The sequence below is a fragment of the Psychrobacter sp. Ps3 genome (genome assembly GCF_022129275.1).
GTDB classification, from domain to species: Bacteria; Pseudomonadota; Gammaproteobacteria; order Pseudomonadales; family Moraxellaceae; genus Psychrobacter; species Psychrobacter submarinus.
Map to the genome: position 1 here is coordinate 1 of NZ_JADQAL010000008.1, position 57485 is coordinate 57485.

Genomic DNA, 57485 nt, shown 5'->3' on the forward strand with positions numbered 1-57485 from the left:
GCCTGCCGCCAGCGTTCAATCTGAGCCATGATCAAACTCTTCAGTTTAATCTTGCTTGAAGTCTTCACTATAAATAGTAAGATGACTTCTAATCTTGGCTCATTTAATCTGGCAAATCGCTAAAAATTATGTTCGTAATGAATTAACTTTGAGTTTTTCTGCTGATTAAATGATAATTTTTATAGTTAGTATAAACTCCGAAAAGAAGTTCAAACCAACTTTATTTTTAGCATTCTTATCTCAGCAAAAATCCACACAAGTTGTTCTTTAGTTCTGATTTTAAATAGTGTCTCTTTACTGTCGTCCAGTTAAAGAGTTATATAACTAATAACTCAGCAATGTGCTTATTGTTATTAGCGAGCTGACTATCATATCATGTTAATTATGTTTGTCAAGCTTTTTTATAATTTGTTTCAGTAAGTTAAGAGTTTGATTTGACTAAATTATTTAGTCTCTATCTCGCCCTACCCCTTAATGAGGTGCGTATTATAGACGGTTTAAATAAGTTGTCAAGAGATAAATTATTTTATTTTAAATTAATTTAGTAGGCTAGATAATTACTTAATAGCTGCGCTATTAATGTGTGAGTCAGTGGTAAACCACTTTCTAATCCGCCTTCCCTTTCGACTGGGTGGCATTATACGCGCTTTGCTCTGACCGTCAAGCTTAAATTTGAGTTTATTTTGGTTTGGTTTAAGTCTATCGGCTAAGTGTTATTGATTTCAACAGCTTAGCACTAGAATTAACTCTATCTATTATCAAAATATAGTATTAGTAGACCTAGGACAATAGTAATAGGCCTACTTATTCCTCAGTCAATACAGTCTTACTTAATCGAAGGTATAGCTTATACCGACATTACTACCATTTAGTGGTCTTTAAGAATGCTACTACAAATAGCATCTTACTTATATAGAACATTAAATTTTATCGTGACTAGTTACCCCAGTATTAGTACTCACTGAATTACTATATCTACTACCTGATTTGGCAACCTCCTTCACTGCTATATAACAGTCTGTAGTACGGTTAGAGAGGACGCGATAAATATGATTTAACATAATAAATTCCTTTTTATTACCTTTCCTTTGTTACTAAAGCTGCTACACTATCTATGACAAGTCAAACAATGTTTAATTATAAGTATATTCGTTAATTTGAATATAGTAAAGTAATTTTTTCAAACGCTAATTAAATAGTATGTTATTAACTGTAAATTAGACCTTATTATGAAGAATAAGATAAGTGTATTAATCATAGCGAACGTTAGGTAAATATAGACAAAGCAGCTAATGGATAAAGTACATGAAAACAAGAAAAATTGTCTTATTGGTGGATGATCATGCTCTATTTAGGGCGGGGCTGCGTCTCATTCTGAAGAATAAAATAGACGCTGAGATTATCGAAATTGAGAAAATCAGCGATGTGACAAGTCTTACAGAAGAAGTCGATGTAATATTACTAGATATTTGTCTGCCAGGGCTCAATGGCATCGACGGTATGGCTATCCTGCAACAGCACTGGCCTAAAGCGCGTATTATGCTTTTGTCTGCTACGAATAATCATGAAGAGATCAATAGAGCATTAGAGCTAGGTGCTTGTTGTTTTTTGCATAAAAATTCTAACTCCACTCTCATTTGTAATACAGTACAGTCACTATTAATGAGCCGCTTACCAAGTAAAAGCGAATCTTTCCAAACACCGCACTCTCCTATCGTTATTCAAGCAAAAACCTTGCTAAGCACTCGGCTATTAGAAGTATTAGCGCTTATAGCAGAAGGTCATAGCAATAAATATATCGCTGATAAGCTGTCTTTAAGTGAAAACACAGTGCGTAATCATATCGCCACCTTGATGGATCATTTCGAAGTCCACAACCGCACCAAAATCATTATTGCCGCTCAACAAGCCGGTTATCTCGCTAGGCCAGAATGAACATAGCTTTTTGGACATAAAGGTCTTTGCAAGAGTTTTATATAGCACTGATATGGATTATTGACTATGTATGACGACGATATCGAAACTCTTCCTAGCATAATCCCGAGCACCTATAATCATAAATTAGTTTTGGCCGCGCAGATTAGACTGCTGCTTAGGAACTTACCTTTAACACTCTTAGGCATTATTTTTATCAGTCTTTGTTTTTTCGCGACTATGTTTGTCACTTATGATTTGAGTGCCAATCAGCAGACGTTAAATACTATTTGGCTGGCATATCATACGATAATCGTAGGCGTACTCTGGCTTTGTGTGAGACTTATCCTTAGTAAGCCTAATACGTTAAATGTTGAATTTTTAAAGAGAATATTTGCATTTTTGATTCTGTTTTTTTCTGCAGCAATGATTGTTTGCCTACCTATATTTATCGCTATGCTACAGCGTGTGCCTATGATGGAGATCAATGTGGCCAAACTACTGATTGTCATTTGGGCACTTTTTCATCTTGTTATCCTCTATATCTGTTGGTCAAGCTGGCAAAAAATTAGAGCTTTAGCACAGCAAATCACAGATAAAAGTACAAATGATAGTAATAAGCCAAAACAAAGCGCGATTTTAAATAGCCTTGACTATCAATTACCTGATAATTATGCCAGCTCTTTTTTTACTTTGACTTATGAGGTGCCGCAGTCCACCTCTAAAAATAACGATCATTACTTAGCGCATTATGCCGTTTATAGCGTTCTTTTTATTTGCACTTTGGCAATTGCTTGTCTTTGGGCGCTTGCTATTGGCAAAGCCTTTATGACCAATATTGAGAACTCCACGCAAGTTATTATACTGCTAGGGTTGCATTTGGGTATTATGAGCGGAGGAATCTCAAGCTTAGCTATATTTTGGCGCGTCTACATTGCTTATGTATTACCGAGTGTGTTCATGTGGGTGTTGTTACTCGCCTACATAGACGGGGCCGAGTTTAGTATTTTAGGGCTTGCCGTTATAGGTCTGCTGTTTTTCAATATTTTCTTTGCCAAGCATACCTCTATCAATACGCTAAAAGCTATCTTGATCTATTTAGAAAACAATAACCTAGTAGCGCAGCTACAGATAAAGACTCGAGAAATAGAAAAAGCCAGTTCAGCCAAAACTCAGTTTTTGGCGGCAGCCAGCCACGATCTGCGTCAGCCAATACAAGCCTTAAGCTTATTTATTGAAGCGCTTAAGGATACTAATCTTGATAGTCAGCAAGCACAAATCGTAAATTACGCCAGCTCTGCTAGCCAATCGAGTCGTGAGATGCTCAATTCAGTGTTGGATTACGCGCATTTAGAAAGTGGCGCGATGACTCCTCATTTTGTTGCAACTGAGCTCAATAGTATTCTGCAAAACTTGGTTGATGAGTTTAGTATACAAGCCCAGCATAAGCAGCTGTCTTTACGCCTTAAACCCACTACCCTGTGTGTCATAACCGATCCTATCATGCTGGCACTGATATTAAGAAACTTAATCAGCAACGCCATACGCTATACCAATAAAGGTAGTGTGGTGATTGGTGTGCGTAAATTATCTACAAATCACTCCTCTTTGACGCTAGAGTACTGCCGTATCAGTGTATGGGATACAGGGAGTGGCCTAACGCCGCAAGAGATTGAGCAGGCATTTAAGTCTTTTCATCAAATAGAGCGTAATAATGTGACAAATCAAGGATTAGGACTTGGGCTGGCTATCGTCAAAGGTATGACTGAGTTATTAAAAGCAGATCTAGAGGTAAAGTCTACGCTGCACCAAGGATCCCAGTTCTCTATCGTGCTGCCTATCTGCGAAAAAGATGATGAAAACATCTTCTATAGCAATACTGCCGTCAATCACCTATCAGGAAAGACGGTATTAGTAGTAGATGACGACAATATTTTGCTCAAATCAATGCAGCTGTTATTGGAGGTTTGGGGCTGTAAAGCTGTTGCTGCACAAACCGTGGCACAAGCGCTCACAGCTTTTAAGGTGCATCAACCTGATATTGTCATCTCTGATTATCGCTTAGCTGGCAAAGAAACTGGCGAGGAGGTCATTATCGCTATTCAAAACGCTAGCAGTACTGCTCTTTGCCACTCAGCGTCCTTTATTCTACTAACCGCCAATACTTCATCTAAGCTCCTCAAAGCGACAAAAGCGGTCAATCCAACTATCCTACATAAACCTATAGACCCGCTTATTTTACGTCACCACTTACAACAACTCGCAGCAAAGGCGCTATAGAACAAGCTATGGTTATCAGCCTAGACAAGAATCAGCATAAATAAGAAAAAGCCGCTTACTAAGCAAGCGGCTTTTGATCCATAGGTAACGGGATTTGTAATACGATATCGTTTTTAGAGCTTCGCTTTTATCGTCGTAAAAATGCCCGATAACGCGTAGATAACGCCGATAGCTAAGATACCAACAGGAATATCATAAATAAGAATACTTAGAACTAGAACGGCAACGATCAAAGCGACAAAAGGCACTTTCTTTTTATCGAACTCTTTAAAGCTATAGTACTTAACGTTACTAACCATCAGCAAACCACAAATCACCACCCAAGCGGCGAACAAAATCATAATTAAGGTGTCATATTGACCCACCCATTCATTGTGGTCAATGGCAACCATGACCGCTGCGGTGACTAAGATCGCCGCTAAAGGACTAGCAAGGCCCACAAAGTACTTTTTATCGACGATGCCCACTTGCACGTTAAAACGCGCCAAACGAAACGCGCCGCAAGCCGTAAAGACAAAAGCACAGCCCAAACCAATACGGCCTAAAGGCTCTAGGGCAAAGCTATAGACCAAGATAGCAGGCGCGATACCGAAAGCCAACAGGTCAGCTAAAGAGTCATACTGCTCACCGAACGGGCTTTGCGCGTTGAGCATACGCGCTACTCGTCCATCGGCACCATCCAAGATAGCTGATAAAAATATCGCTAAAGCGGCTTTATAAAACTCGCCACTGGTGCTCGCTAAAATCGAATAAAAGCCAGACAACAACGACAAGGTGGTAATCAAATTGGGGGCCAAATAGACACCGCGACTCACTACTTGCTGACCCTCGGCACCTTCTGCCTCAATGACTTCAAAGGTGAGGCCTTCATAATCGTCATTATCTGCTAAGCGAATGTTAAACTCATGCTCGTCGAGATAAGGCGGCTGCGTGGCGGCACTATCACTAATATGACCTAAATTATCATTGAGCGGCAGCTCAGCTGATTTTTCAGTAACACCAGTAGCTTGATTATCGATAATTTCGTCTTTATTACTAATGCCGTTCTCCATACTCATAACCTATCCTTATTCGCCGACCAGCCAGCGTACATTGGTCGCGCTATCAGGGGTCATGTTTGGTGCATCAGCAACTTTAAGCGCAGGCTGCAAGAAGCGTAATATTTCGCGCGCATGATTATCAAACTGCCAAGGCGGATTAATAACCAACATACCGGTACCATTTAGACCAACGGCCACATCGTTTGGATAGATATTAAGCTCACAGATAAGCTGGCGCCTAATATCGGTACGTTTGAGCTTTTTGTAGAATAGCTCAACCGCGTCAATATTCTTAATCGGGAACCACAGCGCATAAGTTCCTTGTGGCCATTTGTTATAGGCAGCTACCAGTAGATCGATGAGACGAGTGAAGTCTTTGTGCTCTTGCTCATAAGGCGGATCAAGAAATATCAGGCCGCGTTTCTCTTTTGGCGGTACAACTGCTGTAATGCCCTCGAATGCATCGCGATGATGAATACCAATCGGTAGCTTATGCAGCTGATAGTTCAGTGCATCGTACTCACTTGCCTTAGCTTCAAAAGCCTCACCGCGCACGCTACTATCTGGCTTTTCAATCGAGGTTTTTTCGATATGATGAGCAATCCACCAAGGCGAACCTGGATAGACTTTATTGTCATAGGTAAAACGCGCTTGCTTGATGCCTTCCATATAGTCTTTGACGGCAGTAGGCGCTTTTTCCATATCTAAGTTTTCAGCTTTTAATAACGCTTGGATACCGCCTTTGGCTTCCTCTGTTTTACGCGACTCTTCGCTTGCCAGCGAATAAAGGCCTCGACCACCGTAAGCATCGAGAGCATAAAAAGGTTTGTTTTTTTGGCTTAATTGATTGAGCAGTTGCACAAGCAAAATATGTTTCACCACATCGGCGAAGTTACCCGCGTGGTAGGCATGTTTATAGTTCATAGTCTCAAAAGTTTAAATAACAAGAATTGCATCTATGGTAGCATAGGAAGCCTAAAAGATAACGTGGGTTTTGGTAATTAGACGTTGATTGAACGTTGATAAGCGCTAATAGCACTTTAGTAATTCGTAAAGAGTGACGGTACAACATGACAATGATTACTAGCAATCTTAAGATAACGCCCCTCGCGGTTGATAAGCCTATAGGCATGGGTAATCCGCCGCAGCTTACGCCAGATGATAAACAAGGCGCAAGCACTGATGGCTTAACCCAACGCCTCTTGCAACTGTCTGACTTTGAGGTCGACTGGGCGCATAGACTCAGCGATAGCGCGCTTGATAAACTGGTTGCGGATGGATGGATGGTACTCGATGATGTTTTTGCAGATAAAGCCTTGCTTGCCTTGCAGGCGGAAAGTGGCTTTATTGACTACCGTGAAGCTGAGCTTACCGCTGGCATTCGGGTAAGCAATATTCGCGGTGATAACATTCGCTGGATCACCAAGGACTTCTTTGCTGGGTTTTATTACCTACAGGCTATCAATGCGCTATCGGCTCTATTGAACCGGACGCTATTTACTGGTATTCGTCATAGTGAGGCGCATTATGCCTGCTATCCACCCGGCTTTGGCTATAAGTGGCATAGTGACAACCCGGCAGGCCGTGATGAGCGCGTGATATCTGCGGTATTTTATCTCAACGACGACTGGGAAGAGATAGACGGCGGCGCGGTTGAAATTGTGGATAATCACGGCGTCCATCATGAAGTCATGCCGCTTGCCAATCGCTTAATTATCTTCAATAGCGACCTACAACATCAAGTGCAAACCGCCCATCGTCAGCGCTATTCTATTGCCACGTGGATGCGCCGTGACGGTTTAGTGCCTTTTGTTGAGGAAGGTTAGCTATCCGTTGAATTGTTTATTCTAATAAAATTAATTCTAGTACAAGGTTTCTTATGTCAGACAATAATAACAAAAACGTCTTAGCGCAAAACCATCAACAAGCCACGTTAGATCTGAGCATTGAGCTGCTTGAGCGTCCTTCAGTCACGCCAGATGATGACGGCTGTCAAGATATATTGTCAGCGCGATTAGAGCAAGCAGGCTTCGACTGTGAGTTTATGTACTTCGGTGATAGAGACAAAACAGGCGAGCAGGCTGAGGTCAAAAACTTATGGGCACGGCGCGGCGCGGCTAGCCCTGTGATTTGCTTCGCCGGTCACACCGATGTCGTACCAACTGGTGATGTGAATCATTGGACCTATCCACCCTTTACGCCAACTATAGCGGATGGCTATCTATGGGCGCGCGGTGCTGCTGATATGAAAACTGGCATCGCGGCTTTTACTATTGCAAGCGAGCGTTTTGTCGCGAGTCACCCTGAACACAAAGGCTCAATAGCTATGCTGATTACCTCAGATGAAGAAGGCCCCTCAATCAATGGTACGGTGAAGGTTATCGAAACCTTGGAAGCGCGCGATGAAAAAATAACTTACTGCCTAGTCGGTGAACCTTCAAGTACCAATACCCTCGGCGATATTATTAAAAACGGCAGACGTGGCTCCTTAGGAGCAGAGCTGACGGTCACAGGTAAACAAGGTCACGTCGCCTACCCGCATTTGGCTAGTAATCCGATTCATGCGGCAATGGCGGCGCTCAGCGATCTGACTGCTGCTGAATGGGACTCTGGTAACGACTACTTCCCTGCCACTTCCTTGCAAATCTCTAATATCAACAGTGGTACGGGCGCGACCAACGTCATTCCTGAAACACTAGAAGCTGTATTCAACTTTCGTTTTTCGACTGAAACGACTGAGGAAGAACTCAAAGAAAAGACTCATGCTATCTTCGATAAACACTTTGCTAATAGTGACGCCAGTTATGATATTCATTGGAAATTATCCGGCAATCCGTTCTTAACGCCCGAAGGTAAACTGGTTTCCGCTTGCCAGAATGCGATTAAGTCAGTAACTGGTACTGATACTACGCTTTCTACTTCGGGCGGGACATCCGACGGCCGCTTTATTGCTCCTACTGGCGCGCAAGTGGTTGAGCTTGGCGTGCGTAATGCCACTATTCATCAAGTCGATGAAAAGGTCGAAGTCGATGACTTAGGAAAACTGGCGCAGATATATGAAGGAATATTAGAGAACTTATTGCTAGATTAACTGTGTAAATAGAATTGAAAAATAAAAAAGCACCAGTAACCAATTACTGGTGCTTTTTGTTAGCTGATGATTTATTTTCACTCAATACCAATATATAAATCCAGCTGCCCGTATTCTAAATTACCACCGATATAATGCTCAAAGTCGACATTATAAGTGCGCGTATGTTCGCAGTCTGAATTATGGAAATACTCCCAAGCCTTCTCCCATGCATTCATCACTGTATTGGGCATTCTACCCTCTTCGGTAAACACTAAATACTTACCTGCAGGGATAGTCACCGTGATGACATCGCTACCATGAGCAGCACTTAAAATATTCTCAGGGCTTAGAACGTTACTGTCTTTGCTATCTTTACTGCTCTCTTCGCTGCGCTTATTACTTTCGCTACTGTTCTGCCCTGCCGCTGGCTCGCTCTCTACTTTCCAACTAGCGACCACATCGAAGGCACCGACTAGATCCTCGCTCTCATAGTTATGAAAAACGCCATAAATATCTTCACCCTCGTCCAGGTGACTGACATGGTTTTGATAAAACTTTTGCCATAAACGGCCAAGTTTCGCGGTCTCAAAACTAATTTCAGCATTATTAGTAGTACGCACGCTAATGCCTTTACAAACTATCGCTTCCGATAGCTCTTTGACTTGTGAGCTCATAGTGTTTCCTGATGCATATTAAAGAGTTGATTACCAATACTTTGCAAGTAAAGTCAACTTAATCGGCTTCATCTATCCAGTTCATCTGAATCGCTTCCAAGATGCCTTCATTTGAGCGCTGCGGATCATCATCAAAGCCTTCTAATTCCGTCACCCAGCGATGCAAATCAGTGAAACGAATATACTGCGGATCGGTCTCAGGGAATTTCTCGTATAACTCGATGGCGATATCTAAGCTGTCGGTCCATTTGAGTTTTTGTGGGGTCATAATCTTACCTCTTTTATTATTGATTAAGCTTTATATCAGTGTTATGAGCTATCCTAACAAACTTTATCGCCTGCTGTATAGATACGCGTCATTTTAACGTCTCTCAGACTTAACCGCGACTTGATGCTGATTCCAACTATCAATGACATCGCTTAGTTTCTTACCATTCATATCTAGCACACTTGACTCGCATTTATTGCCTTGCTTATCTTTTAGTACAAACTTGGTCATCCCAACGCCCATCAGTTGGCTTTTGACAAAAAAGCGGCTTTCAAAGTAGATATACTTGTTATCCCAGCCGGCAAGTACACTACTGACCGTCATTTTATCCAAAAACTTAATCTCTTTAAGATAGATCATCTCTTGCATAGCGATGACCCAGTTTAAAGGCTTAATACCCTTTTGATGGACACAAGCCATCAGCCAACGGGTAATATTGAGCTCAATAAAGGACAAGTACCGATAATTGGGTAGGTGATCGCGAAAGCCCATATCATGCGGTAGTACTCGATAATGGCGAACAATTGGCGCGCTCAACGCCTCGCTATCTAGGGTTTTATTATCACTCTTTTCTTGCTGCTTGAGCTGTTGTTTGAGTAAGCTTGTCATAATAAAAAAACGGATTAACATATTCATAAGGAACTCTTTTCGCGTTTGTTCTGTGTGTTATAGTCGATTCTAAATAAAATAGATATATGGTTTTTAGCCGCGGAACTGGTATAAATTTTACTGGCGTGCTGTGCCTACGCAGACAGAGGCTGCATAACTAGTATTTAAACAAAAGCATCCCAGTCCCGCTGTGTCGTTTTTATAATGAACTCACTATATAAGTGAAATAATGGCGCTATACCATAACGCAAAAAAGCCACCGGAGTGACTTTTTTACTAGAAATGCTTATTAAAAAGTACTAATAGCTAATTAATGACCGCCGCCATTGATACTGCGTACCATCTCTTCCACCATTTTCTTGGCATCACCAAAGATCATCATAGTCTTATCCATATAGAACAGACTGTTATCTAGACCAGCATAGCCTGTGCTCATTGAGCGCTTGATGACCATAACCGTTTGCGCTTTGGTTACCTCTAAGATAGGCATACCAAAGATTGGTGACGTGGGATCGTCTTTGGCTGATGGGTTGACCACGTCATTAGCACCAATGACAAGCACCACATCAGTACTTGGGAAGTCTGAATTAATCTCATCCATCTCCAAGATATCATCATAAGGAACGTCAGCCTCTGCCAATAGTACGTTCATGTGACCGGGCATACGACCGGCAACCGGGTGAATAGCAAAGCGTACATTGACGCCCTCTTCTTTTAGTAGCTCATATAGCTCTTTGACCGCATTCTGTGCACGGCCTTGCGCCATACCATAACCCGGTACGATAATGACGTCGCTAGCATTAGACATAAGAAAGCCTGCATCTTCTGCTGAGCCTGACTTATAGTTCTTTGGCGCGCCGTCATCAGCGCCGCCTGCCACCGCTGCACTGCCCATTCCACCGAATAAAACGTTAATCAATGAGCGATTCATCGCCTTACACATAATATAAGATAAAATTGCCCCTGATGAACCGACCAGTGAGCCTGCAATAATTAGCATCGAGTTACCAAGGGTAAAACCAATACCTGCTGCAGCCCAACCTGAGAAGGAGTTAAGGAGCGACACAACAACTGGCATATCACCGCCGCCGATTGGCGCAATCCACATCCAACCAAAGGCGATTGCTAATACCGTCATAATGTAGAAGGCAGTGAGCGAATCAGTAATAAAGTATACTGCGCCAAAGCCTAGCATCGCGATAAATAATAGCGCTTGTACGGGCTTGACCCAGCCGCCATTGACCGTTTTTGCCCAGCTTTTTGCGGCAAGTTTACCAAAGGCAAAGACCGAGGCTGAGAAGGTAATCGCACCGATGAAACAGCCAATAAATAGCTCTAAGCGGGTGACCGTATTGTACTCTTGATCAGAATGTAATACCGTTGCCAAAGCAATCGCTACTGCCGCTAGGCCAACTAAGGAGTGCATCAAAGCCACAGTTTCTGGCATTTGTGTCATCGCTACCGTTTTTGACTTCCAAATACCAACAGCCGCGCCTAATACCATAGCACCAATGATCATCCACATGATCGGACCTTCGGCCAAGAAGAAAGTGGTGATAACGGCAATAGCCATCGCGACCATACCCAAACGGTTACCGCGGATAGCGGTCTTTGGGCTTGAGAGTCCACGTAAGGTCAAGACAAATAAAATAGCGCCAGCTAAATAAAACCAGTCCGCATTAGTGGCGATAAAGTTTGTTAAATCACTCATGCATCACCTCCATTATCCGTTTTTACCACTGGCGCTTTTTTGGGTTTAGGTTTGAACATTGATAACATGCGCTCCGTCACAGAAAAACCACCAAAGATATTGATACTGGCTAAAAACACAGCAAAAGCACCGATCAAACTCGTCGCCGTAAACACTTGGTTATCGATAACAACGGTCTGCAAAATCGCCCCAACAATCACAATACTAGATAACGCATTGGTGACTGCCATCAATGGCGTATGCAAAGCTGGGGTCACACCCCAAACCACGTAATAACCCACAAAGATCGCGAGTACAAATACGGTAAAAATTGCGACAAATGGCGTGCTAGCCATAGCGGCGCCAGCTGGCGCGGCTGCTAAAATAGTAGCAATCATTTTATCCTCCTAAAATTTATTCGTTACTGACAGATTCATTAGTGATATAACAAAGACTCATAGCTGAGTAACTCAGTAGTCAGCCGCTTAGCGCTTAGCGCTTCGCCAATCGTACTTGACCCTCATGGGTCACTGCCAGCGCGCCTTGAATCTCATCTTCCATATCTAAATGAAGTGCCAGTTGGTTCGGTGCAGCGTCATTATTCGCATCATCTTCAGCAATCAAAGTTGTGATAAAGTTCACTAAGTTATTGGCATAAAGATCTGAGGACTGCGCGGCGAGCATAGACGGAATGTTTGCCGCGCCAACGATACGCACGCCATTATCTGTAGTGATGGTTTGCTCAGCAACTGCGCCTTCAACGTTGCCGCCGGTGCCCGCTGCCATATCGATCAGCACGGAGCCGGCTTTCATCTTATCGAGTGTGGTCTTATGCACCAATCTTGGAGCGTCACGACCTGGTATCTGCGCGGTGGTAATGACGATATCAGCGCCGCTTAGCGCTTTATCCACCACTGCCGCTTGATCTTTCATATACTGCTCTGAGGGCGTCCATGCATAACCGCCGGTTGCTTTGGCCTTTTGCGCTTCTTCCTCACTCATCGGTACATCTAGCCATTTACCGCCAAGCGACTCGACTTGCTCGCGTGCAGAAGGACGCAAATCACTTGCTTCAACCACAGCGCCTAGACGCTTTGCCGTAGCAATCGCTTGCAAGCCTGCTACGCCGACGCCTAAGATGACCACCTTGGCAGGCTTGACGGTACCTGCTGAGGTCATAAACATAGGAAAAGGACGTGAGTACTCATTGGCTGCTAAGAGTACCGCTTTATAACCGGCAAGGTTGGCTTGTGAGGATAAGACATCCATGTTTTGCGCGCGCGACAAGGTACGTGGCAATAGCTCCATCGCAAATACAGTCGCGCCTTTGGTCGCATAAGTCTCTAGCTGAGTATTACGGTAAGGATCTAGCATACCCACGACGATTTGCTTAGGCTTTAGCGTCTCGGTGAGCTCAGCTGGCAAGTCACTGATAGTGGTAATAATTTGCGACTGCTCAACCACCTCAGCGCTGCTGCTAGCAATATCGGCTCCAGCTGTCTGATAGCTGTCGTCTGTATAATAGGCTGCAAGACCTGCGCCTGACTGAACGACGACCTCAAACCCATGTCTACGCAGTTTTTTGACCGCGTCTGGGGTTAGTGCTACGCGGCTCTCAGTTGTGCTGTCTGCACTGATAACACCGATTTTCATATCGTCTCCTTACATGCAAATACTTGACTGATCACAAGCTTTGGCTTTATGGCTATATTGAGTGATAAAATAGTGGGCGCAAAAAAAACCCTGCTCAGCTCGTACTCTGTGAAGTAAAGCACTGAGCAAAGATTATCAATTCCCTAAATGATAATACTATCTTCATCATCTGTTTTTATTATAGAGACATCATCCCCTACCTTTCATTGTTTAATGATGACTCATAAGTAAATAAAAAGTTAGAGGTCGCGTCTGGGCTATAACTTTTATTGTTATATCAGAAAATTATTGACAATAATAGCTATGTATACATTCTATTTTTTGCATATATTGCTGCTTTGAGCGCACCGATGGTTTACTTAGTCAATGCCTATCCTCTATCGCTATAGGTTTATGCTATGGTAGTGCCATGACTGACATCACAATTGGCTAAGTTTTTGCTTGCCCTATTTATTGATAATTACTCGATACTTAAAAATTACTCGATACTTAAAAAAGGAGCCTCTATGTACTTTGTACTCTCCCCTGCCAAGTCTTTAAATGAAACGGACGCTGTGCCATTAAACCTTGGCAATCATTATAGCCAGCCTGCCCTCATTGACGACTCAGCTCAACTGATAAAAACCCTTAAAACCAAAGATCCGATGGATTTGCAAGAGCTTATGAGCATCTCCGATGATTTGGCGCAGTTGAATAGCGAGCGTAACCAAGCATGGCAGATGCCGCATGACTCGGACAATGCCAAGCCTGCCGCTTATCTGTTCGATGGTGATGTTTATACTGGACTTGCCAGCTATGAGATGGATAAAGACACCATGCTGTATCTCAACGAGCATTTGGGTATCTTATCTGGTCTATATGGCGTGTTAAAACCGCTAGACTTGATGCAGCCGTACCGCTTAGAGATGGGCACTAAGCTAAAAAACGCGCGCGGTGATAATTTGTATGAGTTCTGGGGCGAGAAAATCACCGATGCTATTAATAAGCAGATGGCCGATAGCGATGACAAGGTACTGATTAACCTAGCGTCTAACGAGTACTTTAAATCGGTTAAGAAAAAAGCACTGGACGCGCAGATTATTACCCCTAGATTTGAAGATGAGAAGAACGGTCAATATAAAGTGATTAGCTTTTATGCCAAAAAAGCGCGCGGCCTGATGGTGAAATATGCCGCAGACAATAAGCTAACCAAAGCTGAGCAGCTCAAAAAGTTTGATTTGGCAAGTTATTATTATGTCGATGAGCTGTCTGATGATACTACTTGGACATTTAGAAGGGATGAGAAGGATCAGTAGTATTGATATGTATAACTATACTTGGCGAGTGCTGTAAAACCTATTCATTATTTCAGGTATATGCATAGGTAAGCTATCCATATATAGATACTGCAAAGCTACAACTTTTTGTATCATATCAGCAGAATTTATTACAGTCGCTAGAAGCATTACGTTCAATGCTTCTAGTCCATTTGAGTTTTGCATTATTTGAATGATTAGAGGCTCAGGAAAACCATCTTTTTTTCTTGAGAATGCATGCATACCTGTATGCACATAGGAATTTGCCGGTTTCATAGTTAATTCTTTAAACTCTCTCATCAGTTGCACTGCTTTTTGTGGAACAACTCCTTCTCGTGCAGCATTATCTAAATCTTCCAAAATTACATTAATCGTAGGTATACGCTTCTCCGCTTGCGATGCATTCTGTTGAGTTAAAGGCTTATAGAACCTTTCAACAACGTCATCTTTAGCTACCCAATATATCCATTGAGCCCTTATAAGTGATTCAAACTGCAAGCGCAGCAGGCTACTTGCCGAAATATTACATCTTTCTTTAGCTAGTAGATGAACAGAAAGACCATGTTCAGATGAAATATCTGCCAATATCAAGGTTGCAGCCTCTCTATTGTTGAAACTATCTATATCAGAAATTTTATTTGTTTCGCTCAACAAAGAGTTACGAAAATCAATTGATTGCGAATAAAAATTTTTAAAAGCAGCACTCAATGCATTATCTCTTTTAGGATATTTATTTAAATCAATACAACTTATCATAACTCAAGTAACTTTGACATAAAAAACCCCGATAAGCTCTCGCCTATCGGGGTTTTATTTCCTGTGTACTATAGCGTAAAAGCTACAGTACTAAGCAGTACAGGTCAAAGGGCTGATTACATCATGCCGCCCATTCCACCCATGCCGCCCATTCCACCACCAGCGCCAGCAGGCATAGCACCCATGCCGTCATCACTTTGTGGTAGATCAGTGATCATCGCTTCGGTCGTCAGCATAAGACCTGCAACAGAAGCTGCGTTTTCCAGCGCTGAGCGAGATACTTTAGCAGGGTCTAAGATACCCATCTGTAGCATATCGCCGTATTCACTAGATGCTGCGTTATAACCGTAGTTACCGCTACCGCTCTTGACTTCGTTGACGACGACTGACGCTTCTTCGCCAGAGTTAGTCACGATTTGACGTAGCGGCGCTTCCATCGCGCGGCGTAGGATATTGATACCCGCGTCTTGGTCATCGTTATCGCCTTTTAGCTCAGATAAAGCGTTCATCGCACGAACGAGTGCAACACCGCCGCCAGGAACGACGCCTTCTTCGACAGCCGCGCGAGTGGCATGTAGCGCATCATCAACGCGATCTTTTTTCTCTTTCATCTCAGTTTCAGTTGCCGCGCCAACTTTGATAACTGCTACGCCACCAGCAAGTTTTGCCATGCGCTCTTGTAGCTTTTCTTTATCATAGTCAGAGGTAGACTCTTCTACTTGACGCTGAATAGAGTCAACACGCTCGTTAATAGCTGTGGTTTCGCCTGCACCATTAACGATGACGGTGTTTTCTTTACCGACAGTGACTTTTTTGGCAGTACCGAGCTGCTCAAGGGTCGCTTCTTCTAGGCTTAGGCCAATCTCTTCTGAGATCACCGTACCGCCAGTCAAGATAGCGATATCTTGTAGCATCGCTTTACGACGATCGCCAAAACCTGGTGCTTTTACGGCACAAGTTTTTAGGCCGCCGCGCATGTTGTTGACAACTAAGGTCGCTAAGGCTTCGTTTTCAACATCTTCAGCGATGATAAGCAGTGGCTTGCTCTGCTGCATGACTTGCTCAAGTAGTGGCACGATTTCGCGGATGTTGCCGATTTTTTTGTCAACCAATAAGATATATGGGTTTTCAAATTCAGCAGTTAAGCTATCTTGCTTATTAGCAAAATATGGGCTGATATAACCACGGTCAAACTGCATACCTTCGACCACTTCTAGAGTGTCCTCAAAGCTTGAGCCTTCCTCGACAGTGATAACGCCTTGCTTACCGACTTTTTCCATCGCTTGCGCGATAAGCTCACCGATTTTGGTATCTGAGTTCGCTGAGATAGAACCGACTTGAGCAATAGCTTTTGAGTCGTCCGCTGGCGTTGATAACTGATGAATCTGCTCAACTGCCGCGCGTACCGCTTTGTCGATACCGCGTTTGAGATCCATAGGGTTCATGCCGGCAGCGACTGACTTCATGCCTTCTTGCAGGATAGACTGAGCCAATACTGTCGCTGTCGTAGTACCGTCACCGGCGACATCGTTAGTGCGGCTAGCGACTTCGCGAACGAGCTGCGCGCCCATGTTTTCAAACTTATTTTCAAGCTCAATCTCTTTGGCAACCGAAACACCATCTTTAGTAATGGTCGGTGCGCCAAAAGACTTATCGATTACCACGTTACGACCTTTAGGTCCTAGAGTGACTCGTACTGCGTTTGCTAGAACGTTGACACCGTCCATCATTTGCGTGCGAGCATCAATGCCAAACTTTACGTCTTTTGCCATGTCAAATTACTCCAATATTATTTTTGTTAATGTTTAAAAAGGTTTTATATAAGTAAATCGGGTATAAGAGGTTTAAAATTAACCTTCTAGTACACCCAATACATCAGACTCTTTCATAATCAGTAGCTCTTCGCCGTCAACTTTTACGGTTTGACCAGCATATTGACCGAACAAAACTTTATCGCCGACTTTAACATCTAAAGTGCGGACTTCACCGTTGTCACGTACCTGACCGTTACCCGTCGCTAGGATCTCACCCTGTGATGGTTTTTCTTGCGCTGAACCTGGTAATAAAATGCCACCAGCCGTTTTGGTTTCTTCTTCTATGCGGCGTACGACAATACGATCATGTAAAGGACGAATATTCATCGTTAGGACTCCAAAAGTTGTTTGAATAAAAGATTCCGTGTCAGTCCAATAATAGCAGCGCCGTCCAGCTTTTGTTTTTGACTACGCTATGGGCGCACTATTATAGACTCGCTTCAATAATAAGCTTCGAGCTTGTTTCAAAAAGTGGGGGCATAGGCGCATCGCTTCAAGGGCGTGGGCCAAAAATTTACAAGAATAATGCAGATAAAAAAGGGTTTATCCCAAGTTAACAGCAAGCTTGCTGACAGGATGTTACTAAGCCTAAATGCCGCCCTGTTTTGGGTAACATCAACTACAAGAGCTAGACGTCTACCCAAAGGGCAAACCTTGAAAATGTAACAAGGTATGACCATTATAGTAGCTGACAATCTAGTGCTATAGTCAATTCGAAATAAAATCGATACATTAATATTGCCGTGCTACTGGTACAAATTTTCCTTGCTTGCTGTGTGCTTTGCACTTTTCGATGCTGCGCAAAATTCATCCCAGTAGCACTGTATCGGTTTTAAAGTGGATCAGCTATAACAAAGAAACACTAATAGCTACTGAGCGGCCACCATCGAATCATGAAAAGTTGAATCGTTAAAAATGAATCATTAAAAGTTAAACCACTAGAACTCGAACAATCGAAAGTTAAATTATAAAAATCTTGCCACTCATTAGCGGTATACTTATCAAGGAATATCCATGACTGTATTATCTTCTTTAACTGCCATTAATACGCAACAACGCAACAACAAACGTACTACGCTAATAACAGGCGCTAGTATCGCTGCTATCGGAGCTTTATCTATGACCGCCCCTACTCTGGCTAGCGCCAAAACCATTCAGCCTTCGACCGCTGATTATAGTTTTACTGTTGAAAATAAATACAAAGGTAACGCGACTCGTACCCTCAAAAAATCAGGCAATACTTGGAACTATAATGTGAAAGCTCGCGTAGCCGGTGTTGCAAGTGCGTCGCAAAGTAGTACCTTTACTATTATGGGCAACAATGTCACACCTTCTAAGGCGAGCACCACTTATAAGCTCTTAGGTATTGGACGTACGCATAATCTAAGTTTTGATTCGGCAGGTAAAAAGGTCACGAGTAGCTATAAAGGCAAAACCACAACGTCAAATATGGCGCAGCAAGCGTTTGATGATTTGAGTTTAGAAGTGCAAATTCGTCAAGACTTGTTAAATGGCAAATTCTCGGGCAACTACTACATGGCCAAAAAAGACAAAGTAGAAAAAACGCCGTTTAAAAAGGTAGGCAATACAAAAGTCACTGTACCAGCGGGTACGTTTGATACGGTACGAGTGGATCGTATCCATGATGATAGCGATCGCTCAACCAGCTTTTGGCTTGCACCGAGCCTAGATTATCTGCCTGTAAAAGTCAGTCAGATTAACGATGGTAAAAAGATGGACTTAGAGTTAAAAAAAGTGCGTTAAATGGTAATGCATTTAAGCTCTAAGCTCTAAGCTGCAAAACTAACAGCTCCAAAGCTAAAAAGTACAAAACAAGAAGGTACAAAACGAAAAGCGGCGCTCTATAAATAGTAGAGCGCCGCTTTTTTATGTCAAAACATGCCGCTATTTTTGTACTTTATTCATCGAAGGTAAGCGCTTGAGCAGGATAAACAACCAAACATTGATTGCAAATAATAAAGCAAAATCAAGCCCATAAACCAAAATCTCTGTCCAACTGGTCCCATAAAAGCGCGTGAATAATACGACGCCGCTAGCGCCTAGATACACTAAGGTCAACATGCTGCTGACCAATAACATATAAGGAGAGCGCCCGCGTAATATGACAGGGGTGATAATAAAGGCCGGTATTAGCCATAAGCCATACCAAGCGATGCCGCCAATAATATCGGGATTGCTCGGATTAAACAGACTAATAAATATCGGCAGCACTAATAGCCGATACACTAGCCACACTAGCCAAGTTAGCAGCAAGCGCTGCTGCATAGGCGCAATAGGCTTTTTTGGCTTGACGGATTTAGCGGGTTTAGGGCCGGATGTTTGCTTAGAAGGCGTAGAAGTTGTGGACATTAGCGGCGGTAGTTTCCTAATTTATAGCACGTTTTTCGTTTAGCTTTTTGTCTGTGAGCTCATAAGCTCTCAGCCTCTAACGCTTCCAGTTTGCTTGCGACAGCGCTTGGGCAGTAATGGCTAGCCTGTGACCTTGAGCAATGGCCAGTTCGCGCTCATCATCGGTTATAGGCTGATCATGGGCGGCGCCGCTGACATGGCTTGCACCATAAGGCGTGCCACCGCGCTGGGTGCGATTGAGCGCCGCCTCACCATAAGGCAAGCCTACGATCATCATGCCATGATGCATAAGTGGCAACATCATCGTCAATAGTGTCGTCTCTTGACCGCCATGCATAGAACCGGTTGCGGTAAATACGGATGCAGGTTTGTTTTGTAGATTACCTGCCAGCCATAACGTCACTGTATTATCCCAAAAATATTTCATGGGGGCAGCCATATTACCAAAATGCGTCGGACTGCCTAAGGCCAATCCAGCGCAGTTCTTGAGATCGTCCATAGTACAGTACAGGTCGCCCTCATCTGGTATTGCCGCTTTGCTTGCAGTCGTTTCAGCTGCCACCGTCGGCACCGTACGAATACGCGCGGTCATCCCGGCATCTTCTATCCCCTGAGCAATGGCATAAGCTAAAACGTTCGTGGTGCCATGACTTGAGTAATATAGCACTAATACATAGGGATCAATCTGACTCATTGGCAAAGCTTCCTTTTGGCTGATACTTGTCGAAACGATAGAATTGCAGGCTACATTATGCCCGAGTCGTTGACTGACATGCAAACCGGCGAGTATTGCCTAGCATTTTGACACAAATAAGTGGCAACTGACGCTAGGACATTTTGTTACACTATTCTCACCTCTATCTTTCTACATGGTCAGTATGGAAAAATTAACTCAAAAACTCCCTTTTTTGCAGCAGCGTTGGTTTAAGTTTACTCGGTTTTTGGTTCGTCACTTCTTCGAAGATAATTGCCAGCAAAAAGCGGCCTCTTTGACCTACACAACCATGTTATCGATTGTGCCTATCGTAACGGTATTACTGATGATTTTGTCTTCAGTGCCGGCGCTAGCTTCTGCCCGCGCGCAGATATACGAGGTGATATATAGTAACTTGCTGCCGCAATCGAGCCTGCAAGTCAGTGAATACATCAATAATTTTGCCGAAAAGTCGACTAACTTGACCGCTATTGGTGTCGCGATTTTATTTGTCACCACTATCATGACTTTGACCACTATTGAGCGCGCTTTTAATCAGATTTGGCGCGTCGATGAACGCTCAGGCGGTCTCAAAAGTCTGCTGCGCTATTGGACAATTATCACTTTAGGACCCTTAGTGTTAGGGACGGCTTTTATCGTCTCAAGCACGGTGCAAAGCTTGAGCTTTCTAAATCGTCAAATAGCTGGGTATGGTATCGATTGGTCGTTTTGGGTGCAGATGGTGTCGCTCGGCATTACCGTTGCAGGCTTTATTGGTATGTATTGGTTTATTCCCAAAGCGCGCGTACCAGCGAAAAGCGCTATTATCGCGGGCGTTATCGTCGCGGTGGTGTTTGAGCTACTCAAGCATGTGTTTGGTACGGTGATGACCAACTTCACCAGCTATGAGGCGATTTATGGTGCTTTTGCCGCGGTTCCTATTTTTCTGTTATGGATTTATTTGTCTTGGAATCTGATATTACTAGGGGTTGAAATCAGCTATACCTTGACTATTTTTGAGACCGAAGAGGTCTATCCGCGTCATCCATTACTGAGCTTGCTCGATATGCTCAACTTAGTTTATAGCCGTTATCTTAAAGGCGAGGTAGTCAGTGAAGTAGAGCTGCGTAACGTCTTGGGCCGCAAAGAGCTGCCTAAATGGTATCTTTATATTAATTACCTAAAAGACAGCAATCTGATCACTATGACTGATGACGACGATTATGTGCTCAAAAAAGATTTGAGCCGAATGACGCTATGGGATTTTTATCGGACGCTGCCCTATCCGCTACCGATTAAAGACGAGCTTGATGAGATGACGCTAGAGGATCAAGAGCCATGGCTGAGCTTACTAGTCGATCGGTTTGAGGATACAGAGGCTTTTGCTAAGCAGCAATTAAACCTGCCACTAGCTGCTATATTTGCGCATAGTCATCCGCGCAAAAAACATCCAGTAAAGGCTGGCAAGTCTGAGCCCTTTAAAGATAAGCGGACGCCGCCTTTTGAGCCTGAAGCTTATGATAAAGACAGTGATGTCTCTCAAAATGATGATGATCTACAAGCTATTATCCCTAAGGGAGAGGTAAAACCCGCCAATACCGCTCGCCACAAAACTAGACGTAAAACCTTGCAGCGACGTCCGGCTACTAATGAGGGTAATATCATCACTGAAGCCGATAAGCCGAACTAGAATGATGAATACCTTTATAAGCATTGCTTTAAGGTCACCTTGATTAAAAGCCATATTAATTAAAGGTTATCTTGATTAAATGACCGTTAATAACGACTGAATAATAAACAATAGGGAGTCTGCGGCAGTGAGTGACCATACCAATAATAAGCACAAAAACTTACTGCATCGTTTTATCACTATAAGCTTACATAGCTTTAAGCACCTTACGAGTCTTTTATCAAAGCAGAACCTAACGAGCCTGCCAGATCGTCTAAAAAACATTTGGGAGCGGCTGCTAGGTTCTTATTGGTTTATTCCGACCTCCTTTGTACTCCTAGGCATTCTATTAGCGCCCCTACTCATCTCTATCGATCAGCGTTTAGATCGTGAGACGGTTCGAGACATCAGCTTCGCGTTTACCGGTGATGATGATGCCGCGCGCGCTATTATGACATCGATTGCAGGCGCTGTACTTGGCGTGGCGGGTACTACCTTTTCTATCACCATCGCTGTACTCTCCATGGCGTCCTCACAATTTGGCCCTAGACTACTACGGAACTTTTTGACTGACACTTCTAATCAGTTAGTGCTCGGGGCCTTTATCGGCACTTTTAGTTATAGCCTTTTGGTCTTAAAGTCGATTCATAAGTTTGACGTGAGTTTCGGGGTTCCGCAGCTGGCAGTAACTTTTGCCATTGTTATGGCTATTATTTGCGCTTTATTATTAGTGTACTTTATTCAGCATATGGTCCATGCGATTCAAGCTTCGCATGTGATTCAAGGCGCTAGTGATGATGCTATTGCTAATATTGATTATTGGTATAGCGAGACCTGCGACATCGAGCATCAGCGCGATGCCGCAGATAAGGATATCGATGATTATTTGTCTTGGGCAGCTGCGCCCATCTATGCTCCAACCTCAGGTTATCTGCAGCAGATATATATTGACTCCTTAATTATTTTAGCGAAGGACTACGGCGGGATAATCCGATTACAGACGAACCTTGGCAGCTTTGTCACCGATAAGAATATTATAGGCTATTTTTATCAGCGCCCTGCTAGAGATGATAGCTACTTACAAAAGACCAAAACCTCAAACTTAGCCATTATGCCGCGCGCTCCTGACGCACTGTTTTGGCAGCGTTTTGCGACTGGTATTGAGTTAGAACAGCGCCCATCACATACCAACGATATCGGCTATAGTCTAGGACAGATCACTGAGATTGCCATACGCGCTTTATCTCCTGGTATCAACGACCCCAAAACAGCAGTGAACTGCATTCAGTCCTTGTCCTCTTGCTTAAGTCTTATGATGCGCCGTCAGCCGCCAAGTCCCTATCATTTCTATCATCCGGCGCGTAATAAAGATAACAATGAGGTTACGGTGAGTCAGTCGCGGGCGTCTACCTTGGCAGTGGTGACTAAAACGCCAAAGATATCTGACTTTATTGACACCTCTTTGGGTGAGATACGCCGTTATGCGACTGCTGATCTGATGGTGCTCAAAGCGCTTTGCCAAGCGCTAACCGATCTTAACTATGCTCGAGTCAATAGCGCGCAGCGCCAGTCCTTGCTGCATGAGCTAAAACTCATTGAAGCGGCCGGTCAACAAAACTTGGCTTATGATGAGCTGACAACAGATTTACTCGATATGTGCTGGCAAGCTCGGCAGTTTATCCAAAGTAAAGATGCGCAGCATCAGTATTTTACTTATACCAGCACCTTTGACAGACATATTAGCAAAGCATTAGAGAGCCAGTCGAGATAACTTAATGCCGCTTTAGCGCGGTAAAACACATCGTGGCTTTTATTTTAATTAGTTTACTTTAACACCTATCTGAGACAATTTTATGGCATCTACCTCCGGCCTAAGCATCCTTGAGATCAGCGCTATCTTCTTATCGATAACTGCGCTTTTAAGCTACGTCAATCACCGCTTCATTGGTTTACCCACCACTATCGGGGTGATGGTGATATCCATTTTGCTGTCAATCTTTGCGATATTTTTGGGGTTTTTAGGTTTCGATCAGCTGATCGATTATGAGATCAGTTTATTAGAGCAGCTTGATTTCACCGAAGTCTTGCTCGACGGCATGCTCTCTATGCTGCTATTTGCTGGCGCTTTGCATGTCAATATTAGTGACTTGCGCCGCTATAAGCTGCCTATTGGTATATTGGCTTGTATCGGTACTATTGTCTCAGCACTTCTTATTGCGACAGCGATTTATTTGATGCTGCCGCTACTAGGTTTTAGCTTGCCTTTTATTTGGTGCTTATTGTTTGGCGCTTTAATCTCACCAACCGATCCTATCGCTGTGATGGGTATTTTGGCCTCTGCTGGCGCGCCCAAAAGCTTAGAGACCGTTATTGCTGGCGAGTCATTATTCAATGACGGTATCGGCGTCGTTATCTTTGTCATCTTGCTTGGAATTCTGACCAGTGGTGATATTCCAACGGCTAATTATGTGGCGCACACCCTAGCGGTTGAAGCTGGTGGCGGTATCGTTTTTGGCTTAGTGTTAGGCGCGATTTTGTATTACTTAATCAAGAGCATCGATAGCTATCAAGAAGAGGTGCTCTTGACTTTAGCTGGTGTCATCGGTGGTTATGCGCTCGCCAGCTATTGGCACCTGTCAGGGCCGCTCGCGATGGTGATGATGGGTCTGATGTTAGGCAATCGCGGTCGTGCATTAGCGATGAGTGATCAGACTCGTCATTATGTTGACTTGTTTTGGGAGCTGATTGATGAGATTTTGAACGCTATTTTATTTGTCTTAATCGGCCTTGAGATTGTAATGATTGCTTATTCTAGTAATCTGTTTATCGCTGGCGGCTTGACCATTATCATTGCGCTACTAGCGCGCTTTATTGTCGTGGGTATGACCACAAAGACCTTTAGTCGACAGCTGGACTTGCCAGGTGGCGCTTGGAAAGTGTTGACTTGGGGTGGTTTGCGCGGTGGTATATCCGTCGCCTTAGTATTGCAGCTCCCCATAGGCGCTGAGCGTGACATTTTATTAGCCCTAACCTATGCGGTGGTTATATTTTCAATTTTAGTACAAGGCTTGAGTGTCGGCAGGGTCGCAAAAAGTATTGGGCATGATAAGCCTTCAAAAGCTGGCTTATAAGCTTGAACTGTCTAGCAGTTAAATCGATATAAAGTAAAATTAGATAAAAAAAGCAGCTATTACCCTAATTCTTAGTCATAGCTGCTCCGTTTATGAATACAAAATACATCTCAAGGACTAGCAGCACTTTTATATTAAACCTTTACGCTTCATATTACGATAAACCACTATGACAATGATAATGTTTAATACGAGGATAAATAACTTAAACCAGTCAAAAGCGCTAGTGATGAAATAGTACACTTCAACTGGGATAAATATACCGTAACCAAGCACGCTAAACCAATAAGCCCACGTCCTATCCTGCCACAAGCCATACGCCTCGATAAAACGAATACTCGCGTAAGCACAGATAAACAGCAAAAATAATGGCCAATTTTGACTGGCGCGCTGCGCAATCGCAACGACACTCTCAACCTGCGGCGCTAATAGCTGCCCAAAGTACTGCTGCCAAGAGTGCGTTGCAGTCGCTAACCAATCTTCAAGATCGCTATGCCATAGCCATAATGCTCCGGCACCTAGTAGCGCGCCCACGCCTTTAACAATCTCATAAATGGCGACCGCTTTTATCGATTCGCTAGCCGCGCTGGTCTTTTGCCTAACTATGTTAGACAAAGAAAGTCTCCACAACTCGGCCTTGCAGCTGCTGCGCAAAGAACGGAGTGTTTTTACCATTAGACAGCATCGTCTCGCTTGTCACTTGCCACTCTACATTCGGATCGACTAAAATTGCGCCGCCAGTGTTTTCATACTGCGCGCTGATACCAGCAATTTTGGCAGGATTAAGGCATATCTTATCGACCAGTTGCTCTAGAGTTAAGATCTCATCGCGTACCAGCTGGCAAGCAAGCGCCATAAAAGTATCAAAGTTAGAAATACCTGGGGTGCTCTCAGCAAAAGGCGCTTTTTTGGCAGTTACATTAAGAGGTTCGTGATGGCTGCAAATCGCATCTATGGTGCCATCTTGTAGACCACGGCGCAGCGCTTGCTGATCGGTGTTACTACGGAGCGGCGGCAACACGTAAGCTTGAGCATTAAACCCTTCCAAGTTATCGTCAGTGAGATACAATTGATGCATAGCTACATCGCACGTCACCGGCAGACCTTTATCTTTTGCCCAGCGCATCAGCTCCACTGAAGACTTGCAAGACAATTGGCTAAAGTGCGCAGCGATACCCGTCTCCTCCACCATCAATAACTGCTTCGATAAGGCGACGGTTTCAGCGATCCACGGAATACCTTGCAGACCATGATAAGACGCAATGTAGCCTTCATGCGCGACCCCTTCACCCGACAGACTCGGCTCATCAGGATAAAAAAATACTTTTAGACCAAAAGTGGCGGCATACTCCAAGGTGCGCAATAGCACTAAATCATTAGCGAAAGGCTGACGGGCATTAGAGACAGCGATACAGCCGCCTTTTTTTAGACCGGCAATGTTAGAAGGATTATCGCCTTTTAAGCCTTCGGTCAAAGCGCCAAGGATATGCAAATAAATACCGCCATCTTCAAGTGCGCGCTCACGCAGACCCTTAAGCAGCGAGCCATTTTCTAAGATAGGGTTGGTATCCGGCGGAATCACCACATGCAAAAAGCCATTACCGCGAGCAGCACGACCCTCTGAGATTAGCGTGCCATGCTGCTGTTGCCCCGGCTCGCGCAGACGCGCGCATAGATCTACTAATGGCGGTAGTACCCACATCTCGCGATTGGCTGTCAATGTTGCTAACTGAGCTGTCGCCGTGCTTGGCAGTGATTTTTTGAAAGCTTCTGGGAGTAAGTCGTGCATTTGAGTGTCTGAACTTGTGAGGGTTGTCATGAGCGTTATTACCGTATCAATAAGCGGGATAAATAAGAATAAAATAGCATAGTAAGATACTAGGGCTTGACCCTATACTCTACTAAATGAGATTAGCTACGAGCTGCTTGATGCGCGCGCTGTCCTTCCATCGCCAAAGCCAATACCGCCATACGAATAGCCACCCCATTACTGACCTGCTTTAGGATCACTGACTGGGCGCCATCTGCCACACTAGAGGCAATCTCAATACCGCGATTCATCGGCCCCGGATGCATAATGAGGGCATCAGGCTTCGCTAGCGCAACGCGCTCAGGGGTGATGCCATAATGTTTGTAGTACTCACTCGATGAGGCCAGTAGCGGCGAGCCAATCCGCTCGTTCTGTATTCTCAGCCCCATGATGACATCACAGTCGGCCACGCATTCATTCATATCCTCATAGACGTTTACGCCAAAACGTTCAATACCTTTAGGCAAAAGTGTGCGCGGCGCAATGACTCGAATGTCCTTGACCCCTAACGTTTGTAGCGCACTAATATCTGAGCGCGCGACTCTTGAGTGTTTAATGTCGCCAATAATCGCCACCGATAGCTCTTCAAATGGGCGCGGCGCTTCACGATGGATGGTGAGCATATCGAGCATACCTTGGGTCGGATGCGCGTGCCAGCCATCACCGCCATTGATAATGGCAATATCTGGGGTGACCTCTGTAGCCATAAAATGCGCTGCCCCTGAGGCCGAATGACGCACCACAAAAATATCCGCGGTCATCGCTTGCAAGTTCCATAGCGTGTCGCGTAAACTCTCCCCTTTTTTGGTACTTGAGCGCGCAATATCGATATTGAGCACATTAGCGCCCAGACGTTTTTCAGCTACCTCAAAGGTGGTGCGTGTCCGCGTTGAGGGCTCAAAGAACAAGTTCATGACCGTACAACCCTCAAGCTCAGGCCGGTTTAACAATTGACCTTTTTCATCGATAAAAGTCTCGGCCTTAGCGATGATGCGTTGAAGCTGCGCCTTATTAAGTCCTTCCACTCCTAAGAAGTGGCGAATGCTGCCATCATCATTGAGCTGCGGGCGACTCAGCGAAATATCGAGCTGCTTATGGATAGCGCGAGGATCGACCTTAGCGTAGTCTGTGAGCGAGATATTGGCGGTTGAACGGATATCATTAGAAGTTGGCATAGTCACGAATCTTTATTATTGATGTAGTAGAAAGATTTTATAAAATAAGTTTAATATATATCTAAAGGCTCTAAGCGATAATATTGTAAGCAAACAGCAAGCCTATAATTACAGACAAAAAGACTTTGTAGTACTTATTTGCTACACTTTACGTGACTGCATTGCTGTCGTCGATAATGATAATAACAAATCAGTAGTAATGTCCGTCATAACGATAGTGTAGCTGATTTTTATAGTCGTACAAGGGTCCCGTATTATCTATTTATCACGCTCATTTATGACGTGAAGCATTATTGCCTTTTTAATAGTTTTTGCAAGTCCAGATAGCACTAGATAAGAATAAAATAATAGTTACTTATAATAATAGTTACTTATATTGTATGTAGAGTGTGTTGAACCCACACTATCCTATACTTTTAACCTCTACCTTTATATCTCTTAGGAAACCCTATGATGACCTTGGCACAATATCTAAATCACCACTCCGCAAACCCTGCGGTCACTGAGCTTATTACGACGGTTACTGATGTGGGTAAGACGATCTCACAACTGCTTCAAAAAGGCGCGCTAGCGGACATCTTAGGAGAAGCGGGTAATCAAAACGTGCAAGGCGAAGAGCAAAAAAAGCTCGATGTGTTAGCCAATGACTTATTGCTAGAAGCTTTAGCAGACAACAAACATTGTGCTGGAGTAGCATCAGAAGAGCTCGATCACGCCACACCTGCCAATAAGGACGGTAGCCTACTTATCTTGTTTGATCCTCTAGATGGCTCATCGAACATCGATATCAATATGGCAGTGGGTACTATTTTTTCTATTTTGCCCTACCAGCGTCAAGGTCAAATCAGCGCTGATGAAGACTTTTTGCAAGCTGGCAATCAACAACTAGCAGCAGGATATCTATTGTACGGCACCTCTACGGTTCTTACTTTGACTATAGATGATAACGTCGCTATGTTTAGCTTAGATCCCGATAGCGGCGACTATTTGCTAATCGAAGAGCAAGTACAGATCTCAGCGGATACTAGCGAGTACGCTATCAATGCCTCGAACTATCGCTATTGGCAGCCGCCTATGCAGCAGTATATCGATGAGCTAATCGCTGGCAAGACTGGCGTTCGTGGCCGCGATTTTAACACTCGCTGGGTTGCGGCCATGGTCGGCGATGTGCACCGAATCTTATGCCGCGGCGGTCTGTTTACTTATCCATTCGACACTAAAGACCCCAACAAAGCCGGTAAACTGCGCTTAATGTATGAAGCCAATCCGATGAGCTTACTTATAGAGCGTGCAGGCGGCATGGCAACCGACGCTATCACACGTATACTAGATATCGAACCCACCGATATCCATCAACGTGTACCGGTGGTGCTCGGTAGCAAAAACGAAGTCGCTTATGTCAAACAGCTCCATAGCGCTCATAATGAGTCGTAAGCTTAATTAGCTAAAGTAACGCTGATAAGGAGTTACTGAGATCAACCTTATCGGCGGCCCTTTGACTGGCTCTATTTCTATCATCCTTGCAGTTTTTATTTTCATTATCACCTTTTAAGCAGGCTGCTATGACCTCTACTCCTATTGAGCTGATTACCTCTGATAAGAATCAAACCGTAAAGCGGGCCAAAGCACTCTTAACTCAAGCTCGCCAGCGAAAAAAGCAAGGACAAACGGTCATAGAGGGCATTCACTTAATGGACGCAGCTCTGCGCAGTGACTACCCCTTAGTGCAAGTACTATTAGCGCAGTCGGCACATAGCCACCCTGAGGTACAGCAGCTATTAGCGCGCCTGCCTACTTATACCAGTATTTTGACTGTCGCCGATTCGCTCTACGCCAGCTTTCGCAGCTTAGGGGCAGGCGTAGATATTATGGCGATAATCGATATACCGGCCCCAGCTCTGCCTACAATTGATCATGACTGCTTGATCTTAAATGATGTACAAGATAGTGGTAACGTAGGCACCTTACTTCGTACGGCAGCGGCGGTCGGTATCGAGACCGTGCTTTGTAGCACGAACACCGCGCAGGCATGGTCGCCCAAAACCCTACGAGCCGGCATGGGTGCTCAGTTTGCTCTGAACATCTACGAAAACTTAGCTATAACAGATATCTTGCAGCAAGTACAAACGCCGCTACTTGCGACTAGTTCTCATACAGATACCTTGATTTATGACTATGACTTACGTAGCCCTATTGCGTGGATAATGGGACACGAAGGCCAAGGGGTGAGTGATGAGCTCATGCAGTGCGCGACCCCTATTGCGCTACCGCAGCCCAATGGTCAAGAGAGCTTAAATGTGGCTATCGCAGGGTCGCTGTGTCTATACGAGACGTTACGGCAAAGACAGTATAGCTAAACCTCCTTAAACTTCACGCTAGAAACTTCACGCTAACTGACGTAAGGGTTTGCTCGTAGCCATTTAGTGGCCAAAAACTTCGTGCCTTTATTTACTGGCATGCCTGCGTGTAAGCTTAAAGGTTCGATACTGCCGTCAAACTTGGTGTTAGCAAAATATAATGCCATGCCCTTTTTGGGTCTGACTTCTAGATTTATCTTTGGAAAGTTAGTACCACCGCCCGCCTCGACATCCGATAGATACATCAGCAAAGTACCGACGCGTTGACCACCTTTACCGATGTTTTTTTGATAATTTGCGTTTTTAGGATCAAAAAAATCATAATGTGGGCGATATTCTTGGCCCTTACCATATTTTAAAACCTGTAACCCTTCTCCATGAACCACTGGCCAATGTAATAGGGCTGCTATCCTATTTTCTATTGTCGTTATCAAAGGCGTAGCACCGCGCTGGAAGCCATGGCTTTTACTGGTTCTAGCATCGTGCTCTGCAAAAGTACCATCGACAGGGCTCACAACTCGAGAGTCTCGCATATTACCTTCAGCACTGCTTATCAGTTGATCACACTCTTTATGACTTAAGAAGCCCTCGATAACGGCGACAAAAGGAGGATAAAAAGTCGATGCCAGTCTCACCGTCTTATCCGGCAGCACTATCGAGTTATGGCTCATATCCATATAAGGAATATTGATCGTACCTGATTGCTGCGACATTAGCTCATAGGCTGCGCCATAAAAACCTCTCTCAAAAAGCGTATTAATGATTTTATGATAAGCGACGCCGCGATTTATATTGTTTGCGATCCACTGCTGCCAAGTCGGTTCTAACTGTAAAATTGCATTCATACTGATTCTCTACCTTCTCGTCCGTGACAATTATCTCAATAGCATTGTAGAGTCATATAGTAGCCTAAACGCAGCCTCTATCCGATAACCCCACCCTAACCAACACTACTTCAAACTACTATAAAGCGGATTTTTATAAAATATAAGGTCGACTCAATATATAATCTTAGTCTAATAATCAGTCCAATAGTCAGCTCAATAAAAAGCCCCGCTATATGATAGCAGGGCTTATATGATACAAATTAAGTTTCTTAGTAGTCAAAAGCGTTGAGCTTTATACTTTGCTAGTCAATTCAGGTAAAGCTTCGAATAGATCTGCTTCTAAGAAGTAATCGGCAACGCTAGCAATAGGCGCTTCTGGGTCATTATTGATCGCAACGATAACTTTAGAGTCTTTCATACCTGCTAAATGCTGAATCGCACCAGAGATACCAGCGGCGATGTAAAGCTGCGGCGCAACAATCTTACCTGTTTGACCGACCTGCATGTCGTTTGGCACATAACCTGCGTCTACAGCGGCGCGTGATGCACCGATAGCAGCGCCTAGCTTATCTGCTAATGGCTCAATGTATTTAGTGAAGTTTTCACCATTTGCCAAGGCACGACCACCTGAGACGACAATACCAGCTGAAGTCAGCTCTGGACGATCTGAGGCTGCCATCTCTTCATTAACGAAGCTTGACTTACCTGCGTCTTGTACATTATCGATAGTTTCAACAGAGGCTGAACCACCTTCACTTGCTACAGGGTCAAAAGCGGTCGTACGTACGGTGACAACTACTTTTTCTTCTGAGGTTTTCACTGTCGCAGTCGCGTTACCAGCATAAATAGGACGCTCAAAAGTATGCGCGTCTACTACTGCTGAGATCTCAGACAGCATACTAACGTCAAGTAGCGCTGCAACGCGAGGCATAAAGTTCTTACCGGTTGTGGTCGCAGCGGCAACAATATGGCTATAGTCTCCAGCAATATCAGCTACCAATAGCGCAACGTTTGCGGCTAGCTGATGCTCGTAAGCGGCATTATCCGCTAATAAGACTTTGCTAACACCTTCAGCTTTTGCTGCTTCATCAGCTGCTGCTTGAGCGCTACTGCCAGCGACTAATACATGGACGTCATCGCCCATTTGCTTTGCCGCAGCGATAGTATTTAAGGTTGCCTTTTTTAGACTGGCATTGTCATGTTCTGCATATACCAAAATGGCCATTGTTTTTGTCCTTTATATATTCGCGTAATCGTTTATGTGCTTTAATATCTATGATGACAGCTTTTGTAATATGTCCTATTCTCCAGTCCCCACTCTATCTTTTAATCAGACGGATTTTAAAAGAAACTATGCATATCACTTTGCCAAATATATAGTCAATATTAGATTACTTTAGCTTCATTTTTTAGCTTATCAACCAACTCATCTACAGACTTCACAGTGATACCTGCCTGACGCTCTGCTGGCGGCTCAACCTTAGTGATTTGCTGCTTAGAAGCCATATCTACACCAAAATCAGCTGGTGTCTTTTCATCAAGTGGCTTTTTCTTTGCTTTCATGATGTTTGGTAGCTTAGCATAGCGTGGCTCATTTAGACGTAAATCAGTAGTGATAATAGCCGGTAGATCTAAAGCAACGGTCTGCAAACCACCATCAATCTCACGAGTGACGTTGACTTTATCGCCTTCTACTTTGACCTCTGAAGCGAAAGTACCTTGACCTACGCCCATCAGCGCCGCTAGCATCTGACCGGTTTGGTTGTTGTCATCATCAATAGCTTGCTTACCTAACAAGATGATATCAGTGCTCTCGCTCTCAGCGATGTTTTTTAAGATTTTAGCAACTTGTAGCGGATATGGTTTTTCATCAGTTTGGACGAGTACACCACGATCAGCACCTAGTGCTAAAGCTGCACGGATCTGCTCTTGTGACTCTTTTGGTCCGATTGACGCGACGATAATCTCATCAATGACGCCTGCTTCTTTTAGGCGTACTGCCTCTTCTACAGCGATTTCATCAAATGGGTTGATAGACATCTTAGTATTCGATAAGTCGACACCTGAGTTATCAGCTTTGACACGAACTTTTACGTTATAATCAATGACACGCTTGACCGCGACTAATGCTTTCATACGTTCCTCGTTTATGAATATTATGAATTAAAGCCATTCATTGATGGCTAATATAAATCTTACTTTTATTAATCTTACCTTTGACACATAAGTTTACTATAGTCAGTAAACTGGGATGTGGTAAATATTTACGCTTAGCTTATAAGACCCGACTATCTTGCGTGAGCAAGGCTTTTAGGTCAAGATGACGCCGTGAATAATGGGTCATAAATTTATAAGCATTTGAATAAATACTATAATTAAAACAATGATAGCTTTGCTCGTTTTCCTAAAGCCTTGTTATTAGTACCCTTTATAGCATCTGTCACCTGCAAATTGCTTAACGTTTTGTTATTATTTCGAAAATACGTCTACCCTACTTTGCTGCTCAATACCATTATCGTAGGTCGTTACCAAAATCTCATTATCGCGAATATCGTCAAATAGCGACCAATCAGGACTGGTATCGCTAGATTTTATAACGCTTATGTCAGCTGTCGTCTCCATAATCACTGCAAAAACTTCTGATTTAGATTTTATGCCATTTTTACGTAGGATTTGTTTGATATCGTTCTCGCTAAGCTTTGCTTCTTTTAGATTGTCATAAAGATACGCTCCATTCGCCATCAAGATAATAGGCTGATTATCTATAAGCGCTTTAAATGGCTTGAACTTTCGTCTAATGATGGAGAGTACTGCTTGCAGCGTGAACAGCATCCCAATAGCAAACACGCCTTGCAGCAGCGACGTTGATTTTGACAATACGGTTGATGCCAATATGCTACCGATACCGACAGTCATAGCCAAGTCATAACTCGATAACTTCGAGAAGCTACGTAAACCAACAATACGAGTAAACAATATCAGACAAAAATAAAAGCCGATAACTGACAGTGCTATACCGACAACTTGTTGCCAATTAATCGAAAACCAAGTTTGCCAATCCATATTCTTATCCTAGTCGTTTTGTTTTTGTAGATGACATTCATTGTAAGATATCAGACAAGATTCGCTTGTTACTTTCTTTTTATTATCTCCTGCAAACTGTTGAACATGAGTAAGTAATGCTTTACTTCAAAAACAGTTGTCTCTCAAAGCGCTATCGAGGTATTTGCAGATAGCCTTTTGTACAATTTATCCAAAATTTAGACAAAAAAAAGCAACCCGATGAAAGGTTGCTTTTGCTATACAGTCTAAACAATAGGTTTGTTGTTCTCACAACATAGTCATTTGTGCGTGTAGATCTATAGATAAGAGTAACTGATATCAGTTATCCCCTATAGTAAATACACTTATAGCGCTTCGATTTGCTCAGCTTGTGGACCTTTTTGGCCTTCACCTAAAACGAATAACACTTTTTGGCCTTCCGCTAGTGTTTTGAAACCACTACCTTGGATAGCGCTGTAATGAGCAAATACATCTTGACCGCCATTATCTTGTGCGATGAAACCAAAGCCTTTAGCTTCATTAAACCACTTTACGGTGCCTTCAACTTTATCAGACATAATTTTTCCTAACTCTTAAACGATTGGTGCGACATCAGTCATCACCGATTAATTGATAAATACCCATCTGCTTTTGGATTGAACCCTTAACCTAACACAATAATTTATCTTAGCGATTGCTTACCGTTATTGGCTTGCAGCCTATGAGTACTCTTCGATTATAGCAGTTTTTATCAATAGTGACAGGTTAAATTAGGTATTTTTGTAAAGTTTTAATTGTTAATCCTTGCCAATGAGTAAGTCTTATGTCCATAAATAATAGAGAAGCTTTAACTTGCTATAGGTAACCAAGGTGACGCTAATACTAATAAACACAGAGCGAAGAATATCAATGCAAAAGATTGGCTATACGCTATATATTTGACGGGTACCACCAAATCTGCAGGTGAGTCTGGAATGCCTTTGCGCTTTAGTAGTCGCGTGCCATATATCCAGCCAAAAACAGTATAAATACCATAAGCGGCGGGCACAGCCACAGCAATTGGTGCTAAATCTATAGCGTACAAGGCGATAGTTGAGACAAAAAACCAAGCGGTATCTGCAAATGAGCTGAACCTAAATAGCGCTGACTTAGGTAGCTTACCGTCACTGCGCTTGAGCATTGAGCACTCAATCCAAATCAAAACAGCGACTACGGCGCTAAGAGTAATATATACGAACTGCGGCGTTAGCCAGTCTGGATTTGATATTTGCACAACACAACCTATAGTTAACATTAAATTTAATTTTGTCTTATTTTTTGCTTAGTCTGGAGAGAAGCACATAAATCGCGCTTTTAGATCGATAGTTGTAAACCATACATTCATAGTAATCATGATAATGACTCATGCAGTAACGACTTAAAAAGCATATCGAGCACTACAAATACTGATTCAGAGACTAAGCTGAGTGCTTATATGAGGCAATGTCTACTCGTTTTCAAGATCCTTGTTGGACTAGACGGCGCTTTTTCTACTATAAACTTTTTACTTATAAAAAACCCATGCCATCGAGCGGATAGCATGGGTTAGTATTTTGATTGAAACTAAAATCTTAGAACTTATATTTTAAGTACTTATATTTTAAGTACTTAGATTTTAAAGACTTAGACTTTAAAACTTAAGTCCCAAAACTACAAAGACACCTTATTCAGGTTGGCTTTAGTTTTTATCTTTATCGATGATTTTGTTACCACCGATCCAAGGCATCATGCCGCGTAGTTTGGCACCAGTGATCTCGATTTGATGCTCAGCGTTGTTACGACGACGCGCAGTCATTGATGGATAGTTGGTTGCGCCCTCAGAGATGAACATCTTGGCATACTCACCTGACTGGATGCGTTTTAGCGCATTGCGCATCGCCTCACGTGATTGCTCATTGATGACCTCGGTACCTGTGACGTATTCGCCGTATTCAGCGTTGTTACTGATAGAGTAGTTCATATCAGCGATACCGCCTTCATACATGAGATCGACGATAAGTTTGAGCTCATGCAAGCACTCAAAGTAAGCCATCTCTGGAGCATAGCCAGCTTCGGTCAGGGTTTCAAAGCCCATTTTGACCAGCTCTACTGCGCCGCCGCAAAGTACCGCTTGCTCGCCAAATAGATCCGTTTCCGTCTCATCTTTGAAAGTTGTCTCGATAATACCTGAACGACCACCGCCCACACCTGCTGCATAAGATAAAGCTAATTGCTTGGCTTGACCAGAGGCATCTTGATAGACAGCGATAAGATCAGGGATACCGCCGCCTTTAGTGAACTCGTTACGCACGGTATGACCAGGCGCTTTTGGCGCGACCATGATGACATCAAGATCTTTACGCGGCTCGACTTGATTATAATGAATCGCAAAACCATGAGCGAAAGCTAAGGTAGCGCCCTCTTTGATGTTGGGTTCGATCTCATTTTTATACAGCTCTTTTTGGAACTCATCAGGCGTCAGAATCATGACCACGTCAGCGGCTTTTACCGCTTCAGCGACGTCTGCGACTTTTAAGCCAGCGTTTTCAGCTTTTTTGCGAGAGCTAGAGTTAGCACGTAGACCAACTGTGACGTCTACGCCAGAGTCTTGCAGGTTTAGCGCATGGGCATGGCCTTGTGAGCCATAACCGATAATAGCGACTTTTTTGCCTTGGATGATAGATAAATCACAGTCTTTATCATAAAAAACGTTCATACAGAGTCCTTTTCCTTAATCATGGAGAGCCATGGCTAGTAACACTTATAGTATCGCCAATGTATTAATTGATTGTACGCTATAAGCTTGTTGTTAATTTTAAGTTATCAGTTTTAAAGTCCTGATAACTGACAGTGTTAATTTCGATATCAAACTTAAAATGAGTTTTATATACTTAGCGTTTTTTCACCGCGGGCAATACCTATCACCCCAGAGCGGACGACTTCAAGTACGCGCTCACGGCCTATAGTCTCAATGAAACCATCGAGCTTGGCTTTATCACCGACGATCTGGATGGTGTATAAGCTGGCATTGACATCGACGATCTGCGCGCGAAAGATATCTGCGCTACGTTTAATCTCTTCACGGACATTACCAGTCGCGCGCACTTTAATCAGCATCAGCTCACGCTCAACATGAACTGTTTCGGATAAGTTAAGCACTTTAACGACTTCAATAAGCTTATGCAACTGCTTAGTGATTTGCTCTATTTTCTCTGGAGACGTGATCGTCGTTAGCGTCAAACGCGAGATTGTAGGATCATCAGTTGGGGCGACGTTCAAAGTCTCGATATTGTAGCCGCGCTGCGAGAATAAGCCGACCAATCGCGACAACGACCCTGCTTCGTTTTCCATTAATACCGAGATCAGATGTGGTTGTTGCATTAAGTACGCTCCCCTTTGGTTAGCCACATATCACGCATCGTCTGTCCAGCCACTTGCATCGGATAAACATGTTCATTGCGATCTACATAGACATCGATAAATACTAGCTTGTCAGTCATCGCCATAGCTTCTGCTAACTGTGCTTCCATGGTTTCAGGATCAGTAATCTTGATCCCAACATGCCCATAGCTCTCAGCGAGCTTGATAAAATCAGGTAAAGAGTTCATGTAGGACTGAGCATGACGACCTTCATATAGCATGTCTTGCCACTGCTTAACCATACCAAGCTGCGCGTTATTGATGTTCAAGATTTTGACAGGCAGATTGTACTGTAAGCACGTTGACAGCTCTTGGATATTCATCTGGATAGAGCCCTCACCGGTGATACATACCACGTCGCGATCTGGACAAGCTAATTTGGCTGCCATAGCATAAGGCAAGCCCACACCCATAGTGCCAAGGCCGCCTGAGTTTAACCATTGGCGCGGCTCTCTATAGGTATAATACAGCGCGGCAAACATCTGATGCTGACCGACATCGCTTGTGATAATAGCATTACTATTGGTCACTTTGTCTAAAGCTTGTACGACGCTTTGCGGCTTAATACCATCTTCGGTGCTAGTGTCATAACGTAGGCCATGACGCTTACGCCACTCATTGATTTGTGACCACCAATCAGTTAATGCTGGCTGATCAAGCTCTTTATCATGTCCAATGCTATCAAGCATATCAGTCAAGACAGATTTGACATCGCCAACGATAGGAATATGAGCGAAGATAGTCTTTGAGATAGAAGCCGGATCGATATCAATATGAATAATCGTTGCATTCGGGCAGAATTTTTTGACATTATTGGTGACGCGATCATCAAAACGCGCTCCTACCGCTAGGATGACGTCAGCATGATGCATACTCATATTGGCTTCATAAGTACCATGCATACCAAGCATCCCGAGGAACTGCTCGTCGGTACCATCAAAAGCCCCTAAACCCATTAGCGTATTGGTCACAGGCAGATTCAAACGGTGCGCAAGATCGCGAAGCTCTTCATAAGCATTGCTCCAAATCACGCCGCCACCTGAGTAGACCACTGGGCGCTTCGCCGCTAATAAAGTCTCGACCGCGCGTTTAATCTGACCGCCATGGCCTTTTTGTGATGGCTGGTAAGAGCGCATGGATACCGATTCTGGGTACTCATAAACGTATTTTTCGCTCGGCGCTGTCATGTCTTTTGGCACATCGATAACGACTGGGCCTGGACGACCTGAGCTTGCGATATGAAAGGCTTTTTTGACGATGGTAGGGATCTCGCTGGCATGGCGCACTTGAAAGCTATGCTTGACGATTGGGCGCGAGACCCCAACCATGTCAGTCTCTTGGAACGCATCTTCACCAATTAGGCTACTAGGGACCTGTCCTGAGATGACTACCATTGGCACTGAATCCATAAAGGCCGTGGCAATAGCCGTTACCGTATTGGTCGCGCCTGGGCCAGAGGTGGCAAGCACAACACCCGTATTGCCTGTCACTCGCGAATAGGCATCGGCCATATGGCCTGCCGCCTGCTCATGACGCACTAGAATATGCTCAATGACTTCTTGCTGAAATAGCGCATCATAGATATGTAGAACCGCGCCGCCGGGATAACCGAAGATATACTTAACGCCTTCGTCAGTCAGCGCTTGTATTAGCATCTCAGCGCCAGAGAGCATGACAGGCTCATTCTCAGCTAGCTGCTGTTGCTTTTCTTCAAAATGTTTGGCGGCGTTAGCCGTTTGCGTGTGTCCGGTCATATTCGGACTTTGCGTAGTTTGCGTCACTATCATCACCTTTATTTACAGCGCAGATGCAGCTTTTATGAGTATAGATCAGAGCACAAAGACTTATTGTGCCGACATCTACTACCCAAAGTTGTGCTTATCTTTGTCCATAGAAGAGTATCTACTCACTATGCAAAAACAGCTTGGCTTTATAAAAAGCATAAAGCAGCTTGCTACTTGAACACAGCTATTTTAAGGTCAGCTTAAAGAGGTATATCGATATATGATGACTAGATGCGAGTGCATCTATAAAAGAGGCTTATTATTTAGATACCAATCAAATACCAATAGTGCGTTACTACCAATAAAGGCTAATGAGTCACTGAACCGCTAAAGATAAAAGAGCTCAAACTCACTAATAACAATTATGATAATTGCCTCTTAGTGTCTTTGCGTAAGCGATTCACCTTTTAAGCTTATGGTATCAAAACTAGTTTGTAGCATTGATACGCCATTACTCATGGCAACAAACCGACTTGGCGGTAAAGGGTTAAAAATAATAAGTTTATCTTAGTCATTGTAGACCGATAAGTCCGGAGACAAATAGCACAACCAACAATAGGCCAATGAATGACCGCTATCCCTGCTCTGCTATTGTCACAAAGAAAATAAAGCTATCAAGCCACCGATAAGCAGCCTAAGAGACTTTGTTTTCAAGTGCTACGGCAAAATTATAAATGCCGCTCACTGACCAACTGTTATTATAGTCACTGTTTTGGCTATTATTGTCAAGAGAAACTTATGAAGCCTAAGCCCAACTATAAGTTTTACAACTCCCTTTGAAACAAAATAATTGGTATTTAGTTTTAAAGATTTTTACTAAAATGAAGTTAGGCTTTTTAATTGAGCTAAGCTTTTTTAATTATGTATAATGTGGCTAGGCTTTAATGCTTACCTATAGATATCGATAGATAAACACCTCCTGTTTTCTCATTGGCAAAAAGGATTCTGAAAATGGCTTACGCCCCCTTGACAACTATCGCCTCTAAGCTTGTTTTTGGCTTATCGACTTGTAGTATTTTGTTATTGTCTATGAATGCCAGTCATGCGATTCAGGTTTACAAGTCTATTGGAGCGCATGGGGAGATTAAATATAGCCAACACGCCCCGCATAATGGCGAAAACGTTGAGATGATTGAGTTTCGCAGTGATGGTCGTCAAACTGATGCCGGCCAAATGGCTAATAGAACTAGCGATAGTCCAGATACTGCTCCTAGAGACGCTGAAGCTCAGCGAGTCGCTCAGCTCGAGGCTCGTATCAAAGAACAAGAAGCCAACGCCAATGCCCAGCGCTGCCAATCACTACGTAATAACTTAACCAACCTCAATGTGGGTGGGCGCATTTATGAGATGGACGCAAGTGGTAATCGCGAATATCTAGACAGCCGTGAGATTGAGCTCAAGCGTGAACGAGTACAACAAGCGATTAGCCAGTATTGTAGCTAACAAAACTAAGCTCGCTCAATATACTAAGCGAGCTTATAAACGGTTTGAGAAAACCTATATTATCGATGAGGTACTATTAATGCCTCCATCACAGAGCGAACAGCCGCTGGCATATCTTGCGCCTGCATGCCGCGCTGCCCTACTCTCAGCGATAAGCCACTAGCAACGCCAGCCTTATCACTTGTTAATTGATTCAGTAAGGCATCACCTGCTAAGCCGTGAACAAGCACAGCCTGTCTGAGACTGCGCGCCTCATCAGCCAAGTCTAGCTGCGCTAACAGCCCTGCGCATACTCCTGATAACACATCGCCCATGCCCGCCGTTGCCATTCCTGCATTGCCAGTAGCACAGACATATACCTTCGGTTTATTATTATTTTTATCATGTAGATTCTGCTCTAATATAAGCGTCCCTGCTCCTTTTAGTACCCAATTGCCACCATACTGATCCGCAGCTTGCTTGATGGCGGTTAAGCGATCTTCTTCTATTTCGCTAATTTCTTTATTTAATAGCATAGCCGCCTCGCCACTATGCGGCGTCAGATACACTTTATGCTGAGTACTATGTGCTTTTAGTGCTTTAACTAACTCATGCTCATCACTTTGTAAGGTCGCTAAATGGTATAAGCCATCCGCATCAATGACTATAGCTTTATCCGCTTCGATGGCCGCGTTTAGGTAAGCGATAAATAAGGCTTTGGCCTTATCATCTCGGCCAAGTCCCATGCCTATAGCGATAACGCTAGCATCTTTAATCAAGGTTTTGACACCTTCGACATCATGCAGATCGATAGTCATTGCATCTGGTAATGAGGTCAGTAGTGCTCCATGAAAAGCGTCGTGACAAGCTACCGTAATTTTGCCGGCTCCAGTTGCCATAGCACTTGATGCTGATAAAATTGCTGCGCCGCCCATGCCTTGCGAGCCATCCACACGATTGCCAGCTATTATTAACACGTGACCATAACTACCTTTATAGCTATTTTGTTGACGCGGCGCTAAAGCATAAGCGGTCTGTAATAAAGTAGCCGCAGGCGATTTAGAGACGATAGGTTTAGAAGTGATAGGTATGAGCGGAATGTCCAAAACTTCACCAGCATAGTCTTTACCATCTTTGGTATGTAAACCAAGCTTACGCGCGACAAGGCATAAAGTAATATCAGCACGTACTGCCAAACGCTCAAACACCTGTCCTGTTGAGGCCACAAGACCACTAGGAACATCTACCGCTACTGCCAAAGCACAGTCACGCTCAGTCAGCCGGTTAAAAGTGGTAATCGCTTGCTGATAAATACCTGTTGGTAGGCGATCTAGGCCGATACCAAAGAGCGCATCGATATAGACATCTGCTCTAGGGAAATCACTCTCATCAAACTCCTTATCTTTAAAACCCTGATCTTCAAAACGTAGATAAGAGCAACCAGCGGTCAGTGTTAAGCGCTGGGCTTTAAGGGTATCACTGACCTGCTCTGTCTCATCGCTATTGTTTGAGTCATTACTCTCTTCTTTGTCGATAGCGGCCATGCCAACGGTCATAACTTTGACCTGCCAGCCTGCCCGCTGTAAATATAAAGCAATCAGCCAGCCATCACCGCCATTGTTACCTCGCCCCGCCCAAATAACGGCGCGCTTGTCTCTGTTGTATTGCTGAGCTGTGAGGTGGGTATTCTCATGACTCAGCCTGCGACTTTTTTGACTTTGCACGATATCGTCAACGTCTATAATGCGCTGCGCCATCTGCCAAGCGGCCTGCTGCATCAAAGCAAAACTGCTATAGCCATCAGCAAACCAATCTTGCTCTATAGCATAGACTTGCGAGCTAGTATACAAAGCGATGGGCAGCGTTGCAGGACTTGAAAATAACTTTTTAATAGTAGACATAGATAATCCTTATAAAGCTTAGAGTACAAATAGATGAGAATAAGGGTAGCAAATGTCGAGGGCGACTTCTGTATGGATATCATCGGTATTATGCTATCTTTTTTGGGTCAGAGCGGCTTGTCATGGCATAATAGCTGTCGTTCACTTAATCATCCGTTCGCTCAATTATCCGTTTACTCAATCATATAGACCGCTTATCTTATCCTATGAAATCATCTTCTGGCCTTATCCCTAGCACTGACAAACCTAGCTTTTCTTCGCCTGAAGAGATAAAGCAGTGGATTAAGGCGCAAGCGCGAGATTTAGGATTTGCCGATTGCGGATTTATATCGGTGCAGCATCCTTTATTTGCGCAGCAGCTTGAGCAGTTGCAGCTTTGGTTAGCGAAAGGTTATGAAGGACAGTTACAGTTTATGCATGGCAATCACCACCTGCGTGCTCATCCTGAGCAGTTGGTAGAAGGCGCTAAGACTATCGTTAGCGTGCGTATGGACTATTTGACTGAAACGCCTAAACCGCGCACCGTTGAAGATGACGATCGCCCAAACCACGGTATCATTGCGCGCTATGCTCGCGGGCGCGACTATCACAAGACCATGCGCAGTCGCCTCAAACAACTGGCTTTGAGGATAGAAGCGATGCTGCCAGAATGGCAGCAATCAGCTATTGGAGACGATATTGGTGCAAATAGTAATTTTGTCTTTCGGCCTTTTAGCGACTCTGCGCCTATTTTTGAGCGGCCTATCGCTGATGCTGTTGGCCTTGGCTGGACCGGCAAGCACACCTTGTTGCTCAATAAACAAGCCGGTTCTTTTTTTGTATTGGGTGAGTTATTTATCAGTCTAGAGCTACCTGATGATCAGCCGGTTGCCGCGCATTGCGGTAGCTGCCACGCTTGTATCGATATCTGTCCTACTCAGGCAATCGTGGGTCCGCATGAGCTTAACGCAGCCGCTTGCATCTCATATTTGACCATCGAGCATGACGGCGTTATTGATGTTAAATATCGCCGCGCTATTGGCAACCGTGTGTTTGGCTGCGACGACTGTCAGCTGATATGCCCTTGGAATCGTTATGCCAAGCTCACAACGGTTGAGGACTTTGCCCCAAGGCATAAACTCGATAGCAGTAGTCTGCTTGAGCTTTGGCAATGGAGCGAGGCGGATTTTTTACAATACACCCAAGGCAGCCCGCTACGCCGTACCGGCTATGTGAACTTTCTGCGTAATATCGCTATCGGTCTAGGCAACGCCACTGCTGATGATATTAATATTGAGCAATTAAAATCTAGACTTGGTCGACACAATGACGTTTTGGATGAGCATATTCACTGGGCTATAGAAGAGCAAACTAGCAAATTAACCGCTAACAAGACTTCCCCTTCAAGTTAAACCAATAAAAAAACGCCTCTTATTAAATAAGAAGCGTTCATCAAAATATTACTTTTTACCCAGTTAATGGGTTAAAAATAAGTTGGCAGCATTATGGCTTAGGAATACGCAGTACTTGACCGGGATAAATCTTATCTGGATCTGACAGCATAGGTTTGTTAGCTTCAAATATTTTCATATAGTCGCCTGAAGAGCCATAAACGTCTTGAGCGATTTTTGAGAGACTGTCACCTGATTTTACTGTGTACATGGTAGATTCTGGCGCATCTTCTTCGATATCGATATTGTCGATAACCTTTGCTACGTTTTGGACGTTACCAATAGCAATAATCGCTTTTTCGCGGTCCGCTTGAGTCTTTGCATTACCGCTGATTTCAGCAGTATCAGTAGAACCATTATATTTGACTTTTAAATTACTGATCTGCAGATTCTGCTGCTGAATACGACGTAGCAAAATATTCGCCACCGACTGCGCCGATGGTTCGTTATCTTTTACTGGGGTATTAGCGTCTGCTTGAGTTTCTTTTTTTGCATCGTGCTTGTCATCATCACGATTAAAAATCTTATCACCAATGTCTTTTGCAAAACTGAACATTCCCATCTAATTACTCCTTTTGATGTTGTTATCTATTATTTGCTTTATAAGTATAACAAAGGCTAGAGGTTTGCATAGTAGCGGTATGTTGAGTAATGTTAAACTTATGAAAACTTATGTCACCTTATGGAATAGGTTTAGCTTAATATCAATGCTAGTCATAAATGCGAGCCAAAAAAAAACCGCTTATCTATTAAGATAAACGGCGCAGCAGCTCGCTGATAATAGGGTAAACTGATACCATATTACAGCTGGGCTTGTACGTAATCGATAGCTTTTTGTACTGTAGTCAATTCTGCTGAGTCTTCATCAGGGATAGTGATACCGAAATCACTTTCAAATGACATAACTAGCTCAACTAAGTCCAAAGAGTCAGCGCCTAAGTCTTCCATGAATGAAGCTTCGTTTTTGATATCTTCAACGTTCATGCCTAACTGCTCTGCTACGGCAGATTTTATTCTTAGCTCAATATCGTTATTGCTCATACAAAGTACTCCTTAGTGTCTATCAATTTGGGAATTATAGCAATTATCTGAAGCGTTAAGGGCTTAGTTAAACTGTGATAGTGCTGACTGGTTACAGATAGCTCGATATCATTATCAGTTTTTGACCCGAATAACCAATTGCTATAATACAGGGGTTTGGCCTAAAAGTGTCCGTTATTATAACAGTATTTATTAGAGTTTACACTCGTTCACACAGTTTTTTATTGTGCTAATGTAACTTTTTAATATTTAACTTTTTGTGCTTAGTGTAGCGCACTACATATAAGCACAGTATATCATTGCAGCGCACTACATATACATGCCGCCGTTGACTGGAATAACCGCTCCTGTGATATAACTGGCTTCGTCACCTGCTAAAAATAACACCGCAGCAGCGATATCTTCTGGCTGACCCAAACGCCCGATAGGCACTGCATCTAACATAGAGTTGAGCAGACGCTCGTCAAGCTCGTCCGTCATATCCGTTTCGATCAGACCGGGTGCCACGCAATTGATAGTCACCTGCCGTGAGCCGATCTCGCGCGCAAGCGTTCGGCTAAAACCTTCAAGACCTGCTTTAGTCGCGGCGTAGTTCGACTGTCCAGCATTACCCATCTTAGCGACTACTGAGCTGATATTGATAATACGGCCACGGCGCGCTTTCATCATACCGCGAACCGCACGTTTGCTCATCCGGTACACTGAGGTCAGGTTAGTGTCGATGACACTTTCCCAATCTTCATCTTTCATACGCATAAGCAAGCCGTCTTTAGTGATGCCAGCATTGTTAACGAGTACTTGTACCGCACCGTAGACACTCTCAATCTCTTCAAACAGCTTATCGATTTGTTCAGGGTCTCGAACGTCTAATACTCGGCCTATACCACCTGAATCATGCAGATAATCGTCGATGAGGGCTGCGCCCTTCTCAGTCGTTGCGGTACCAATGACAAAATGACCTTCTTTAGCAAAGCGCTTGGCAACCGCCTTGCCTATGCCTCGGCTAGCACCAGAAACTAAGGTAATTGTACGACTCATGATAGTGCCTCCATTAATTTATCAAGACGAGCAGGCTTGTCCGTTGGATAGCTGGTAATCGGTTGAGCTTGACGCTTGGCCAAATTGCTCAGTACATTACCACTGCCGCATTCGATTAGAATATTGATTTGTTTGTATGCGAGCTCTTGCATAGTTTTTGACCATAGCACCGCTTCACTGAGCTGCTCGGTCAACGCTTGCTTGATACTGGGCGAACTGGTCTCGACCCGTGCATGGCGATTTTGGATCACCGGAATCGTCGCTTGATCGAAATTAATAGCTGCCAAAGCTTCGGCTAATGCTTGGCTAGCAGGTTCCATCAAAGCGCAATGAGAAGGCACACTGACCTTGAGAGGTATCGCTTTTTTGCCCGTGTTCTGTACTTTGTCGATGACGGCAGCAACGCCTAGCGCATTGCCAGAGATCACCACTTGCCCAGGGCTATTGAAGTTTGCAGCGTTAACAATAGCATCATCTACATGCTCAGTCGCTTGCTCACATAAGGTTTCGACGCGGCTATCTTCAAGACCTAATACAGCAGCCATAGCAGTATCGATACCGGCAACCGCCTCTTGCATTAGTTGACCACGTTTATGTACTAGCTGTATCGCATCAGCAAAACTAAGCACTCCAGAAGCACACAGCGCACTGTACTCTCCAAGAGAATGCCCCGCTAGGTAGCAAGGAGTAATATTCGCCTCAGTCAGCTTTTCTTGTAAGATACGCCAAATAGCGATACTCGCTGCTAATAGCGCAGGCTGAGTATACTGAGTCTGGTTGAGCTTATCCTCGTCTTGACAAATCGCCCACAAATCCTCTCCCAGCGCAGTGCTAGCCTCAGCGAATGTATCACGAATCTGCGGGTAGATTTCGCTCAGCTCTGCGGTCATGCCGACTGCTTGCGCACCTTGCCCAGGAAAGACAATTGCTATACGGGGCTTCGTTGTTATCGTATCAGGCGTTAATGCCATAGCCAATATTCCTTAGTGATTAAAAGCGCTTTTGATAATAAGCAAATATAATAAACGGGTCAGTTATCATAAATTGTATTTAGCAGCTCATCGTCTGTAATAATAAATAATAGCTCATTCATTTATGATTCATCATAATCATGAGCAAACTATACACTGCTCTGCTCAATTATCATAGTTAACAACTGTACTCAGATTATTATAGCGCTAATAAATGATATCAATTAAACAACCACCATATATGAGACGGTGACTACATTATTCATCAAATTCTAAATGGCAAAAAGCCAAGCCACCACGCTATACAATATATGATAGCAAGATAACTTGGCTTTTTTATAATCTGTATGTTCAACAGCAAACATCTTAACGAATAATAGCTACTATTATAGTTAGCTACTATTTATTGATACGTTTACTTATCAAGCAATAGATTAAGCGTCTTGAGCAACTTTGAATAACTGACGACCGCGATAGAATCCGTCTTTAGTCATATGATGACGACGATGTTTCTCACCAGTAGTAGCATCTACGCTCAGCTCAGCCACTTCCATACGGTGGTGTGAACGGCGCATGTCACGACGAGAACGGCTTTTACGACTTTTTTGAACAGCCATGATATAGCTCCTATACTTAAAAAGGGGTAAGCTTAAAATTCAGCTTTAATCGATACTGACTTAAGCTTATGATCTATCAAACATCAACCACGAAAACTTAACACAGTACTAAATTAATGAGTTTGCTATCTGTTTAACCTGCCAATTGAATCTCACTAAGCCTTGGTTAATACAAGCTCAGCGACCAGCAGCGCCTTACTAGAATGCAATAAACGGGACATTATACGCGGATTTATCAGATTAATAAAGCCCTGCGTCAAACTCTTCTGTGCCTAGTCACAAAATAGGCTAGTAAAAAATTACAACTTGCCCTTCAATGCTGATAAAGCAGCAAAAGGGTTTTCGCCCTCTTCCTCTTCTGGTATCTCTCCAAACTGCTCAACGCTCATTTCACAGTCGTCATGTTTGGGCGCTAAAGGCATCTTGAGTAGTAGCTCATCTTCAATAAGCTTTTTGAGCGGTAGTAAGCGCTCAGGAGTTTGGTTATCCACTATTTCCTCAAGAAGCAAATAGTCTTGCTCCTCATCCACCAAACTTGCCTGGCTCTCATCTTCTAGCAATGCAATATCATAGTCATCGGTTAAGGACGTCGCTACAGGCTGCAAACAGCGTTGGCAAGTCAACCACACCTCGCCTTCTACCTCAAAGGATAAATGCAAAACATTATTACGACGGTATAGATGCGTGTGTACTGGCAAATTAGTCTGTTGATGCTCATCAGTCAACGAAGCAGCTAAGCGCTCAAAGGAAGTAGGATCGACTTCACCTTGCCACTCAAAGCCCGTATCTTCCCATTTGTTCAAAGAGATGTATTCAGGCATACGTACGTGAGATGACGCTTTATTATCTTGAGTGACAGTCTCTGATTTAGAGTTAGTTTGAGAAGGTGACATAAGCGGCCTCGCTGATCAAAATGGGGTATAATATTGCTTGCCATACTAACTGAAAGCGCGGTAGGACACTAGCGCAAGTATGTTACTGTTTTTGCAGCGTTAAAACTGCGAATTATTAGTACTAATAGCTCTGTTTTTAGTCATCAATTTTTAGTCTTTTATCGCTAATTGTTACGAGCGACTTTTCTATATAATTAAAATCTCTATGATAACCACAATCCTGACAACTGATACTCATACCGACTTCTCTACTCTGTTGACCAACGGTGCCGCTAATAGGCTCCTAGAAGCGCTTAATGCCTTAGCTGATAAGGAAGCTAATAAGTCTAGCTCAACGAATAGCAGTTTTACAATCGATTGCAGTAGCTTTGATGCTGATGATCTAAAGCTACTGGCAGACGACGATAAAGCGACTACAACTTTGATACAACTATTTAATCAGCTCTTTGTTGATCAGCAGGTAGAGCTGGTGCGCGGTGCACATGAGCCAGAATACTTCCCAGCGAATAACGGTAACCTAGCCCGTATTGAGTTCGCGCATGGGTTCTTTAATAGCGCTTTGCATGAGATCAGCCACTGGTGTATCGCCGGACAGGCACGGCGACAGTTAAGCGACTTTGGCTATTGGTATGCAGCAGATGGTCGCAGTGAAGCCCAGCAGCATGCTTTTGAGCGTGTTGAGGTCAAACCGCAAGCTTTAGAGTGCTTGTTTACTTTAGCTTGTCAGCGCCCCTTTCAAGTATCCCAAGACAATCTATTTGCAGAATTCGATACTAGCCGTAGCACTTTTGCCAGTGACGTCTATCGGCAAGCACAAAACTATATCGCTCAGCCGCAAAGCTTACCTAGGGATGCTCAGACTTTACTAAAAACACTCTTGAGCTTATTTGCTGATAAAGACACTCAATCAATTTATTAATAAAAATTACCAGTTAACGATTCGCCACCATTTGTAACCTGTCACTACTACTATCTAAAACTTTTTTGATTTTATACTGGGTATTGAATCGTCATTTATTTAATATAAATGAGAAAAACAATAAAAAAGAACTATAAACGAGGAGCTATTATGCAAACGCTGTATATTCATCCTGACAATCCGCAGCCTCGGCTTATCAAGCAAGCCGCTGACATGCTGCGAGATGACAAACTTATTATTTATCCGACTGATACCAGCTATGCGTTTGGCTGCCGTCTAGGCGCTAAGGACGCTTTAGAGAAGCTAAAGATGATACGCGAGCTTGATGATAAGCATCAATTCACCTTGCTGTGCCGCGATCTAAGTGAGATTGCCACTTATGCTACGGTCGATAATGTCCAATTCAAACAACTAAAAGCGCATACTCCTGCGCCGATTACTTTTATTTTGAATGCCACCAAAGATGTCCCAAAAAAGCTCGCTCATGCTAAGAAAAAGACCATCGGTATTCGCGTACCGAGCAATCCTATCGCACAAGCACTATTAGAAGCGATGGACGAGCCTATCTTGACCAGCTCACTTATTTTACCTGATCGTGACGATATTTTAGATGATCCTTTCGATATCGAAGAGCTATTAGATAATCAAGTTGATGGTCTGATAAATGCTGGTATTAAGACTACTAAGCTGACTACTATCGTCGATATGACCAATAGTCAACCTGAGGTTATCCGGCAGGGCGCGGCGGATGTCAGCGACTTGTTACTATAAAGGCTTTACGTTATTTGTATTTTCAACTGCTCAATAAACGTAGGGTGCATTCCATATGCCGATTGCCTTTAAGAACCACTTAAATATTAAAGCATAAAATGCACCTTACAAACAATGTAATAGTTTTAGATCTAAATTTCAGACATAAAAAAAGCGCCAATAAATTGGCGCTTTTTTGTACAAAACCTAAACGGCTTATAGACTAGTCGCGGTCAACTAATTCTACATAAGCCATAGGTGCGTTATCACCATCACGGTGACCACACTTAACAATACGCAGATAACCACCTGGACGCGTTTGGTAACGAGGACCTAACGTGCTAAATAGTTTACCTACCATAGCTTTGCTGCGCATACGGCTAAATGCCAAGCGACGGTTAGCAACGCTATCTTCTTTTGCTAGAGTAATTAATGGCTCGGCAACGCGGCGTAATTCTTTAGCTTTTGGTAAAGTTGTTTTGATCAGTTCATGCTCAAACAATGAGTTGGTCATGTTCTGGAACATTGCTTTACGATGACTGCCGGTACGACCCAGCTTGACTCCACTCTTACGATGGCGCATAGTCAAATATCCTTAATGTTTAACGGCTGCGATAAGAGAAGCGATCATCAACCCGCAGGTCAGCTGGTGGCCAGTTATCTAGGCGCATACCAAGCTCTAAATCTTTAGACGCCAAAACGTCTTTGATTTCGGTTAATGACTTCTTACCAAGATTTGGGGTTTTTAGAAGTTCAGTCTCTGAACGCTGTACCAAATCACCGATATAGTAAATGTTTTCAGCTTTTAAGCAGTTGGCTGAGCGAACCGTTAGTTCAAGATCGTCCACAGGGCGTAATAGCACAGGATCGACCTCTTCTTTCTCTTTCACAGGCTCAGGCGCTTCTTCAGCTTCTAAATCAACAAAGATTGAAATCTGTTGTTGTAAAATAGTGGCCGCTTTACGAATTGCTTCTTCTGGATCTATAGTGCCATTAGTTTCAAGCTCAATGATAAGACGATCAAGGTCAGTACGCTGTTCAACACGAGCGTTCTCTACTTGATAAGCAACCCGCAGTACTGGGCTAAAGCTTGCATCAAGCTTTAAGCGGCCAATCGCTTTGGTATCACCATCTTCACGGCGCTGATTTGCTGGCTCATATCCACGACCCATCACTACGCGCAGACGCATCTTAAGATGACCGCGCTCACTCAACGTACCCAATACTAACTCTGGGTTAATAATGTCTACGTTGTGCGGCAATTCAATATCTGCAGCAGTAATGGTGCCTGGACCTTGTTTATCCAAGGTCAAGAATACTTCATTTTGGTCATGAAGCGTCAATGCCAAGCCTTTTAAATTCAAAAGCAAGTCAAGGACATCTTCTTGCAGACCCTCTAAAGTTGAGTATTCATGGTCAACACCATCAATCTCAGCTTCGATGACTGCAGCACCAGGTAATGAAGATAACAAGATGCGACGCAGGGCATTCCCTAAGGTATGACCAAAGCCGCGTTCTAACGGTTCGAGCGTGACTTTCGCAATCGTCTCGTTAACCGTATCCACGTTAATGGCATTCGGCGTTAGAAACTCAGTTGCATTTAGCATCATGATGTCACCTCGATTTGTTTATCTGGATTAATTAACGTTAATGGCTCAATGCTATAAGCATAACATTGAGCAGTACGTTACTTACTTAGAGTATAGCTCAACGATCAAGCTTTCGTTGATTTCAGCAGGTAGATCAATACGATCTGGAGCATGTTTAAACGTGCCCTGTAGTTTGCTGTTGTCAACATCAAGCCATTCTGGAATACCACGTTGTGATGCTAGTTCCATAGCGTTTTTAATACGTAGCTGTTCGCGAGACTTCTCTTGAATAGCAATGACATCACCATCTTGCAACTGGATTGATGGAATGTTCACACGAACAAACTCATCACGGCCAGCTTTTTTTACCATAACAGTGCGATGGCTGACTAGCTGACGTGCTTCAGCGCGAGTTGAGCCAAAGCCCATGCGGTATACCACGTTATCCAAACGACTCTCAAGCATAGCTAGTAGGTTCTCACCCGTAGCACCGCGCTTACGCGCCGCTTCTTTGTAGTAGTTTGCAAATTGACGCTCAAGTACGCCATAGATACGCTTAACTTTTTGTTTTTCGCGTAGCTGTAGAGAATACTCTGAGCTCTTGTTACGGCTTACACCGTGCTGACCAGGTGGACGACCAGCTTTCTTTGTTTTAACATCATACGGCTTAACACCAGACTTAAGGCCTAAGTCAGTGCCTTCGCGACGTGATAATTTGAGTTTTGGTCCAATATAACGGGCCATTGTTCTGTCTCCTTTAAGCTCTTATTATTAAAAGCTTCGTCTCTAATATTAGACGCGGCGCTTTTTCGGCGCACGGCAACCATTGTGTGGGATTGGGGTTACATCAGAGATGCTGTTAATTTTATAACCCAATGCACCTAGTGCTCTTACCGCAGACTCACGACCCGGTCCTGGTCCTTTGACCAAAACATCGACATTCTTAACACCATATTCTTGAGCCGCTTTACCAGCGACTTCAGCTGCAACCTGAGCGGCAAATGGTGTAGATTTACGTGAACCACGGAAGCCTTGTCCACCTGAAGTGGCCCAAGCCAATGCATTACCTTGACGATCGGTAATCGTTACAATGGTGTTATTAAAAGACGCATGGATATGGGCAACGCCCTCCGATACTGAACGACGAGTCACCTTTTTGCGACTACGAGTGTCTTTAGCCATCTTTTAGCTTCCTAAGTTAATTATCTTTTGAGAGGGCGTGTCGGACCCTTACGAGTACGAGCGTTGTTTTTGGTATTTTGACCACGAACAGGTAGGTTACGGCGATGGCGAATGCCACGGTAACAACCTAAGTCAACCAAACGCTTGATATTCATTGACACTTCACGACGAAGATCACCTTCAGTCATGTATTCTGCAACTTGTGCACGGATAGCATCTAACTGTGTATCATCTAACTGACTAACTTTAGTTGTAGGGGCAATGCCAACTGCTTCTAGAATTTTCTGAGCAGTGGTACGACCTATACCAAAGATGTAAGTTAGTGAAATCACAGCATGCTTATTATCCGGAATGTTTACGCCGGCAATACGAGCCATTGATTTCTCTCCATTAAAGAAAAATATGCATTATTTATTATAAATAGCGCATTTTTCAGATTTGTTGCTGTTAATACCTCACTTCTATCTCTCTACTTTGAAGCTTTTATTATCATTAGCAGATAATAAGAGTGCTACTAAAGCAGAAGTATACAATTTTTTGGTATGAACTACGGCAAGTGGCGGATGATATCGCATCCGCCACTTTTTTTCAAGTATTAATTTAACAAACTGTTTAGGCTTAACGCCATGATCAGTTTTTAATTAACCTTGGCGTTGCTTGTGGCGCGGTTCAGCTGTGCAGATAACATGTACACGACCTTTACGGCGTACAATCTTGCAGCTACCACAAATCTTTTTTACTGAGGCTTGAACTTTCATGGAATGCTCCTTGAATAACCACCACACTCGCTTATGGCTGAGTGGGTGATTGAATTAACGTCTGATCATGGTATTGATGGGTCATCAAATGCGCTTGAATTTGCGAGATGAAGTCCATTACCACAACCACCATAATCAGTAGCGACGTACCACCAAGTTGGAACGGCACACCAAATGAGGATTGAACGACCATCGGCATCAAACAAATAACCGTCATGTACATCGCGCCAATAAAGGTTAGTCGATTTAACACATGGTCAAGATAACGCTGAGTTTGTTGTCCGGGGCGAATACCTGGAATATACGCTCCACTACGTTTAAGGTTTTCTGCAACCTCGCGTGGACTAAAAACCAATGCCGTATAAAAATAGCAAAAGAAGATAATCATCGCACCAAACAGTACTAGATATAGCGGCTGTCCAGGAGACAACACCAACGCTATATTTTGTAATATCTTTTGGGTAAAAGTAGGATCAGCCGATTGACCGACCCACTGCCCTAAACTAGCTGGAAACAGTAATAAGGAGCTAGCAAAAATAGCGGGAATAACCCCTGCCATGTTTAATTTCAGCGGCAAATGTGACTGCTGCTGAGCATAAATTTTGCGACCTTGTTGCTGCTTTTGCGCATAGTTTACTGGGACACGGCGCTGCGCACGTTCGATATAAACGATACCGGCGGTTACCGCAATGCCTAATATTACAAAGATAAAGAGTACAATCAAGTTCATCTGACCTTGATTGACCTGTTCGATCGATTGCAAAATCATACCTGGCGTACCGGCGACAATGCTTGCAAAAATGAGCATTGAGATACCGTTACCTACGCCGCGCTCTGTAATCTGCTCACCAAGCCACATCAAGAACATAGCGCCTGCAACCAACGAGGTTACAGCAGGAATATAAAAGGTCAGACCGGAAGATAAAGTCAAATTCTGACTGATCAAACCGGCACACATCCCTAATGACTGCACCAAAGCCAAAGCAAGCGTCCCTTGACGGGTATACTTGTTCAGCGTACGTCGACCTGCTTCACCCTCTTTTTTGAGAGCTTCAAGCGAAGGTACGACTGCCGACATCATCTGTACAATAATTGACGCTGAGATGTACGGCATGATACCTAGTGCCATAATTGACATACGCTCAAGCGCGCCACCTGAGAACATATTAAACATGCTCAAAATAGTGTTTTCGTTGCGCGAGAACAGATCTGCCAAGTTGACCGGGTTAATACCCGGTACTGGAATATGAGACCCTAAACGATAAACAATCAATGCGCCAATCAAAAATAACAAACGCGTCCAAAGCTCGTCATACTTACGTATAAAAGCGAAAGGATTAAGCGGAATACCACTTGAGGTCATTGATTGTTTTGACAAGTTACTACTCCTCGATGCTACCACCAGCAGCTTCGATTGCTTGCTTGGCGCCTTTAGTTACTTTGATACCTTTAAAGGTATAAGCTTTAGTAACTTCGCCTGATAGCATAACACGGGCACGTTTCATGTCGTGACGGATAAGGTTAGCTGCTTTTAGAGTCTCTAAGCTAATCACATCGCCTTCAACTTTATTCAGCTCAGACAAACGTACCTCAGCGGTAGTCATTGCCATTTTACTGGTAAAGCCAAATTTTGGTAGACGACGATATAAAGGCATTTGACCACCTTCAAATCCTGAACGAACGCTAGAACCTGAACGTGATTTTTGACCTTTTACACCGCGGCCACCTGTCTTACCAAGACCTGAACCGATACCACGACCACGACGTTGGGCAGTTTTCTTCGCGCCAACACCTGGTGATAATTCGTTTAATCTAAGTCCCATTACGCTTCCTCCACTTTTACCATGTAGTTGACGCGATTGACCATACCACGAGTTGAAGGAGTATCTTCAACGATGACTGTATGATTAATACGGCGTAAACCCAATCCTTTCAAGCTAGCTTTGTGGCTCTTGAGGCGATGGGCACCTGATTTAAATTGAGTGACTTTCATTTTTTTCATCGTAACTCACCTAGTCTAAGTTAACCCAAAATTTCGTCTACAGATTTACCACGTTTTGCTGCCATCTTCTCTGGAGTTGACATATCACGTAAACCGTTGAATGTCGCGCGAACGACGTTAGCGGTATTGGTAGAACCATGACACTTTGTTAAAACATCTTTAACACCAGCAACTTCTAGTACCGCACGCATTGCGCCACCAGCGATTACGCCAGTACCTTCAGATGCAGGCTGCATATAGACCTTGCTCGCACCGTGACGTGCTGCAATAGGATGATGCAAAGTGGCTTCATTAAGATCCACAGTGATCATATTGCGTTTAGCTGCTTCTAAAGCTTTTTGGATAGCAGCTGGTACTTCGCGCGCTTTACCACGGCCGAAACCAACGCGGCCATTACCATCACCCACTACCGTTAAAGCAGTGAAAGAGAAGATACGACCACCTTTAACCACTTTTGCAACGCGATCAACGGTAACTAGGCGTTCTACTAAACCATCGCTTTGTTCATTTTTATCATTTCTATCGTTTCTAGCCATGATTAAAACTCCAATCCATTTTCGCGAGCAGCTTCAGCTAAAGCTTTTACTCGACCATGATATTTAAAACCACTACGGTCAAAGGCAACTTTCGTAATACCAGCTGCTTTTGCGCGTTCTGCGATCATTTGTCCTACAGACGTCGCTGCATCAGCGTTACCAGTCGCGCCTGAACGCAAGCTGCTGTCTAAGGTAGATGCCTGAGCGATCACTTCACCACCGTTCGGAGAGATAATCTGGGCATAGATGTGCTTTGGTGTGCGGTTTACCGTAAGACGATTAACGCCTAAATGACGGATATGTGCACGGGTTTTTTTAGCTCGACGCAGACGAGCTGCTTTTTTATCAAACATGTCCTCTCACCTTATTTTTTCTTGGCTTCTTTGCGAATAATGCGCTCGTCACTATAACGAATACCTTTACCTTTGTAAGGCTCTGGCGGACGGAAACCACGGATATTAGCCGCTGCTTGACCAAGTTGCTGCTTATTGTTTGATTTCAAAACAATTTCAGTTTGCGTTGGCGTTTCAGCTGACACACTTTCAGGCAACGTATATTCTACTGGATGTGAATAACCAACGTTTAAGGTTACTTTATCGCCAGCAGCTTGTGCACGATAACCAACACCGATTAGCTGAAGGCGCTTCTCGAACCCTTCGCTAACGCCTTTAACGTGGTTGTTAAGTAAGGCGCGAACGGTGCCAGTGTGCATCATGGCTTCTTTTGAATCGACTGTAGGTGAGAGAATGATAGTATCATCTTCCTGTTTCAGCTCGACCAATTCATGCAGGTGTAAAGACATAGTACCGTTCTTGCCTTTCACTTCGACCTGCCGATCGTTCAAAGTAACACTTACGCCGCTAGGCAGTGTCACTGGGGCTTTAGCCACACGAGACATAGGAATATTCCTTAAAAAAATTAAAACATCTGTTAGCTGACTACTATCAAAACATAAATTAAATTCAGTTAGGATAATAGCGAAAAAACTAACAGGCTAAAAAGCGTGTTAGTTTATCATAATTGATCTTAATTAACACCTATCAATTTATAGTTAGTAAGTGCTGATGTGATAT

59 protein-coding genes are annotated in these 57485 nt (G+C 43.6%); 15 read left to right on the top strand and 44 right to left on the bottom strand.

The genetic code is table 11. The annotated features are described in order from the left end of the window. Window positions 1-1305: 1305 nt before the first annotated feature. Window positions 1306-1935: a response regulator transcription factor gene (locus I3248_RS03945; protein WP_238062634.1), complete on the top strand. Its 630-nt coding sequence runs from the start codon at window positions 1306-1308 to the stop codon at window positions 1933-1935. Window positions 1936-2388: 453 nt separating this feature from the next. Next, window positions 2389-4194, top strand: coding sequence for a hybrid sensor histidine kinase/response regulator (locus I3248_RS03950; protein ID WP_238062635.1), 1806 nt, complete (start codon window positions 2389-2391; stop codon window positions 4192-4194). A gap of 113 nt (window positions 4195-4307) precedes the next feature. Here I3248_RS03950 and pssA read toward each other — a convergent pair whose 3' ends face one another. Both pssA and rlmJ read right to left on the bottom strand, forming a co-directional pair. After that, the gene (gene pssA, locus I3248_RS03955; protein ID WP_238062636.1) at window positions 4308-5252 is read right to left on the bottom strand and encodes a CDP-diacylglycerol--serine O-phosphatidyltransferase; all 945 of its coding nucleotides are present in this window, start codon (window positions 5250-5252) and stop codon (window positions 4308-4310) included. Window positions 5253-5261: 9 nt separating this feature from the next. Further along, window positions 5262-6158: a 23S rRNA (adenine(2030)-N(6))-methyltransferase RlmJ gene (gene rlmJ / locus I3248_RS03960; RefSeq protein WP_025644060.1), complete on the bottom strand. Its 897-nt coding sequence runs from the start codon at window positions 6156-6158 to the stop codon at window positions 5262-5264. A gap of 146 nt (window positions 6159-6304) precedes the next feature. On the opposite strand from rlmJ, the gene I3248_RS03965 reads away from it, so the two are divergent. Together I3248_RS03965 and dapE are read left to right on the top strand one after the other, a co-directional pair. Then, a complete protein-coding gene (locus I3248_RS03965; protein ID WP_238062637.1) occupies window positions 6305-7060 on the top strand; it encodes a 2OG-Fe(II) oxygenase in 756 nt (251 codons plus the stop codon). 53 nt (window positions 7061-7113) lie between these two features. Then, complete coding sequence (gene dapE / locus I3248_RS03970) at window positions 7114-8325, top strand: succinyl-diaminopimelate desuccinylase (protein ID WP_238062638.1); 1212 nt, start codon at window positions 7114-7116, stop codon at window positions 8323-8325. Between the two features lie 77 nt (window positions 8326-8402). Here dapE and I3248_RS03975 read toward each other — a convergent pair whose 3' ends face one another. From I3248_RS03975 to I3248_RS04000, 6 genes are all read right to left on the bottom strand, one after another. Then, window positions 8403-8981 (bottom strand): GyrI-like domain-containing protein, encoded by a 579-nt coding sequence (locus I3248_RS03975; RefSeq protein ID WP_201558492.1) that lies wholly within the window; start codon window positions 8979-8981, stop codon window positions 8403-8405. A 58-nt stretch (window positions 8982-9039) separates the two neighbouring features. Continuing rightward, window positions 9040-9249, bottom strand: coding sequence for a Fe-S cluster assembly protein IscX (iscX, locus tag I3248_RS03980; RefSeq protein ID WP_011279849.1), 210 nt, complete (start codon window positions 9247-9249; stop codon window positions 9040-9042). A 93-nt stretch (window positions 9250-9342) separates the two neighbouring features. Beyond that, window positions 9343-9885, bottom strand: coding sequence for an acyl-CoA thioesterase (locus I3248_RS03985; RefSeq protein ID WP_238062639.1), 543 nt, complete (start codon window positions 9883-9885; stop codon window positions 9343-9345). 283 nt (window positions 9886-10168) lie between these two features. After that, window positions 10169-11569 (bottom strand): NAD(P)(+) transhydrogenase (Re/Si-specific) subunit beta, encoded by a 1401-nt coding sequence (locus I3248_RS03990; protein WP_238062640.1) that lies wholly within the window; start codon window positions 11567-11569, stop codon window positions 10169-10171. Continuing rightward, complete coding sequence (locus tag I3248_RS03995; protein ID WP_051397413.1) at window positions 11566-11904, bottom strand: proton-translocating transhydrogenase family protein; 339 nt, start codon at window positions 11902-11904, stop codon at window positions 11566-11568. The genes I3248_RS03990 and I3248_RS03995 overlap by 4 nt, the downstream gene beginning before the upstream one ends. Window positions 11905-12040: 136 nt before the next feature. Then, a complete protein-coding gene (locus tag I3248_RS04000; protein ID WP_238062641.1) occupies window positions 12041-13201 on the bottom strand; it encodes an NAD(P) transhydrogenase subunit alpha in 1161 nt (386 codons plus the stop codon). 506 nt (window positions 13202-13707) lie between these two features. Here I3248_RS04000 and yaaA point away from each other — a divergent pair. Continuing rightward, on the top strand, window positions 13708-14496 hold the full coding sequence (gene yaaA / locus I3248_RS04005) for a peroxide stress protein YaaA (RefSeq protein WP_238062642.1): 789 nt from the start codon (window positions 13708-13710) through the stop codon (window positions 14494-14496). Window positions 14497-14511: 15 nt separating this feature from the next. Here the strand turns inward: yaaA and I3248_RS04010 are convergent, their stop codons facing one another. The 3 genes from I3248_RS04010 to I3248_RS04020 form a co-directional block, all read right to left on the bottom strand. Beyond that, complete coding sequence (locus I3248_RS04010; RefSeq protein ID WP_238062643.1) at window positions 14512-15252, bottom strand: hypothetical protein; 741 nt, start codon at window positions 15250-15252, stop codon at window positions 14512-14514. Window positions 15253-15368: 116 nt separating this feature from the next. Next, complete coding sequence (gene groL / locus I3248_RS04015) at window positions 15369-17024, bottom strand: chaperonin GroEL (RefSeq protein ID WP_238062644.1); 1656 nt, start codon at window positions 17022-17024, stop codon at window positions 15369-15371. A gap of 78 nt (window positions 17025-17102) precedes the next feature. Further along, window positions 17103-17393 carry a co-chaperone GroES gene (locus I3248_RS04020; protein WP_025644085.1) on the bottom strand — a complete coding sequence of 97 codons (291 nt, stop codon included), beginning with the start codon at window positions 17391-17393 and terminating at the stop codon, window positions 17103-17105. Window positions 17394-18080: 687 nt separating this feature from the next. Between I3248_RS04020 and I3248_RS04025 the strand changes: the two genes are divergently transcribed. Further along, window positions 18081-18830, top strand: coding sequence for a DUF3108 domain-containing protein (locus I3248_RS04025; RefSeq protein WP_238062645.1), 750 nt, complete (start codon window positions 18081-18083; stop codon window positions 18828-18830). A gap of 141 nt (window positions 18831-18971) precedes the next feature. Here I3248_RS04025 and I3248_RS04030 read toward each other — a convergent pair whose 3' ends face one another. Then, window positions 18972-19436, bottom strand: a complete 465-nt coding sequence (locus I3248_RS04030; RefSeq protein WP_025644089.1) for a hypothetical protein — start codon at window positions 19434-19436, stop codon at window positions 18972-18974. A gap of 76 nt (window positions 19437-19512) precedes the next feature. Continuing rightward, window positions 19513-20130, bottom strand: coding sequence for an NAD(P)H:quinone oxidoreductase (gene wrbA / locus I3248_RS04035; protein ID WP_084212595.1), 618 nt, complete (start codon window positions 20128-20130; stop codon window positions 19513-19515). Window positions 20131-20314: 184 nt separating this feature from the next. Here wrbA and I3248_RS04040 point away from each other — a divergent pair, with 184 nt between their 5' ends. From I3248_RS04040 to I3248_RS04050, 3 genes are all read left to right on the top strand, one after another. Further along, window positions 20315-21820, top strand: coding sequence for a YihY family inner membrane protein (locus I3248_RS04040; RefSeq protein ID WP_238062646.1), 1506 nt, complete (start codon window positions 20315-20317; stop codon window positions 21818-21820). A gap of 127 nt (window positions 21821-21947) precedes the next feature. After that, complete coding sequence (locus I3248_RS04045; RefSeq protein WP_238062647.1) at window positions 21948-23570, top strand: DUF2254 domain-containing protein; 1623 nt, start codon at window positions 21948-21950, stop codon at window positions 23568-23570. Window positions 23571-23652: 82 nt separating this feature from the next. Then, window positions 23653-24930 (top strand): sodium:proton antiporter, encoded by a 1278-nt coding sequence (locus I3248_RS04050; RefSeq protein ID WP_238062648.1) that lies wholly within the window; start codon window positions 23653-23655, stop codon window positions 24928-24930. Between the two features lie 129 nt (window positions 24931-25059). Here I3248_RS04050 and I3248_RS04055 read toward each other — a convergent pair whose 3' ends face one another. The 3 genes from I3248_RS04055 to I3248_RS04065 all read right to left on the bottom strand — a co-directional run bounded on the left by I3248_RS04055 (window position 25060) and on the right by I3248_RS04065 (window position 27915). Further along, window positions 25060-25545 (bottom strand): DUF2127 domain-containing protein, encoded by a 486-nt coding sequence (locus I3248_RS04055; RefSeq protein WP_238062649.1) that lies wholly within the window; start codon window positions 25543-25545, stop codon window positions 25060-25062. Next, a complete protein-coding gene (locus I3248_RS04060) occupies window positions 25538-26719 on the bottom strand; it encodes a dihydroorotase (RefSeq protein WP_238062674.1) in 1182 nt (393 codons plus the stop codon). Before I3248_RS04060 ends, I3248_RS04055 begins: the two co-directional genes overlap by 8 nt. Window positions 26720-26841: 122 nt before the next feature. Next, on the bottom strand, window positions 26842-27915 hold the full coding sequence (locus tag I3248_RS04065; protein WP_201611861.1) for an aspartate carbamoyltransferase catalytic subunit: 1074 nt from the start codon (window positions 27913-27915) through the stop codon (window positions 26842-26844). Window positions 27916-28365: 450 nt separating this feature from the next. On the opposite strand from I3248_RS04065, the gene I3248_RS04070 reads away from it, so the two are divergent. Next, window positions 28366-29349, top strand: coding sequence for a class 1 fructose-bisphosphatase (locus tag I3248_RS04070; protein ID WP_238062650.1), 984 nt, complete (start codon window positions 28366-28368; stop codon window positions 29347-29349). 128 nt (window positions 29350-29477) lie between these two features. Further along, window positions 29478-30272 (top strand): RNA methyltransferase, encoded by a 795-nt coding sequence (locus I3248_RS04075; RefSeq protein ID WP_238062651.1) that lies wholly within the window; start codon window positions 29478-29480, stop codon window positions 30270-30272. Between the two features lie 32 nt (window positions 30273-30304). Here the strand turns inward: I3248_RS04075 and I3248_RS04080 are convergent, their stop codons facing one another. The 9 genes from I3248_RS04080 to I3248_RS04120 all read right to left on the bottom strand — a co-directional run bounded on the left by I3248_RS04080 (window position 30305) and on the right by I3248_RS04120 (window position 39252). Beyond that, window positions 30305-31117, bottom strand: coding sequence for a 2OG-Fe(II) oxygenase (locus I3248_RS04080; protein WP_201558462.1), 813 nt, complete (start codon window positions 31115-31117; stop codon window positions 30305-30307). Between the two features lie 274 nt (window positions 31118-31391). Beyond that, window positions 31392-32324 (bottom strand): FAD-binding protein, encoded by a 933-nt coding sequence (locus tag I3248_RS04085; RefSeq protein WP_201558460.1) that lies wholly within the window; start codon window positions 32322-32324, stop codon window positions 31392-31394. Window positions 32325-32485: 161 nt separating this feature from the next. Beyond that, window positions 32486-33235: an electron transfer flavoprotein subunit beta/FixA family protein gene (locus I3248_RS04090; protein WP_025644324.1), complete on the bottom strand. Its 750-nt coding sequence runs from the start codon at window positions 33233-33235 to the stop codon at window positions 32486-32488. 333 nt (window positions 33236-33568) lie between these two features. Further along, the gene (locus I3248_RS04095; protein ID WP_025644326.1) at window positions 33569-34162 is read right to left on the bottom strand and encodes a YetF domain-containing protein; all 594 of its coding nucleotides are present in this window, start codon (window positions 34160-34162) and stop codon (window positions 33569-33571) included. A gap of 344 nt (window positions 34163-34506) precedes the next feature. Next, the gene (locus tag I3248_RS04100; protein ID WP_025644328.1) at window positions 34507-34719 is read right to left on the bottom strand and encodes a cold-shock protein; all 213 of its coding nucleotides are present in this window, start codon (window positions 34717-34719) and stop codon (window positions 34507-34509) included. Window positions 34720-34988: 269 nt separating this feature from the next. Beyond that, a complete protein-coding gene (locus I3248_RS04105; RefSeq protein WP_238062652.1) occupies window positions 34989-35414 on the bottom strand; it encodes a hypothetical protein in 426 nt (141 codons plus the stop codon). Window positions 35415-35858: 444 nt separating this feature from the next. Next, window positions 35859-36875 (bottom strand): ketol-acid reductoisomerase, encoded by a 1017-nt coding sequence (gene ilvC, locus I3248_RS04110; RefSeq protein WP_025644332.1) that lies wholly within the window; start codon window positions 36873-36875, stop codon window positions 35859-35861. Window positions 36876-37042: 167 nt separating this feature from the next. Then, window positions 37043-37540 carry an acetolactate synthase small subunit gene (gene ilvN / locus I3248_RS04115; protein ID WP_025644334.1) on the bottom strand — a complete coding sequence of 166 codons (498 nt, stop codon included), beginning with the start codon at window positions 37538-37540 and terminating at the stop codon, window positions 37043-37045. Beyond that, window positions 37540-39252, bottom strand: coding sequence for an acetolactate synthase 3 large subunit (locus I3248_RS04120; protein WP_238062675.1), 1713 nt, complete (start codon window positions 39250-39252; stop codon window positions 37540-37542). The genes ilvN and I3248_RS04120 overlap by 1 nt, the downstream gene beginning before the upstream one ends. A 1062-nt stretch (window positions 39253-40314) precedes the next feature. Between I3248_RS04120 and I3248_RS04125 the strand changes: the two genes are divergently transcribed. Further along, the gene (locus I3248_RS04125; RefSeq protein WP_238062653.1) at window positions 40315-40806 is read left to right on the top strand and encodes a DUF4124 domain-containing protein; all 492 of its coding nucleotides are present in this window, start codon (window positions 40315-40317) and stop codon (window positions 40804-40806) included. Window positions 40807-40865: 59 nt separating this feature from the next. Here I3248_RS04125 and I3248_RS04130 read toward each other — a convergent pair whose 3' ends face one another. Continuing rightward, the gene (locus tag I3248_RS04130; RefSeq protein ID WP_238062654.1) at window positions 40866-42686 is read right to left on the bottom strand and encodes an NAD(P)H-hydrate dehydratase; all 1821 of its coding nucleotides are present in this window, start codon (window positions 42684-42686) and stop codon (window positions 40866-40868) included. Window positions 42687-42892: 206 nt separating this feature from the next. Between I3248_RS04130 and queG the strand changes: the two genes are divergently transcribed. Next, window positions 42893-44077 carry a tRNA epoxyqueuosine(34) reductase QueG gene (gene queG, locus I3248_RS04135; protein ID WP_238062655.1) on the top strand — a complete coding sequence of 395 codons (1185 nt, stop codon included), beginning with the start codon at window positions 42893-42895 and terminating at the stop codon, window positions 44075-44077. Window positions 44078-44168: 91 nt separating this feature from the next. Here queG and lysM read toward each other — a convergent pair whose 3' ends face one another. From lysM to I3248_RS04165, 6 genes are all read right to left on the bottom strand, one after another. Continuing rightward, window positions 44169-44678: a peptidoglycan-binding protein LysM gene (lysM, locus tag I3248_RS04140; RefSeq protein WP_201611313.1), complete on the bottom strand. Its 510-nt coding sequence runs from the start codon at window positions 44676-44678 to the stop codon at window positions 44169-44171. 239 nt (window positions 44679-44917) lie between these two features. Next, window positions 44918-45157 carry an acyl carrier protein gene (gene acpP, locus I3248_RS04145; protein WP_025644348.1) on the bottom strand — a complete coding sequence of 80 codons (240 nt, stop codon included), beginning with the start codon at window positions 45155-45157 and terminating at the stop codon, window positions 44918-44920. 309 nt (window positions 45158-45466) lie between these two features. Further along, the gene (gene fabG / locus I3248_RS04150; RefSeq protein ID WP_025644350.1) at window positions 45467-46195 is read right to left on the bottom strand and encodes a 3-oxoacyl-ACP reductase FabG; all 729 of its coding nucleotides are present in this window, start codon (window positions 46193-46195) and stop codon (window positions 45467-45469) included. After that, the gene (gene fabD, locus I3248_RS04155) at window positions 46192-47166 is read right to left on the bottom strand and encodes an ACP S-malonyltransferase (protein ID WP_238062656.1); all 975 of its coding nucleotides are present in this window, start codon (window positions 47164-47166) and stop codon (window positions 46192-46194) included. Before fabD ends, fabG begins: the two co-directional genes overlap by 4 nt. A gap of 434 nt (window positions 47167-47600) precedes the next feature. Continuing rightward, window positions 47601-47783: a 50S ribosomal protein L32 gene (gene rpmF / locus I3248_RS04160; RefSeq protein ID WP_025644354.1), complete on the bottom strand. Its 183-nt coding sequence runs from the start codon at window positions 47781-47783 to the stop codon at window positions 47601-47603. A gap of 299 nt (window positions 47784-48082) precedes the next feature. After that, entirely contained in the window at window positions 48083-48676 is a 594-nt protein-coding gene (locus tag I3248_RS04165; protein ID WP_201558535.1) for a DUF177 domain-containing protein, read from the bottom strand. Between the two features lie 205 nt (window positions 48677-48881). Between I3248_RS04165 and I3248_RS04170 the strand changes: the two genes are divergently transcribed. Both I3248_RS04170 and I3248_RS04175 read left to right on the top strand, forming a co-directional pair. Further along, on the top strand, window positions 48882-49595 hold the full coding sequence (locus I3248_RS04170) for an elongation factor P hydroxylase (protein WP_238062657.1): 714 nt from the start codon (window positions 48882-48884) through the stop codon (window positions 49593-49595). A gap of 150 nt (window positions 49596-49745) precedes the next feature. Next, the gene (locus I3248_RS04175; RefSeq protein ID WP_025644360.1) at window positions 49746-50366 is read left to right on the top strand and encodes an L-threonylcarbamoyladenylate synthase; all 621 of its coding nucleotides are present in this window, start codon (window positions 49746-49748) and stop codon (window positions 50364-50366) included. A gap of 202 nt (window positions 50367-50568) precedes the next feature. Here the strand turns inward: I3248_RS04175 and rplQ are convergent, their stop codons facing one another. From rplQ to rplF, 12 genes are all read right to left on the bottom strand, one after another. Beyond that, window positions 50569-50928, bottom strand: coding sequence for a 50S ribosomal protein L17 (gene rplQ / locus I3248_RS04180; protein ID WP_025644362.1), 360 nt, complete (start codon window positions 50926-50928; stop codon window positions 50569-50571). A 19-nt stretch (window positions 50929-50947) separates the two neighbouring features. After that, window positions 50948-51955, bottom strand: a complete 1008-nt coding sequence (gene rpoA, locus I3248_RS04185; protein ID WP_025644365.1) for a DNA-directed RNA polymerase subunit alpha — start codon at window positions 51953-51955, stop codon at window positions 50948-50950. Window positions 51956-52036: 81 nt separating this feature from the next. Continuing rightward, window positions 52037-52678 (bottom strand): 30S ribosomal protein S4, encoded by a 642-nt coding sequence (gene rpsD, locus I3248_RS04190; RefSeq protein WP_025644367.1) that lies wholly within the window; start codon window positions 52676-52678, stop codon window positions 52037-52039. 48 nt (window positions 52679-52726) lie between these two features. Beyond that, window positions 52727-53116 (bottom strand): 30S ribosomal protein S11, encoded by a 390-nt coding sequence (gene rpsK / locus I3248_RS04195; protein WP_025644368.1) that lies wholly within the window; start codon window positions 53114-53116, stop codon window positions 52727-52729. A 20-nt stretch (window positions 53117-53136) separates the two neighbouring features. Further along, window positions 53137-53493, bottom strand: a complete 357-nt coding sequence (gene rpsM, locus I3248_RS04200; protein WP_025644369.1) for a 30S ribosomal protein S13 — start codon at window positions 53491-53493, stop codon at window positions 53137-53139. 264 nt (window positions 53494-53757) lie between these two features. Then, window positions 53758-53874 (bottom strand): 50S ribosomal protein L36, encoded by a 117-nt coding sequence (gene rpmJ, locus I3248_RS04205; RefSeq protein WP_025644371.1) that lies wholly within the window; start codon window positions 53872-53874, stop codon window positions 53758-53760. A 31-nt stretch (window positions 53875-53905) separates the two neighbouring features. After that, entirely contained in the window at window positions 53906-55237 is a 1332-nt protein-coding gene (gene secY / locus I3248_RS04210; RefSeq protein WP_238062676.1) for a preprotein translocase subunit SecY, read from the bottom strand. Between the two features lie 19 nt (window positions 55238-55256). Further along, window positions 55257-55697 (bottom strand): 50S ribosomal protein L15, encoded by a 441-nt coding sequence (rplO, locus tag I3248_RS04215; protein ID WP_025644375.1) that lies wholly within the window; start codon window positions 55695-55697, stop codon window positions 55257-55259. Next, window positions 55697-55876, bottom strand: coding sequence for a 50S ribosomal protein L30 (gene rpmD, locus I3248_RS04220; protein WP_025644377.1), 180 nt, complete (start codon window positions 55874-55876; stop codon window positions 55697-55699). Before rpmD ends, rplO begins: the two co-directional genes overlap by 1 nt. Before the next feature lie 20 nt (window positions 55877-55896). Then, window positions 55897-56412: a 30S ribosomal protein S5 gene (gene rpsE / locus I3248_RS04225; RefSeq protein WP_025644379.1), complete on the bottom strand. Its 516-nt coding sequence runs from the start codon at window positions 56410-56412 to the stop codon at window positions 55897-55899. Between the two features lie 2 nt (window positions 56413-56414). After that, the gene (rplR, locus tag I3248_RS04230; protein WP_025644381.1) at window positions 56415-56765 is read right to left on the bottom strand and encodes a 50S ribosomal protein L18; all 351 of its coding nucleotides are present in this window, start codon (window positions 56763-56765) and stop codon (window positions 56415-56417) included. A gap of 11 nt (window positions 56766-56776) precedes the next feature. Further along, on the bottom strand, window positions 56777-57310 hold the full coding sequence (rplF, locus tag I3248_RS04235) for a 50S ribosomal protein L6 (RefSeq protein ID WP_025644383.1): 534 nt from the start codon (window positions 57308-57310) through the stop codon (window positions 56777-56779). Window positions 57311-57485 lie beyond the last annotated feature (175 nt).

Bases quoted from the DNA above. Each gene is read 5' to 3' on its own strand.
- rpsM (WP_025644369.1), bottom strand. From the start codon at position 53,493: ATGGCTCGTATTGCCGGCGTAAACATTCCGGATAATAAGCATGCTGTG.
- I3248_RS03995 (WP_051397413.1), bottom strand. From the start codon at position 11,904: ATGGCTAGCACGCCATTTGTCGCAATTTTTACCGTATTTGTACTCGCG.
- rpmJ (WP_025644371.1), bottom strand. From the start codon at position 53,874: ATGAAAGTTCAAGCCTCAGTAAAAAAGATTTGTGGTAGCTGCAAGATT.
- queG (WP_238062655.1), top strand. From the start codon at position 42,893: ATGAAATCATCTTCTGGCCTTATCCCTAGCACTGACAAACCTAGCTTT.
- pssA (WP_238062636.1), bottom strand. From the start codon at position 5,252: ATGAGTATGGAGAACGGCATTAGTAATAAAGACGAAATTATCGATAAT.
- rplF (WP_025644383.1), bottom strand. From the start codon at position 57,310: ATGTCTCGTGTGGCTAAAGCCCCAGTGACACTGCCTAGCGGCGTAAGT.
- I3248_RS04085 (WP_201558460.1), bottom strand. From the start codon at position 32,324: ATGGCCATTTTGGTATATGCAGAACATGACAATGCCAGTCTAAAAAAG.
- fabG (WP_025644350.1), bottom strand. From the start codon at position 46,195: ATGAGTCGTACAATTACCTTAGTTTCTGGTGCTAGCCGAGGCATAGGC.
- rlmJ (WP_025644060.1), bottom strand. From the start codon at position 6,158: ATGAACTATAAACATGCCTACCACGCGGGTAACTTCGCCGATGTGGTG.
- rplQ (WP_025644362.1), bottom strand. From the start codon at position 50,928: ATGCGCCATCGTAAGAGTGGAGTCAAGCTGGGTCGTACCGGCAGTCAT.
- ilvN (WP_025644334.1), bottom strand. From the start codon at position 37,540: ATGCAACAACCACATCTGATCTCGGTATTAATGGAAAACGAAGCAGGG.
- I3248_RS03975 (WP_201558492.1), bottom strand. From the start codon at position 8,981: ATGAGCTCACAAGTCAAAGAGCTATCGGAAGCGATAGTTTGTAAAGGC.
- I3248_RS04060 (WP_238062674.1), bottom strand. From the start codon at position 26,719: ATGCACGACTTACTCCCAGAAGCTTTCAAAAAATCACTGCCAAGCACG.
- lysM (WP_201611313.1), bottom strand. From the start codon at position 44,678: ATGGGAATGTTCAGTTTTGCAAAAGACATTGGTGATAAGATTTTTAAT.
- I3248_RS04175 (WP_025644360.1), top strand. From the start codon at position 49,746: ATGCAAACGCTGTATATTCATCCTGACAATCCGCAGCCTCGGCTTATC.
- I3248_RS04095 (WP_025644326.1), bottom strand. From the start codon at position 34,162: ATGGATTGGCAAACTTGGTTTTCGATTAATTGGCAACAAGTTGTCGGT.
- I3248_RS04080 (WP_201558462.1), bottom strand. From the start codon at position 31,117: ATGAATGCAATTTTACAGTTAGAACCGACTTGGCAGCAGTGGATCGCA.
- rpmD (WP_025644377.1), bottom strand. From the start codon at position 55,876: ATGAAAAAAATGAAAGTCACTCAATTTAAATCAGGTGCCCATCGCCTC.
- I3248_RS04040 (WP_238062646.1), top strand. From the start codon at position 20,315: ATGGAAAAATTAACTCAAAAACTCCCTTTTTTGCAGCAGCGTTGGTTT.
- I3248_RS03945 (WP_238062634.1), top strand. From the start codon at position 1,306: ATGAAAACAAGAAAAATTGTCTTATTGGTGGATGATCATGCTCTATTT.
- groL (WP_238062644.1), bottom strand. From the start codon at position 17,024: ATGGCAAAAGACGTAAAGTTTGGCATTGATGCTCGCACGCAAATGATG.
- I3248_RS04130 (WP_238062654.1), bottom strand. From the start codon at position 42,686: ATGTCTACTATTAAAAAGTTATTTTCAAGTCCTGCAACGCTGCCCATC.
- I3248_RS04170 (WP_238062657.1), top strand. From the start codon at position 48,882: ATGATAACCACAATCCTGACAACTGATACTCATACCGACTTCTCTACT.
- I3248_RS04020 (WP_025644085.1), bottom strand. From the start codon at position 17,393: ATGAATATTCGTCCTTTACATGATCGTATTGTCGTACGCCGCATAGAA.
- rplR (WP_025644381.1), bottom strand. From the start codon at position 56,765: ATGTTTGATAAAAAAGCAGCTCGTCTGCGTCGAGCTAAAAAAACCCGT.
- I3248_RS04065 (WP_201611861.1), bottom strand. From the start codon at position 27,915: ATGCCAACTTCTAATGATATCCGTTCAACCGCCAATATCTCGCTCACA.
- yaaA (WP_238062642.1), top strand. From the start codon at position 13,708: ATGTACTTTGTACTCTCCCCTGCCAAGTCTTTAAATGAAACGGACGCT.
- rpsK (WP_025644368.1), bottom strand. From the start codon at position 53,116: ATGGCTAAAGACACTCGTAGTCGCAAAAAGGTGACTCGTCGTTCAGTA.
- I3248_RS03990 (WP_238062640.1), bottom strand. From the start codon at position 11,569: ATGAGTGATTTAACAAACTTTATCGCCACTAATGCGGACTGGTTTTAT.
- I3248_RS04125 (WP_238062653.1), top strand. From the start codon at position 40,315: ATGGCTTACGCCCCCTTGACAACTATCGCCTCTAAGCTTGTTTTTGGC.
- ilvC (WP_025644332.1), bottom strand. From the start codon at position 36,875: ATGAACGTTTTTTATGATAAAGACTGTGATTTATCTATCATCCAAGGC.
- I3248_RS04090 (WP_025644324.1), bottom strand. From the start codon at position 33,235: ATGAAAGCATTAGTCGCGGTCAAGCGTGTCATTGATTATAACGTAAAA.
- I3248_RS04100 (WP_025644328.1), bottom strand. From the start codon at position 34,719: ATGTCTGATAAAGTTGAAGGCACCGTAAAGTGGTTTAATGAAGCTAAA.
- I3248_RS03985 (WP_238062639.1), bottom strand. From the start codon at position 9,885: ATGAATATGTTAATCCGTTTTTTTATTATGACAAGCTTACTCAAACAA.
- I3248_RS03965 (WP_238062637.1), top strand. From the start codon at position 6,305: ATGACAATGATTACTAGCAATCTTAAGATAACGCCCCTCGCGGTTGAT.
- rpoA (WP_025644365.1), bottom strand. From the start codon at position 51,955: ATGATGCTAAATGCAACTGAGTTTCTAACGCCGAATGCCATTAACGTG.
- I3248_RS04000 (WP_238062641.1), bottom strand. From the start codon at position 13,201: ATGAAAATCGGTGTTATCAGTGCAGACAGCACAACTGAGAGCCGCGTA.
- I3248_RS03950 (WP_238062635.1), top strand. From the start codon at position 2,389: ATGATGGAGATCAATGTGGCCAAACTACTGATTGTCATTTGGGCACTT.
- rplO (WP_025644375.1), bottom strand. From the start codon at position 55,697: ATGGGACTTAGATTAAACGAATTATCACCAGGTGTTGGCGCGAAGAAA.
- I3248_RS04075 (WP_238062651.1), top strand. From the start codon at position 29,478: ATGACCTCTACTCCTATTGAGCTGATTACCTCTGATAAGAATCAAACC.
- wrbA (WP_084212595.1), bottom strand. From the start codon at position 20,130: ATGAGTCAGATTGATCCCTATGTATTAGTGCTATATTACTCAAGTCAT.
- I3248_RS04165 (WP_201558535.1), bottom strand. From the start codon at position 48,676: ATGTCACCTTCTCAAACTAACTCTAAATCAGAGACTGTCACTCAAGAT.
- I3248_RS04050 (WP_238062648.1), top strand. From the start codon at position 23,653: ATGGCATCTACCTCCGGCCTAAGCATCCTTGAGATCAGCGCTATCTTC.
- I3248_RS04120 (WP_238062675.1), bottom strand. From the start codon at position 39,252: ATGCTCTCTGGCGCTGAGATGCTAATACAAGCGCTGACTGACGAAGGC.
- secY (WP_238062676.1), bottom strand. From the start codon at position 55,237: ATGACCTCAAGTGGTATTCCGCTTAATCCTTTCGCTTTTATACGTAAG.
- acpP (WP_025644348.1), bottom strand. From the start codon at position 45,157: ATGAGCAATAACGATATTGAGCTAAGAATAAAATCTGCCGTAGCAGAG.
- rpmF (WP_025644354.1), bottom strand. From the start codon at position 47,783: ATGGCTGTTCAAAAAAGTCGTAAAAGCCGTTCTCGTCGTGACATGCGC.
- rpsE (WP_025644379.1), bottom strand. From the start codon at position 56,412: ATGGCTAGAAACGATAGAAATGATAAAAATGAACAAAGCGATGGTTTA.
- fabD (WP_238062656.1), bottom strand. From the start codon at position 47,166: ATGGCATTAACGCCTGATACGATAACAACGAAGCCCCGTATAGCAATT.
- I3248_RS04025 (WP_238062645.1), top strand. From the start codon at position 18,081: ATGACTGTATTATCTTCTTTAACTGCCATTAATACGCAACAACGCAAC.
- rpsD (WP_025644367.1), bottom strand. From the start codon at position 52,678: ATGGCCCGTTATATTGGACCAAAACTCAAATTATCACGTCGCGAAGGC.
- dapE (WP_238062638.1), top strand. From the start codon at position 7,114: ATGTCAGACAATAATAACAAAAACGTCTTAGCGCAAAACCATCAACAA.
- I3248_RS04010 (WP_238062643.1), bottom strand. From the start codon at position 15,252: ATGATAAGTTGTATTGATTTAAATAAATATCCTAAAAGAGATAATGCA.
- I3248_RS04030 (WP_025644089.1), bottom strand. From the start codon at position 19,436: ATGTCCACAACTTCTACGCCTTCTAAGCAAACATCCGGCCCTAAACCC.
- iscX (WP_011279849.1), bottom strand. From the start codon at position 9,249: ATGACCCCACAAAAACTCAAATGGACCGACAGCTTAGATATCGCCATC.
- I3248_RS04070 (WP_238062650.1), top strand. From the start codon at position 28,366: ATGATGACCTTGGCACAATATCTAAATCACCACTCCGCAAACCCTGCG.